Origin of the sequence: Variovorax sucrosi, assembly GCF_051216635.1 — a bacterium.
Classification (GTDB): domain Bacteria; phylum Pseudomonadota; class Gammaproteobacteria; order Burkholderiales; family Burkholderiaceae_C; genus Variovorax.
Map to the genome: position 1 here is coordinate 560,633 of NZ_JBPJZU010000001.1, position 55,037 is coordinate 615,669.

Below are 55,037 nucleotides of genomic sequence, written 5' to 3' on the forward strand. Positions count from 1 at the left end.
CCGACGCGCGCAAGAAGTTCTGGCTCGACCGCAAGCGCACGGCGGCCATCAGCCGCCACACCAACGCCTTCAAGATCAACGAAGACGTCGTGATCCCGCTGCCGCGGATGGCCGAGTACACCGACGGCATCGAGCGCATCAACATCGAGCTGTCGCTGCAGAACAAGCTGGCCTTCGCCGATGCGCTGGAAGCCTTCTTCGCCCGTGGCAACCTGCCGCTGGGCAAGACCGACGATGCCAACGACATTCCCTCGGCCGAGCTGCTGGAAGACCGCGTGGCGCAGGCCATTGCGCTGGTGCAGGACGTGCGCGCCCTGTGGGCCGAGTGGCTGAAGGACGTCGATGCGCTGTTTCCGCAGCTGCAGGACCATTCGCTGCGCGCCAGCTGGAAGACGCAGATCCGCGCGCCGCTGCAGCAGATTTTCACCGGCGCAGAATTCGCGCCGATCCTGGCCGAGTGCAACGCCATCCACCAGCGCGTGCTCAAGGGCCGCGTGTGGGTCGCGCTGCACATGCACGCCGGCGACGGCAACGTGCACACCAACATTCCGGTCAACAGCGACAACTACGAAATGCTGCAGAGCGCGCATGCCGCCGTGGTGCGCATCATGGCGCTGGCGCGCTCGCTCGACGGCGTGATCTCGGGGGAGCACGGCATCGGCATCACCAAGCTGGAGTTCCTGACCGATGCGGAACTGCAGCCCTTCACCGACTACAAGCAGCGCGTCGACCCGGAAGGGCGCTTCAACAAGGGCAAGCTGCTGCGCGCGGACACGCCGGCTTCGCACGGTCTGCACGCCGACCTGACCAACGCCTACACCCCTAGCTTCGGCCTGATGGGCCACGAGTCGCTGATCATGCAGCAGAGCGACATCGGCGCCATCGCGGATTCGGTCAAGGACTGCCTGCGCTGCGGCAAGTGCAAGCCGGTGTGCGCCACGCACGTGCCGCGTGCCAACCTGCTCTACAGCCCGCGCAACAAGATCCTCGCGACCTCGCTCCTGGTCGAGGCCTTCCTGTACGAGGAGCAGACGCGCCGCGGCGTGAGCATCAAGCACTGGGAGGAGTTCGAGGATGTGGCCGACCACTGCACGGTCTGCCACAAGTGCCTCTCCCCCTGCCCGGTGAAGATCGATTTTGGCGACGTGTCGATGAACATGCGCAACCTGCTGCGCAAGATGGGCCAGAAGAGCTTCCGCCCGGGCAACGCCGCGGCGATGTTCTTCCTCAATGCCACCAACCCGTCGACCATCAAGGCGATGCGGGTCGGCATGGTCGACATCGGCTTCAAGGCGCAGCGCCTGGCCAACGATTTCTTCCGTCTGCCGGCGAAGAAGCAGACCGCGGCACCACCGGCCACGCTCGGCCCGGCGCCGATCAAGGAACAGGTCATCCACTTCATCAACAAGAAGATGCCCGGTGGCCTGCCGAAAAAGACGGCGCGCGCCCTGCTCGACATCGAGGATGCCGACTACGTGCCGATCATCCGCAACCCGAAGGCGACGACGGCCGAGACCGAGGCGGTCTTCTACTTCCCCGGCTGCGGCTCCGAGCGCCTGTTCTCGCAGGTCGGCCTGGCGACACAGGCGATGCTGTGGCACGCCGGTGTGCAGACGGTGCTGCCGCCGGGTTATCTCTGCTGCGGCTACCCGCAGCGCGGCAGCGGCCAGTTCGACAAGGCCGAGAAGATGATCACGGACAACCGTGTGCTCTTCCACCGCGTCGCGAACACGCTGAACTACCTGGACATCAAGACCGTGGTGGTGAGCTGCGGCACCTGCTACGACCAGTTGCAGGGCTACCAGTTCGACAAGATCTTCCCGGGCTGCCGGATCATCGACATCCACGAGTACCTGCTGGAAAAGGGCATCACGCTCGGCGCGGCAAGCGGCGGCGGCTACCTGTACCACGACCCCTGCCACAGCCCGATGAAGCTGCAGGATCCGATGAAGACGGTGAAGGCCCTGGTCGGTGAGAACGTGCAGAAGAACGATCGCTGCTGCGGAGAGTCGGGCACGCTGGGCGTGACGCGGCCCGACATTTCCACGCAGATCCGCTTCCGCAAGGAAGAGGAGCTGCGCAAGGGCGAGGCTTCGCTGCGCGACAGCGGCAAGGTCGGCGCCACCGACAACGTGAAGATCCTCACCAGCTGCCCGAGCTGCCTGCAGGGGCTTTCCCGCTACGGCAACGACCTGAACAACGGCCTGCTCGAAGCGGACTACATCGTGGTCGAGATGGCCAACCGCATCCTCGGCGAGCAGTGGCTGCCCGAGTACGTGGCCGCGGCCAACAGTGGCGGCATCGAGCGGGTGCTCGTGTGACCAGCGTTTCGGGTTGCGTACTGTGCGAAGGCGCTGGCGGGCGCCTGGTGTTCGAGGCGTCCGAGTTCCGCGTGATCCATGCGGAGGAGGCCGGCTTCCCCGGCTTCTACCGTGTGATCTGGCGCGACCATGCAGCGGAGTTCTCCGACCTGTCGGCGGCCGACCGCGTGACGTGCATGGAGGCGGTGGTCACCGTCGAGCACTGCCTGCGCGACCATCTGGCACCCACCAAGATCAACCTGGCCGCGCTTGGCAACATGGTCCCGCACCTGCATTGGCACGTGATCGCGCGGTACGAGTGGGACACGCATTTCCCCGCGCCGGTCTGGGCGCCAGCACAGCGAGACCGCGACGCCGACAGGGAGGCCGCCGTGCGGGCGGGACTGCCGGCGGCCGAGGCTGCGATGATCGCGGCACTCAGCAAAAGGACATCCTGATGGCAGGTCTGCAAGCCGGCGCGCCGACGCCGCAATCGATCACGGTGCACAACAAGTCGAAGGTGCTGGAAGTCGGCTTCTCCGACGGCGCGAGCTTCCGCATTCCCTTCGAGCTGATGCGCATCTACTCGCCGTCGGCCGAAGTGCAGGGCCACGGCCCGGGGCAGGAGATCCTGCAGACCGGCAAGCGCAACGTCGGCCTGCTGGAACTCGAGCCCATCGGCAACTACGCGGTGAAGCCGGTCTTCACCGACGGCCACGAGAGCGGCATCTTCTCGTGGAACCTGCTCTACGAACTCGGCCAGAAGCAGGATGAGCTCTGGGCCGAATACGAGCGCCGCCTGAGCGCCGCCGGCGTCGATCGCGACGCTCCCATGGCGCCCACGGCCACCGCGGGCGGCCATGCCTGCGGCAGCCACTGAGCGCCTTTCCCCAAAGCCCGGCTTCCGAGCGGGGTCGTCGGCTCGATCGCCGCGCCAACGGCCTAACATCTGAGCAACCATGAGCACCACCCATTTCGGATTCGAGAACGTCGACGAGAGCGAGAAGGCGCGTCGCGTGCGCGGTGTCTTCGACTCGGTCGCGACGCGCTACGACCTCATGAACGACCTCATGTCCATGGGGTTGCACCGCGCCTGGAAGGCCTACACCGTGATGGCGGCAAACGTGAGCGAAGGCTCGCGCGTGCTCGACATCGCCGGCGGCACCGGCGACTTGGCGCTGGCGTTCTCGAAGAAGGTGGGCACCAGCGGGCAGGTCGTGCACACCGACATCAACGAAGCCATGCTGCGCACCGGCCGCGACCGCCTGCTCGACGCGGGCGTGTCGCTGCCGACCATGGTGTGCGACGCGGAAAAGCTGCCGTTCCCCGACAACCATTTCGACGTCGTCACCGTGGCCTTCGGCCTGCGCAACATGACGCACAAGGATGCGGCGTTGAAGGAAATGAACCGCGTGCTCAAGCCCAACGGCAAGCTGCTGGTGCTGGAATTCTCGAAGGTGGCGAAGCCGCTGCAGAAGGCCTACGACTGGTATTCGTTCAAGGTGCTGCCGCGCTTGGGCAAGGCGGTGGCGGGCGACGACGCGAGCTACCGCTACCTGGCCGAGTCGATCCGCATGCATCCCGCCCAGGAAGAGCTCAAGACCCTCATGAAAGAGGGTGGTTTCGGTCATGTGGACTATCACAACATGACGGGCGGCGTGGTCGCCCTGCATGTTGGAATCAAGTGCTGAATCGGCGAAGCGTTTTCTTCGCGACTGAGGAGATGAAATGAAAAAGTTGGGATCCCTTTTCCTGGTCTGTGTGCTGGCCCTGGCGAGCGTGCAGGCCGACGCGGCCCGCATCGGCGGCGGCAAGTCCGTCGGCCGCCAGTCGGGCAACGTGACCCAGCGGCAGGCGACGCCGCCGGCCAACCAGGCCACGCCCGCCGCGCCAGCGCAGAACGCCAATCCGGCGGCGCGCCCCGGCACGCCGGCCGCCGCTGCCGCACCGAAGCGTCCTTGGGGCGCGATGCTCGGCGGCCTGGCCGCCGGCCTGGGCCTGGCCTGGCTTGCACACTCGCTCGGCCTCGGTGCCGGCTTCGGCAACATCCTGCTGATCGGGCTGCTGGTGATGGCGGCGTTCGTGGCATGGCGCGTCTTCGCGGCACGGCGCAACAACGCGACGCGCAGCAACCAGGGCGGCTTTGCCTTCCAGGGCGCCGGCGCCACGCCGTCGGACCCCGCCACGCCGACGCAGTACAGCCCGGCCAAGGTCGGCAACGACGCCTCGGCCCGCCCATGGGAAAGCAACAGCGCCGCTTTCGACGCGACACCGGAGCGCAGCGCCGGCTCTTCGATGGCGGGTGCCGCTGGTGGCAGCATGATCGGCTCCGCCTTGAGCGGCGCGCAGAGCTGGGGCATCCCGGCAGGCTTCGATGCCGACGGCTTCCTGACCGCAGCGAAGCGCAACTTCGTCACGCTGCAGGACGCCTGGGACCGCTCCGACCTCGACGCGCTGCGCTTGATGATGACCGACGCGATGCTCGGCGAGATCCGTTCGCAGCTGGCAGAGCGTGAAACGCACACCGGCGGTCAGCCGAACAAGACCGACGTCGTGATGCTCGACGCCCAGTTGCTCGGCATCGAGGAACTGCCCGATGCCTACATGGCGAGCGTGGAGTTCTCCGGAATGATCCGTGAGGATGCCTCGGCCGGCCCGCGTCCCTTCCGCGAGGTTTGGAACATGACCAAGCCGGTGAGCGGTGCGGGCGGCTGGCTGGTGGCCGGCGTCCAGGCGCTGCAGTAAAGCGGCGCCGTCCGGCGGCTGCAGGCCGCCGGCGCCATCGATAATGGGGACATGGCCACACCATCGTCCCCATTTTCCTTTCTCGACGGCTTGTTCGACCGCATCGGCAGCCGCTTCCAGCCGCCCGCCTGGGCGGTGCACGAGATGCAGCATCGCGCGGTCCTGTTCCTGAACCACGTGCTGCAGCAGGAGCCCGAGGCCCAGCAACGACTGGTGCGCCAGAAAGGCCGCGTGGTGCAATTCGAATGGCGCTTCGTCACGATGCGCCTCATCGCCACGCCCGCCGGGCTGCTCGACCTGGCCCCCGAGGGCGCCGTGCCCGAACTCACGCTGGTGGTGGCCGACGCGTCGCCGCTGGACATTGCACGCAGCACACTGCGCGGCGACAAGCCGGCGGTGCGCATCGTCGGCGACGTGCAATTGGCGGCCGAGGTGAACTGGCTGATCGACCATGTGCGCTGGGACGTCGAGGACGACCTGGCGCGGCTGATCGGCGATGTGCCGGCCCACACGGTGGCCGGTGTCGCGCGCAAGGTGGCGGGCGCGGTGCGTCAGTTCGCATCCGGCAAGGCGGGCAAACCGGGCTCTGGCAGCGCGAGCGCTGAATGAGCCGCTTCTATCGCGGCCTTTTCATTGTCTGGGTCGCACTGCGCTACGGCCTGGACGAACTGGTGCTCACGAGCTTCCAGAAGCCCTGGCTGCGCATCGTGGCGCGGGTGGTGTCGGTCGGGCGCAATCTCGACGCACCGCGCGGCCAGCGCCTGCGCGAGGCGCTGGAGCGGCTCGGGCCGATCTTCGTGAAGTTCGGCCAGGTGCTGTCGACCCGACGCGACCTGCTGCCGCCCGACATCGCGGATGAGCTGGCCTGGCTGCAGGACCGCGTGCCGCCGTTCCCGTCGGTCATCGCCATCGCGACCATCGAGCGCGCCTTCCGCCGGCCCGTCGGCGAGGTCTTCGTGCAGTTCGACGAGACGCCGGTGGCCAGCGCCTCGATCGCGCAGGTCCATTTCGCCACCATCCGCGATCGCACGGGCGCCGTGCGCGACGTGGCCGTGAAAGTCCTGCGGCCCGGCATGCGCGGCGTGATGGAGAAGGACCTGGCGCTGATGGCCATGATGGCCGGCTGGGTCGAGAGCCTGTCGGCCGACGGCAAGCGCCTGAAGCCGCGCGAGGTGGTGGCCGAGTTCGACAAGTACCTGCACGACGAGCTCGATCTGGTGCGCGAGGCGGCCAATGCGGCGCAGCTGCGCCGCAACATGGAAAAGCTCGAGCTGGTCCTGATCCCGGAAATGCTTTGGGACTTCTGCCATCCGGAAGTCATCGTGATGGAGCGGATGAACGGCGTCCCCATCGCCCAGCTCGATCGACTGCGCGCCGCCGGCGTCGACATTCCCAAGCTGGCGCGCGACGGCGTGACCATCTTCTTCACCCAGGTGTTCCGCGACGGCTTCTTCCATGCCGACATGCACCCGGGCAATATCCAGGTCAGCCTGGCACCGGCCACCTTCGGGCGCTACATCTCGCTCGACTTCGGCATCGTGGGCACGCTCACCGAAAGCGACAAGGAGTACCTGGCGCAAAATTTCGTCGCCTTCTTCCGGCGCGACTACAAGCGGGTGGCGGAGCTGCACCTGGAGAGTGGCTGGGTGCCACCGGGCACCCGCATCGACGAACTCGAGGCGGCGATCCGCACCGTGTGCGAGCCGTACTTCGACCGACCCCTGAGGGAGATTTCGCTGGGCATGGTGCTGATGCGCCTGTTCCAGACCTCGCGCCGCTTCCACGTCGAGATCCAGCCGCAGCTGGTGCTGCTGCAGAAGACGCTGCTCAACATCGAAGGGCTCGGGCGCCAGCTCGACCCCGAACTCGACCTCTGGGCGACGGCCAAGCCTTTCCTAGAGAAATGGATGATCGACCAGATCGGCCCGCGCCGGCTGTTTGCGCAGCTGCGCGCCGAGGCGCCGCGCTACGCCAAGCTGTTGCCGCAGTTCCCGCGTCTGCTGCACGAATTCCTGGAGAACCGGCCGGCCGACCACCGCCGGGAACTGCTCGAACTGCTGGCGGCGCAGAAGCGGACCAACCGTCTGCTGCAGATCGTGATCGCGGTTGGCATAGGTTTTGTATTGGGTCTGATCGTGATGCAGGCCGTGGTCCGCATCCGCCTGTTCTGAGCCCCGTCAAGGAGAGTCCGTCGTGCTGTTGACCCTGGTCATCGTCTATCTGCTGATCACCATCGCGATCGGCCTGTACGCCGCCAAGCGCGTCAAGAACACCACCGACTTCGCGATCGCCGGGCGGCACCTGCCGCTCTTCATGATCGTCACGACGACCTTCGCCACCTGGTTCGGCTCCGAAACGGTGCTCGGCATCCCGGCCAAGTTCATCGACGGCGGCCTGGGGAGCGTGGTGGAAGACCCCTTCGGTGCCGGCACCTGCCTGATCCTGGTCGGCCTGTTCTTCGCGGGCAAGCTCTACCGCATGACGCTGCTGACCATCAGCGACTACTACCGCGAACGCTATGGCCGGGTGGTGGAGGTGGCCTGCTCGCTGATCATCATGCTGAGCTACCTGGGCTGGGTGTCGGCGCAGGTGACGGCGCTGGGCCTGGTCTTCAACGTGCTGTCGGGCGGCGCCATCGGCGTGGCGATGGGCATGGTGATCGGCGTGGTGTCGATCCTGGCCTACACCCTGTTCGGCGGCATGTGGTCGGTGGCCGTGACCGACTTCATCCAGATGATCATCCTGGTCGTCGGCCTGGCGGTGATTGCCGTCTTCGCGGGTCAGATGGCCGGCGGCGCCGACAAGGTGGTGGCTTTCGCGGTGAGCAAGGACCTGTTCAAGTTCTGGCCCGAGCCGAACTACAAGGACATGGTGTTCTTCTTCGCCGCGGCCATCACCATGATGCTGGGCTCCATCCCGCAGCAGGACGTGTTCCAGCGGGTGATGTCGGCCAACAGTGTGAAGGCGGCCACTCGCGGGCCGGTGATCGGCGGTATCGCGTACATCCTGTTCGCCTTCGTGCCGATGTTTCTGGTGGCGAGTGCGCTGCTCATCATGCCGGAGCAGACCGCTGCGCTGCTCAAGGACGACCCGCAAAAGGTGCTGCCCACCCTGGTGCTGGAAAAGATGCCTTTCGTGATGCAGGTGCTGTTCTTCGGCGCGCTGTTGTCGGCCATCAAGTCGACCGCCTCGGCCACCTTGCTGGCGCCGAGCGTGACCTTCACCGAGAACATCTGGCGCCAGTTCCGCCCGGCCGGCACTGACCGCGAGAACCTCCGGACCATGCGCATCACCGTGCTGGTCTTCAGCGCGGCGGTGCTGGCCTACGCGATCCGGATGCAGGGTACGCCGATCTACGAACTCGTCTCGGGCGCCTACCAGGTACCGCTGGTGGGCGCCTTCGTCCCGCTGGTGTGCGGCCTCTACTGGCAGCGTGCCACCACGCAAGGCGCGGTGGCCGCCGTGATTCTGGGCATCGGCACCTGGCTGCTCTTCCTGGCGATGCCCTGGAGTGCCGAGTTCCCGGCCCAGCTCGCCGGCGTGCTTGCGGCCTTCGTCGGCATGGTGGCGGGATCGCTGGCGCCCCAGTGGGTGGCCAACAGCCGCACGCCGCACCGCCCCCTGGCTGTCGACCTGGCCTGAGCGTCAAGGGCCGGCGGGCAGGGCGCCGACCTTATAATCGCGGGCTTTGCGAGCGGCAGCTGCGCCGCTTCTTTTTCGCTCCATTCCCATGCCTATCTACGCCTACAAGTGCAGCGCCTGCGGCTTTGCCAAAGACGCGTTGCAAAAAATGTCCGACGCCCCTCTCACGGTGTGCCCGGCATGCGGAGCGAGTGCCTTCGAAAAGCAGGTCACGGCCGCCGGCTTCCAGCTCAAGGGCTCGGGCTGGTACGTGACCGACTTCCGCGATGGTGGCGGCAAGACCGCCGCGCCGGCCGCCGATGCGGCGGGCGCTGCCAAGCCAGCCGAAGGCGCTGCGACGGCCCCGGCCGCCGCACCGGCGGCAGCGGCCCCGGCGGCAGCGGCCCCGAGCCCGGCACCGGCCCCCGCGCCGACGCCGGCGCCTGCCCCCAAGAGCGACTGAGGCACCCGCATGCACGCGCTGCGCAAATGGCTGCTCTCCGGCTTGCTGGTCATCGTCCCGCTGGTGATCACGCTGGGCGTGCTGAACTGGATCATCGGCACCCTCGACCAGACGCTCTGGCTGCTGCCTGAGCAGTGGCAGGCCTGGCTGACCGAGCACCGCGTGCGCGGTCTTGGTGTCTTGTTCACGCTGGCGATCCTGCTGGTGGTCGGTGCGGTCGCCAGCAACTTCGTCGGCAAGCGCCTGCTGGGCTGGGGCGACGCGGTGGTGCGGCGTATTCCGGTGGTGCGCTCGATCTATTCGAGCGTGAAGCAGGTGTCCGACACGCTCTTCTCGGAAAACGGCAACGCCTTTCGCACCGCAGTGCTGGTGCAGTGGCCGCGCGAAGGGGTCTGGACCATCGCCTTCGTCACCGGCACGCCGGGCGCCGACGTGGTCGAGCACCTGGGCGGCGGCGACTACCTGGGCGTCTATGTGCCGACCACGCCGAACCCGACCGGTGGCTACTTCGTGATGCTCAAGCGCAGCGACTGCATCGAACTCAAGATGAGCGTGGACGACGCGCTCAAGTACATCGTCTCGATGGGTGTGGTGGTCCCCGGCGGCCCCGCACTCGTCGCAGCCAACAAATAACGCGCCCTCCGGCGCCGGAATCGACCTATGGCCATGCGTTCTCACTATTGCGGTCTCGTGACCGAAGCCCTGATGGGCGAAACCGTCACCCTGTGCGGCTGGGTCAACCGCCGGCGCGACCATGGCGGTGTGATCTTTATCGACGTGCGCGATCGCGAAGGCTACGTGCAGGTGGTGTGCGACCCCGACCGGGCCTCCACCTTCGCCGTGGCCGAGAACCTGCGCAACGAGTTCTGCGTGCAGATCAAGGGCTTGGTGCGCGCGCGCCCCGAAGGCACGACCAACGACGGCTTGAAGAGCGGCAAGATCGAAGTGCTGTGCCATGAGCTCAAGGTGCTGAACCCCTCGGTCACGCCGCCCTTCCTGCTGGACGACGACAACCTGTCGGAAACGACCCGCCTCACGCACCGCGTGCTCGACCTGCGCCGCCCGGCGATGCAGCGCAACATGATGCTGCGCTACAAGGTGACGATGGAAACGCGCAAGTTCCTCGACGCCAACGGCTTCATCGACATCGAGACGCCGATGCTCGGCAAGTCCACGCCCGAAGGCGCGCGCGACTACCTGGTGCCCAGCCGCGTGCACGACGGCAGTTTCTTCGCGCTGCCGCAGTCGCCCCAGCTCTTCAAGCAGTTGCTGATGGTGGCGGGCTACGACCGCTACTACCAGATCGTGAAGTGCTTCCGCGACGAAGACCTGCGCGCCGACCGCCAGCCCGAATTCACTCAAATCGACATCGAGACCTCCTTCCTTTCGGAAGAGGAAATCCGCGAGATGTTCGAAGGCATGGTCCGCACCATGTTCCGCAACGCCGCGGGCATCGACCTGCCGGTGTTCCCGACCATGACGTATGGCGATGCGATGTTCAAGTACGGCTCGGACAAGCCCGACCTGCGCGTGAAGCTCGAGTTCACCGAACTGACCGAGCTGATGAAGCGCGTCGAGTTCAAGGTGTTCTCGAACGCCGCGACGATGAAGGACGGCCGCGTGGTGGCCTTGCGCGTGCCGGGCGGCGGTGCCGAAGGCGGCCTGTCGCGCGGCGAGATCGATGCCTACCAGGAGTTCGTGAAGATCTACGGCGCCAAGGGCCTGGCCTACATCAAGGTCAACGACGCGGCGGTCGGCCGCGAAGGCCTGCAGAGCCCGATCGTCAAGAACCTCGACGATGCCACGCTGGCCGAGATCATCGCCCGCACCGGCGCCCGCAACGGCGACATCCTGTTCTTCGGTGCCGACAAGGAAAAGGTGGTGAATGACGCCATCGGCGCGCTCCGCGTGAAGATCGGCCACAGCGCCTTCGGCAAGAAGTCGGGCCTGTTCGACGACCGCTGGGCCCCGCTGTGGGTGGTCGACTTCCCGATGTTCGAGTTCGACGAGGAAGGCCAGCGCTGGAGCGCGGTGCACCACCCGTTCACCGCACCGAAGGACGGTCATGAAGACCTCATGGACACGGCGCCCGAGAAGTGCATCGCCAAGGCCTACGACATGGTGCTCAACGGCATCGAGATGGGCGGCGGCTCGGTGCGTATCCACCGCGAAGAGGTGCAGAGCAAGGTGTTCCGCGCGCTGAAGATCAGCGCCGAAGATGCGAGTTCCAAGTTCGGCTTCCTGCTCGACGCGCTGCAGTACGGCGCGCCGCCGCACGGCGGCATCGCCATCGGCCTTGACCGCCTCGTCATGCTCATGACCGGCGCCGAGTCGATCCGCGACGTGATCGCCTTCCCCAAGACCCAGCGCGCGCAAGACCTGCTGACGCAGGCGCCGAGCCCGGTCGACGAGAAGCAGCTGCGCGAACTGCACATCAAGCTGCGCAACACGCAACCCGCGGTCTGAGGTTCAGCGGCTGGCGCCGCGAAAAAAAAGGGCACTCGAAGTGCCCTTTTTTTCGTTCTGCGCGCCGCGTTTCTACAGCGCGATGTCGGCGGGTTGACGCTGCGGTTTCGTCGCAGCGGGTTCACCGCGCGGTGCGGCTGTCGGCGCCGGCTGTGCTGCTGGCTGTTGTGGCGCTGGCGCCGTCGTGGGGATCGCCGGCGGCGGCGTCAGCTGCAGCACGTCGGCGGTGGCCTTCCACGCCGCAGCCACACGCGCCGGATCGCCGTTGAGCTGGGTGCCGTAGCTGGGCACGATCTCGCGCAGGCGCGTCTGCCAGGCGGGCGTCGCGACCTTGTCCTTGAACACCTTCTGCAGCAGGTCCAGCATGATGGGCGCCGCGGTGGATGCGCCCGGCGAGGCGCCCAGCAAGCCGGCGATGCTGTTGTCCTGCGAACTGACGATCTCGGTGCCCAGCTTCAGCACGCCGCCCTTGTCCTTGTCGCGCTTGATGATCTGCACGCGCTGGCCGGCCTGCCACAGCCGCCAGTCTTCCTTTTTCGCGTTGGGGAAGTACTCGCGCAGCGCCTTCATGCGGTCGTCGTCCGACAGCATCACCTGGCCCGCCAGGTACTCGACCAGTGAATACTCGGCCACGCCCACCTTCACCATCGGCCACACGTTGTGCGGTGTCGTGCTGGTCAGCAGGTCGAGGTACGAACCTTCCTTCAGGAACTTGGTGGAGAAGGTCGCGAACGGTCCGAAGAGGATCACGCGCTTGCCGTCCAGCACACGGGTGTCGAGGTGGGGCACCGACATGGGCGGCGAGCCCACCGAGGCCTTGCCGTAGGCCTTCGCCAGGTGCTGGTTGGCGAGCGCCGGGTTGTCGGTGACCAGGAAGGAGCCGCCAACGGGAAAGCCCGCGTAGTCCTTCGCTTCAGGAATGCCCGACTTCTGGAGCAGATGCAGCGCGCCGCCACCGGCGCCGATGAAGACGAACTTGGCGTCCGTCTGCGTGACGGCACCGTCCTTGAGGTTCTTGTAGCCGATGCGCCAGGTGCCATCATCGTTGCGCTTGATGTCCTGCACCTCGCTCGAGACCTTCAGCGAGAAGTTCGGCTTGGACTGCAGATGCCCGACGAACTGGCGCGTGATCTCGCCGAAATTCACGTCGGTGCCGATGGGCGTCCAGGTCGCCGCGATCTTCTGCTGCGGGTCGCGCCCTTGCATCATGAGCGGCACCCATTGGCTGATCTGCGCCGGGTCCTCGGAATACTGCATGCCGCCGAAGAGCGGGCTGGCCTGCAGCGCCTGGTAGCGCTTGCGCAGGAACCCGATGTTCTCGTCGCCCCAGACGAAGCTCATGTGTGGCGTCGAGTTGATGAACGAGCGCGGGTTCTTCAACACACCGTTCTTCACCTGCCAGGCCCAGAACTGGCGCGAGATCTGGAAGGCCTCGTTGATCTCGACGGCCTTGGCGATCTCGATCTGGCCGTTCTTGCCCTCGGGCGTGTAGTTCAGCTCGGCCAGCGCCGAATGGCCGGTGCCGGCGTTGTTCCAACCGTTGGAGCTTTCCTTGGCCACTTCATCCAGTCGCTCGACCATCTCCATCGACCAACTCGGCTCGAGTTCGTTGAGCCAGACGCCGAGGGTCGAACTCATGATGCCGCCACCGATAAGCAGGACATCCACTTTCTTCGTGTCGGCCGCATGGCCGGTGATCGCGGCGAGCGACAGGGCAAGGCCCAGGAGGGCCGGGTATGTTCTCTTCAGCATGGTCTTCGGGTTGAAGGGGCAAACGCCCAGGGAGCGCTGGCACGCGCGGTGCACTCGCTCAGGTTGCAAGTAGGAAAAGCTGCAACGTCGATCGTGTCAATCGGGTATTTTACGGGGCCGCGTTCGGCGCGTTTTCGTGAGCCCGCCAAGCCCCTGAGCGCTTCGTGGCTCCCCGGACGCCGCAGCAACGTGCATCAACGGTGCCCTCTTTGACAACCAAGCCCTTCAAGATTCCCGAGTCCGTGCTGGTGGTGATCCACACGCCCGCGCTCGACGTGCTGCTGATTCGCCGGGCCGACGCCGACGAGTTCTGGCAATCGGTCACCGGCAGCAAGGACCTGGCGGACGAGCCGCTGGCGCTCACTGCGGCGCGCGAGGTGCTGGAAGAGACCGGCATCGACTGCCGCCCCGGTACCCCGCTGGCGCCGCACCTGCGCGACTGGCAGCTCGAGAACGTCTACGAGATCTACCCCCGCTGGCGCGCGCGCTATGCGCCTGGCGTGACGCGCAACACCGAGCACCTGTTCGGCCTGTGCCTGCCCGAGCGCGTCGATCCGGTGCTGGCGCCACGCGAGCACACCGCCTTTCAGTGGCTGCCCTACCGGGACGCCGCCGACGCCTGCTTTTCACCTTCGAATGCCGAAGCCATCCTGCAGCTGCCACAATTTCAACGATGAACGCGACCGCGAACACCTTTCGGGTGGCGACCTACAACATCCACAAGGGCGTGCAGGGCATCGGCCCGGCCCGCCGGCTTGAAATCCACAACCTCGGCCACGCCATCGAGGGCCTCGACGCCGACATCGTCTGCTTGCAGGAAGTGCGCAAGATGAACCGGCAGGGTGCCTTGCGCTTCGCGCGCTGGCCCGACATGCCGCAGGCCGACTTCCTCGCGCCCGAGGGCTACACCGCCATCTACGAAACCAACGCCATCACGCGCCATGGCGAGCACGGCAACGCGCTGCTCACGCGCTGGCCGGTGGTGCGCAAGAGCCACCGCGACATCTCGGACCATCGCTTCGAGCAGCGCGGCCTGCTGCATGTGCAGATCGACGTCGACGGCCGGGCGGTGCATGCCATCGTGCTGCACCTGGGCCTGATCAAGGGCAGCCGGGTGCGGCAGATTGCGCAGCTGAAGGACTTCATCGACCGTGAAATCCCGCCGGAGGAGGCGCTGATCGTCGCTGGCGACTTCAACGACTGGGGCGCGCGCATGCGCTACGCGATGAATGCGATGGGCCTGCGCGACTCGAGCGACCTGCGCGGCCCGTCGACGCTGACCTACCCGTCGCGCCTGCCGGTCGCGCAACTCGACTTCATCTATGCGCGGCGTTTGACGCCGGCCGCCTGCAGCGTTCCGCGCGGTCCGATCTGGGCCCGAATGTCCGACCACCTGCCGCTACTGACCGACTTCGCGCTATCGGATCAGTAGCGCTCTTGGAAGGCGGGGCGAGCGCCCCGGCTGCCCCGGAGCGCCGGCGTTCGCTGGTACGATTCCCGCATGCTCAGGAAGATCGACGCCCCCCAGCCCTCCGACACGCCGGCCGACGACGAGGGCACGCCGGTCTCGGTCAAGATCCGCGAGCGTGTGCAGGCCGCGCGCCAGCGCTTCAATGCCAACGACAACATCGCGGAGTTCATCCAGCCCGGCGAACTCGAGGCGTTGCTCGACGAGGTCGAAGTCAAGATGAAGGGCGTGCTCGACAGCCTGGTGATCGACGTCGAGCACGACCACAACACCGACAACACCGCGCGCCGGGTCGCGAAGATGTACCTCAACGAGGTGTTCCGCGGCCGCTATGTGCACGCGCCCTCGCTGACCGAATTCCCGAACGCGGAGCATCTGAACGAACTGATGATCGTCGGGCCGATCACCGTGCGCAGCGCCTGCTCGCACCACTTCTGCCCGATCATCGGCCAGCTCTGGATCGGCGTGATGCCCAACGAGCACACCAACGTGATCGGCCTGTCGAAGTACGCCCGCCTGGCCGAGTGGATCATGGGCCGCCCGCAGATCCAGGAAGAGGCGGTGGTGCAATTGGCCGACCTGATCCAGGAAAAGACCCAGCCCGATGGCCTGGCCCTGGTGATGGAGGCCGAGCACTTCTGCATGAGCTGGCGCGGCGTGAAGGAAACGGGGAGCAAGATGATCAATTCCGTCATGCGCGGCGTCTTCCTGAAAGACCCGAACCTCCGCCGCGAATTCCTTTCCCTCCTGCCGCGCAATCGCTGAACGCCATGCTCGTACGCCTTCTCTACGCCAGCCGCGCCGTCGACACCAGCAGCCCGGCGATCGATGCGATCCTCGCGCAATCGCGGGCGCACAACACGGGCTGCGGCATCACCGGCATCCTTTGCTACGGTGCCGGCATCTTCTTGCAGGCCATCGAGGGCGGCCGCAATGCGGTGAGCGAGCTCTATGGCCACATCCAGAAGGACGTGCGCCACAAGGACGTGGTGCTGCTGCACTACGAAGAGATCGCCGAGCGGCGCTTCGGCGGCTGGACCATGGGGCAGGTGCACCTCAGCAAGGTGCATGCGGCCATCCTGCTGCGCTATTCGGAGGGGCCGGAACTCGACCCCTACGCCGTCTCCGGCAAGGTCTCGCTGGCCCTGCTCGAAGAGTTGATGGCGACCGCCGCCATCGTCGGCCGCAACTGAGCCGCCGCGCCTCGGTTTCGGCGGCGTGCCTCTTTCCGCTTTCGCGCTGATCCTGCTCGCCGGGATCATTCACGCGAGCTGGAACATCGCGGCCAAGAAGGCCAACGGCGACGCCCGCTTCGCCTTCCAGAGCGGCGTGCTGATGATGGTGGTCTGGGCACCGGTGGGCCTGTGGCTCGGCTGGCGCGTGGTGCCGCAGTGGGGCCGCACCGAATGGGCCTTCGTCGTGCTGAGCGGTGTGCTGCACGTCGTGTACTACGTGACGCTGCTGCGCGGCTACCGCAAGTCAGACCTGACGGTGGTCTATCCGCTGGCGCGTGGTTCGGGGCCGCTCCTGTCGTCGCTGGTGGCCATCCTGTTCCTGGGCGAGCGCATCAGCGCCACGGGGCTCGCGGGCATCCTCGGGGTCGTGGTCGGCGTGTTCCTGGTGGCCGGCGGGCCCGGGCTGTGGCGCGGCACGCACGACGCCGCGCAGCGCGCCCGCATCCACAAAGGCATCCGCTACGGCGTGCTGACCGGGGCCTTCATCGCCGCCTACACGCTGGTCGACAGCTACGCGGTGAAGTTCCTGGCGATGTCACCGATCCTGGTCGACTACTTCGGCAACTTCGTGCGCATCGCGCTGCTGCTGCCGGCGGCACTGCGCGACCGGCCGGCCACCGCACGCCTCTGGCGCGCGCAATGGAAGTACGCGCTGCTGGTGGCGTTCATCAGCCCGGTCTCGTACGTGCTGGTGCTTTATGCGGTACAGCAGGCGCCCATCTCGCATGTCGCGCCGGCGCGCGAGGTCTCGATGTTGTTTGCAGCGCTCATCGGCGGCCACCTGCTGCAGGAGGGCGACCGGCTGCTGCGGCTCGCCGGTGCGGCCTTCATCGCCGCCGGCGTGATCGCATTGGCGCTCGGCTGAGGGAGACCGCCGCATGACGCTGCTGCTGGGATGCGATTTCTCCAGCGCCCCCACCGCACGCAAGCCGATCGTCGTCGCACTCGGCCATCAGCGCGCCGGTCGCGTCACGCTGGCACGCGTGCTGCCATTCGCGACGCTCGATGGCTGGGGCCAATGGTTGGCCGACACGCCCGAATGGCTCGGTGGCTTCGACTTTCCCTTCGGCCTGCCGCGCGAACTGGTGCTGCAGCTCGGCTGGCCCGCCACCTGGCCGGAGTGCATGGCGCACTACGCCGGCCTGAGCCGCGCCGAGATCCGCAGCGCTTTCGCGGCCTTCTGCGATGCGCGCCCGGTGGGCGGCAAGTTCGCGCATCGGCAGACCGATGGGCCTGCCGGCTCGAGCCCCTCGATGAAGTGGGTGAACCCGCCGGTGGCCTTCATGCTGCACGCCGGCGTGCCGCGGCTGCTGGCGGCGGGCGCTTCGCTGCCGACGGTGCAGTTCGGCCCGCTGGACGCCGCGCGGATCGCGCTGGAGGCCTACCCGGGGCTGCTGGCCCGCGAGCTGATCGGCCGTCGCAGCTACAAGAGCGACGACAGGGCGCGGCAGGACACCGCGCGCTGGGTCGCTCGCAGCGATCTGCTGTCCAGGCTGGAGCGCGGCGAGACGCGCCTCGGTCTGCGGCTGGCGCTGACCCATGCGCAGCGGGACCAGTTGCTGGCCGACGCCCGCGGCGACGCGCTGGACGCCGTTCTGTGCCTGGTGCAGGCGGCCTGGAGCCACGCGCGCCGAGACAGCCCTGGGCCGGGCTACGGCCTGCCCGCTGGTCTCGACGCGCTCGAGGGCTGGATTGCGACGGCCGAGTCTGTCGCTGTCCTACAGCCGCTCGCGCCCCGCACCCCGCTGTGAAGCGTCGAGGCCCACTCTAGATTGGCTCAGGCGGTTCGGTCGAACCGTTGAAACCAACGCAAGGAGTTCGAGATGAACAAGGATCAAGTCGAAGGCCGCATCGATCAAGCCAAGGGCAAGGTGAAGGAAGTTGCGGGCCGCGCCACGGGCAACGAGTCGCTCGAAGCCAAGGGCATGGCCGAGAAGACCGGCGGCAAGGTGCAGAGCACCTACGGCGACACCAAGGAAAAGGCCAAGGACGCCATCAAGTCGGGCGCCGACAAGCTGTGAGCGAACGCGCAGGCGTCGCCCCCGGTGCGCTTCGCTGGGCGTCGGTCGGCGTGATGTCCGCGGCGTTGGCCCTCGCGGCCTGCGGCGAGCGCAACGACGGCCGAACGGCCGGCGAAAAGGTCGATGCCGCCATCGCGAAGACCCAGGATGTCGCCGGCCGCGCCGCCGACAAGGCGCAGGGGCTGGCCGAAGTCGCGCGCGACAAGGTGGTGGCCGCAGAGCCTGCCATTCGGGACGGCGCAGCGGCTGCCGGGCAGGCGGCTCGCGAGGCCGGCGTTGCCGTCACGAAAACGGCCGACGACATGGCCATCAGCGCGGCGGTGTCGAAGGATCTGGCAAAAGATCCCGAACTGAGCGCAGCGCGCATCGATGTCGACACCCACGGCGGTGCGGTGAAACTGCAGGGTCCCGCGCCGAGTGCCACCGCGAAGACCCGGGCCGGCGACATCGCCAAGGCGGTGAAGGGTGTCCAGCGTGTCGACAACGCGCTCGAGGTCAAGCCGATGTGATCGGTGCAATCGATGCGAGGTGCGCCCACGCGGTGCCGCAACGACAAAGCCCGGCATGGCCGGGCTTTGTCGTTGGGCGTTCGGACGTCCGACTCAGTGGGCGAGCCAATCCTTCAGTTCGTCGGCATGCTCTTCCTCGTCGGCCAGGATGTCTTCCAGCATCCGCCGCGTCGTCGGGTCCTTGTCGCCGATGAGGACGATCATCTGGCGGTAGGTCTCGACGGCGATGCGTTCGGCGATCAGGTTTGCGCGCACCATCGCCTGCAGGTCTTCCGATTCGTCGTAGTCCGCATGGCTGCGTTGCAGCAGGGTGGCGGGCGAGAAGTCCGGGTCGCCGCCCAGTTGGACGATGCGCTCGGCGATCCGGTCCGCATGGGCGGCTTCCTCGTTCGCATGCACCAGGAACTCGTCGGCAATGGCCGGCGACGACACGCCGTTGGCGGTGAAGTAGTGGCGCTTGTAGCGCAGCACACACACGAGTTCGGTGGCAAGTGCGTCGTTCAGCAGCTTCACCACGTCGTCGCGCCAGGCGCCATAGCTGGGCGTGACGGCACCGTCGTCCAGGCTGTTGCGCGCTGCGTCGATGGCGCCTTCGTCCAGCGTGAGCCGTGCGCTGGGAGAGGACGTCGCGGGTTGTACGTTGTTCATCGTGGATCCTTTCGTGGGGTCTTGTGGTCGTGCGCCGCGAGCCTGGTCACCCAGTCGGCGATGAGTTTCACCGGATGTGCCGCCGCCGCGTACCGCGCAAATGCCGGGTGCGCCAACAGCGCGGCCACGTGGGCCGGATAGTGTCGCCACCAGCGCCGGCCGACGCTACGTGCGCACTCTTCTCTTCCCAAGGAAACGGTGCCGCCGGCGAACGCCGCGTGGCAACAGAAGGCGTGGCGATGCGCCCGGCGGGGCGATCAGCCCGCTGCCCGCCTGCTTCGTCGCGAAGCGCCCGACGGGATGCGTCCAGACGTCGGCGAAGCGGCTCCCTGTCGATCGGCATGGTGGCGTTCGACAGGGGCGCGGCAGTCAGGCGGTGGCTCAGTAGTCGTCGCGGGGGCCGCGGCGGCTGGCCAGCACGATCAGCGCCGTGATGGCGGCGCCGGCCGCCGCAGCGAGCAGCACCGAGCGCATCGGCTGGTCGGCAATGTACTTGCCGGTCACGTCGGCGGCCTGCTCGAGGCGGCGCTGCGCGCGTGCGCTGGTGGTCGAGGCGGCATCGAGACCGCGCTGCACGGCCTGCTGCACGCGTGCGGCGATCTGCTCGACGGTGGGCTCGGCTTCGCGGCGCAGGTCACGCACCTTTTCACCCGCGGCGTTCACCGCGTTCTGCGCATAGGCGCGGGTCGATTCGATGGCCTCGTTCGCCGTGCGGCTGGCGTCGTCCGCGAGTTGCGATGCTGTCTTGGTGTTCATGGAAGTTCCTTTCTGAGGATGATTTGATGTGCAAGGCCTGTCCATCCTACGACGTTGCGGTCCCACGCAGCGCGGCTGGAGAAGCGGCTGGTGACAACCTTAACGCCCCGGCCTCTGGGGCCTGTCAGCAGCCGCGGGTGGGCTTCGTAGGAGAGGAACGTCAGCGGATCTCACGCACCGCAGCCACCGGCAATGCACCCACCGGCAACATGATCGTCACCCGCGTGCCCTTGCCCGGGGCCGAGCTCACCGTCAACTTGCCCTGCGCGGCCTCGACACGGTGGCGCATGCCGGCGAGGCCGTGCGTGGCGGGCCGCAGGCGCTGCGGATCGAAGCCCTTGCCGTCGTCGGCCACCTCCACGGTCACATGGGTGCCGTAGTCCTTCATGACGATGGTGGCTTCGGTGGCTTCGGCGTATTTTCCGATGTTCGTGAGGCTCTCCTGCACCATCCGGTAGATGGTCAGTTGCCGCGGTTCGTCGAGCACGACCGGCTCCAGGGCCATCTCGATCTGCACGCCCGAGCGGTCGGCGAACTCCCGGCCCAGGATCTCGAGCGAGGCCACCACGCCGAGGTTCGACAGCGACGAAGGACGCAGGTCCTCGATGATTCGGCGCTTCAGCGCGATGCCGCTGTTGAGCAGTTCGGTCAGGTGCTGGAGCCGCTGGATGGCATCGGGCGAATCGGCCAGGCGCGATTTCAGGCGTGCCACGTCGAGCTTCGCTGCAGTCAGAAGCGAGCCCAGCTCGTCGTGCAGTTCGCGCGCCAGGTAGCCGCGTTCGCTTTCGCGCACGTCCTGCAGGTGGGTCGCGAGTTCCGCCAGGCTGGCGGTTCGTTCCTGCACTTCGTTTTCGAGCGCGTTGCGTTCACGCTGCAGCGCTTCCTGCTGGCGCTCGCCGATGGAACGCAGCATATGGGTCTGCCGCAGATACAGGTAGAACGCGACCAGGGCCACGATGGCGATCAGCGCGATGCCCGCGCGTGCAAGGCGAAGCGAGGTGGCGATCTGCGCCTGGCCCTCGCGCAAGGCGTTGTCGCTGCGGTGGATCAGCGCATTGGCTTGCGTGCGGATCGCCTCCATCTCCTCCCGGCCGACGTCGGTGGTGATGACGAACTTCCAGGCGTCTTCGTTGCCGTCCTTGCGCAGGCGCACGCTCATGTCCATCTCGGCCATCTTGCGGCCGACGTGGGTCGCGAGCTCGCTCAGCCGGGCGTTTTCGGTCGGACGGCGCGCATACAGGGTGCGCAGCAAGCCCAGGTGGCCGTCGACCTGCCGAACCGCCTGGTCATAGGGTTCGCGATAGCGGGCTTCGCCGGTCAACAGATAACCGCGCTGACCCGTTTCGGCATCGACGACGTTCAAGAGGAGCTTGCTGAGTGCTTCCCGAACGCTTTGGGCCTCCCGCACTTCGACGAGTGCCTGGTGCGACTGCCGGAAGCCCACCTCGTTGATGCCGACGAGCAACAGCGCGGCCAGCGTGGCGAGCGCGAGACTCAAGGCCATCTTCGGGAAAGCTAACCAGCGCATGAGGTCTCCGCAAGACGCCTGACAGTCAAATTCGTGAATAATCGATGCCGTTCAGGGGTCAGCATATTTGCGACGGTCGAACGCGCAGACAACAAAGAAGGTAACAGATGATCAAGATCGGAATTGTGGATGACCACGCCATCGTGCGCTCCGGCTTGCGCCAGTTTTTCTCGGAACATGTGGACCTGCGTGTCGTCGGCGAAGCCGGAACGGGGCGAGAAGCCATCGAGCTCGTTCGAACGACCGAACTCGATGTGCTGGTGATGGACCTGTCGATGCCCGGCCAGAGTGGCATCGACGCGCTCGCCATGATTCGCGCCAAGGCGCCGGATGTGGGCATCCTCATCCTGAGCGGCTATCCCGAAGAGCACTACGCCATGAACCTGATCCGCCAGGGCGCGAGCGGCTATCTGAACAAGGAGTGCGACCCGATGGAGATCGTGAACGCCATTCGCACGATTTCGCTGGGCCGCCGCTACATCACCCCTGCCGTCGCCGAACTGCTGGCGCGCCAGCTCGACCGCAAGGACGACGCGGCGCCGCACGAGCAGCTGTCGGAGCGTGAGTTCCAGGTCTTCCTGAAGCTGGCCAAGGGCGAGACGGCAGGCGACATCGCCAAGACCCTGTCGCTGTCGGTAAAGACGGTGAGCACGTACCGCACGCGCCTGATGGAGAAGATGAACCTCTCATCCAACAGCGACCTCACGTACTACGCGCTGAAGAACAAGCTCATCGACTGATCGGGCGCGGCCGGCGAACTGCCGGCCTGCGCAGCAAGGCGCGCGCTGTCCTGCGCGTCGGCGCTCGCCCAGCGTAATGCTCAGCGGGCGCCGTGGGTGCTGCTCTTGGGCTGCCGTGCCGCGGCCTGGGCAATGCAGAAGTCGATCAGCGCATCGATCTCGTTGGACTTGTCGAACACCGCATCCACGCCCAGCTCGGCGCAGCGCTTGCGGATGTCGGGCGTGGCGTAATTGCTCAGCACGATCACCTTCTGGTGCGGCTGACGGGTGGCGCATTCTTGCAGCACGCCGAGCCCGCTTCCCTGCTTGAGGAACAGGTCCACAATGGCCAGCTCCCAATCGTCACGATGGGCATCGAGCCACTGGCGCGCTTCACTCTCGGCTTCGGCATAGCCGATGGTCTCGATGCAGGTGAGTTCCTCCAACGTGCCGACGAGGTTCTCGCGGATCGTGAGGTTGTCTTCGACGATATAGGTTCTCAATCTTGTTTCCATGCCGACGAATTGGCGCGCCTGCGTACCGTCCGCTGTGCGAGTGAAAAGCATAGAACGCCATCCTAACGACCCTGCAGGACGGTTCTGCAAGGCGGCACGGTTTGGGCCTGTAGGCCAATTCTCACTCCATTTCAAGACCGTCAACCGTAGGCAATTGCCCACACCTCCAGACGGGCGAGGCCGACCGGCGCCGTCACAGGCGGCGCATAGGCTTTCGATGGGCGGTAGCTTGCTTCCCCGAAGGGAGGCGAAGTGAGAGGGAGGGCGTGCGCGGTGCTCTCGGCACCCCGTCTCTGATGCCGCTCTGGTGGCCGACATACTCAAAAAAAAGGGACAGCCATGCAGAACCAATCCTCCGGCACCCCGCGCATGCGGCGCTGGGCAGCGATCGTGGGCATCGGCCTCGCGACATTCCTTCTCCTGCTGGTGCTGGTGGTCCTCCTGTTTCCATGGGACACGCTGCGGGGACCGGTGAACCGCTACGTGAGCGAAAAGACCGGCCGCACGTTCGAAATCACGCGGCGGCTCGATGTGGACCTCGGCTGGCGCGGCGCGACCGTCAAGCTCGATGGCATCGAGTTCGCCAATCCGGCCTGGGCGCGCGACCCCTATCTGGTGAAGGCCGAGCGCGCCGAGTTCGAGCTTCGCCTCTGGCCGTTGCTGCGGCGCGAGGTGGTGATCCCGCGGCTGTCGCTGGTGTCGCCCACTGTGGGCCTGCAGATGGAAAAAGATGGCCGCCGCACCTGGGCGATGGGCCAGGACACCTCGGACGAGGGCACGGTGCCGACCATCGGCCTGATCCAGGTGGATCGCGGCAGCATCGGCTTTCTGGCGACGCATCTCGGCATCGATCTCCATGCCGACGTCGATTTCGACAGCAGCCGTGGCGAGATGCCGCTGGACTACCGCATCAAAGGCACCTATCAGCGGCAGCCGTTGACGGCGCAAGGACGCACCGGCAACGTGCTGCAACTGACCGAGACGGGCCAGCCGCCGTTTCCGCTGGAGATCAACGCCGCTGCCGGGCAGACCCAGCTCAAAGCCAAGGGCACGGTGTCGGCGTTGAGTGGACTCGACGGCGTCGAGGCCACCTTCGACATGCGCGGCCAGAGCCTCGGCGACCTCTACCGGCTGCTGGGCATTGCGCTGCCCGAGACCTCGCCCTATGCCCTCCGCGGCCAGCTCGGCAAGCATGGCACCGTGTGGACGGTGAAGGGCATGAAAGGCAAGCTCGGGCTGTCGGACATCGGCGGGGACATGCAGTTCGACCAGGGCCAGAAGGTTCCGCGCCTGGCCGGAACGCTGCGTTCTGCGGTGATGGACATGGACGACCTCGGCCCGCTGATCGGCCTGCCGCCGACCGAGCGCTCGGCCAAGGCGGTGGAAGGCGTGGCGCCGCCGGCGTCGGTGGAACAGGTGAGGCGCGCCACGCGGGCCGGTGACAAGGTGCTGCCGACCGCCACGCTGGACTTCCAGCGTTTGCGCGCGATGAACGCCGATGTCCGCTACGTCGCCGACCGCATCCGGAATGTGCGCGAGGTACCGCTCGACAAAGGCAGCGTGCATGTGAAACTGCAGGACGGCGTGCTGACGCTCGACCCGCTGGATCTCGGCGTGGCGTCGGGCAAGCTGGTGGGCGCGATCCGCATCGACGCGACCCAGACGCCCGCGGATATCCGCGCGTCGCTGGAGATCCGGGCCGTGCAGCTCAATCGGTTGATCCCCAAGGTCGAGACCCTGCGCACCAGCTTCGGCCGGCTCGATGGCCGCATCAACCTGTCGGGCCGCGGCAACTCGGTGGCCACTTGGCTCGGCGGCGCTTCGGGCGACGTGAGCGCCATCACCGGCCGCGGCCAGTTCAGCAACCTCCTGCTGGAGTTCATGGGGCTGGACGGGGCCGAGATCGTGAAGTTCCTGCTGCGCGGCGACAACAACGTGACCCTGCGCTGCGCCGCCGTCGCCTTCGACGTCAACAAGGGCGTGATGGCCGGGCGGAGCCTGGTGTTCGACACCGCCGACACGGTCTTCCATGCCGAGGGTCAGGCCAACCTGGCGAACGAGACGCTCGACTTCGTGGTGCGACAGGAACCCAAGGACATGAGCATCCTGTCGCTGCGCACGCCGCTGGTCATCGGCGGCACCTTCGGCTCGCCCTCGGGTGGCGTCAAGGCCGGCCCGCTCGCGGCACGCGCCCTGGCGGCATTGGCGCTGGGCGCCATCAACCCGTTGCTGGCGCTCGCCGCCACCATCGAGACCGGGCCCGGCGTGGATGCGGACTGCCAGGAGGTGCTTCGGCAGGCGCGTCAGCCGGTCTCGAAGGCCGCGGTGGACGGCGCCGCCAAGGGCAAGACAGCGAAGCAGTAGAAAGCGGCGGCGGGCGGGCGCCTCAGGCTTCAGGCCGCCAACGGTCGGTGGCCGCACACCGGGCAGCCGGGGTCGCGCGCCAAGCGCACGGTGTCGAACGCTGTGGCGCGGCCATCGAACATCAGGAGCCGGCCCGCCATGGAGGGCCCGATGCCCGCCAACAGCTTCAGGGCTTCGCTCGCCTGCAGGGTGCCGATGGTTCCGACCACCGGTCCGAAGGCGCCCAGCACGGCACAGCGCGTTTCCTCGAAATCGGCATCGGGCGGGAACACGCAGGCATAGCAGGGCGACGCCGCATCGCGCGTGTCGTAGACGCTCAGTTGCCCATCGAAGCGGATTGCGGCGCCGGCCACCAGCGGCTTGGCGAGGGTTACGCACACGCGGTTCACTGCGTGGCGGGTCGCGAAGTTGTCGCTGCAGTCGATCACCACGTCGGCCCGCGCCACCCACTCGGCCAGTCCGGCCGCGTCGGCGCGCAGCGCGTGCGTTTCGATCGTGATGCCTGGGTTGATCGCACGCATGGCCTCGGCGGCGGAGGCCACTTTGGGTTGGCCCACGCGCGCCGTGGTGTGCGCGATCTGGCGCTGGAGATTGGTCAGGTCGACATGATCGTCGTCGACCAGCGTGATGTGGCCGACACCGGCGGCCGCGAGGTAGAGGCAGACCGGCGAGCCCAGCCCGCCGGCGCCGATCACCAGCGCATGCCCGGCATCGACGCGCGCCTGGCCGTCGATGCCGTATTCCTCCAGCAGGACATGGCGCGAATGGCGCAACAGTGCGTCGTCGTCCACGCGCCTGGACTCCTCAGTTGTCCTTCTTCTCGTCCTTGTTCTCGACGATGACCTGCGTCTTGCTGACCAGCACCGGCGCGCCCTTCAGGCGGTTCAGCGCCTGGACCAGCGGGAAGTCCTTGTCGGTGCCGAATTCGGGCACCTTGCGGTCCTGCGGCGGCTTCTTGGCTTCTTCCTCGAGGCGCTTGCGGGCTTCGTCGCGGGCCTTCTCGCGCTCCGGGTCCTTCGTCTCGGGCCCCTGGCCGCTGGCCAGGTGCTTCTCGAGGTCGGCCTCGCGCATGCGCAGGGCAGCGAAGGGGCTGCCCTCGATGCTTTCGTCGATCAGCACGTTGGGCACGATGCCCTTGGCCTGGATCGACGCGCCGCTTGGCGTGTAGTAGCGCGCGGTCGTGATCTTCAGGCCGGTGTCGGGGCCGAGCGGGCGCACCGTCTGGACCGAGCCCTTGCCGAAAGTCTGGCTGCCCATCACGGTGGCGCGCTTGTGGTCCTGCAGGGCGCCGGCCACGATCTCGCTGGCCGAAGCCGAGCCTTCGTTGACCAGCACCACCAGCGGCACCGTCTTGAGGGCCGCCGGCAGACCGCGCAACGGGTCGCTGCCGGCACGGCGCTGGTAGAACTCCGGCGCCGCCTTGTAGACCGACTTGCTCTCGGCCAGCTGGCCGTCGGTGGACACCACCGTCACGTTCTCGGGCAGGAAGGCCGCCGAGATGGCGACCGCCGCGTCGAGCAGGCCGCCCGGGTCGTTGCGCAGGTCGAGCACCAGGCCCTTGAGGTTGGGTTCCTGCTTGTAGATCTCTTCGACCTTCTTGACGAAGTCGTCGACCGTGCGTTCCTGGAACTGCGACAGGCGGATCCAGCCGTAGCCCGGCTCCATGACCTTGCCGCGCACCGATTGAGTGCGGATCTCTTCGCGGGTGATCGTCACCGGGAAGGTGCGGTTCTCGTCCTTGCGGAAGATCGTCAGCAGCACCTTGGTGTTGGCTTCACCGCGCATGCGCTTGACTGCGTCGTTGAGCGACAGGCCGCGCACCGCCGTGTCGTCGATCTTGGTGATCAGGTCGTTGGGCTTGAGGCCGGCGCGGAAGGCCGGCGAGCCTTCGATCGGCGACACCACCTTCACCAGGCCGTCTTCCTGCGAGATCTCGATGCCGACGCCGACGAAGCGTCCGGTCGTGCCTTCGCGGAATTCCTTGAAGGACTTCTTGTCGAAATACTGCGAGTGCGGATCGAGCCCGGCCACCATGCCGGAAATCGCGTCGGAGATGAGCTTCTTCTCGTCGACGGTTTCGACGTAATCGCTCTTCACCATGCCGAAGACCGCCGCGAGCTGCTGCAGTTCTTCGAGGGGAAGGGGGGCCAAGGAGCCGCGCGCCACCGTCTGCAGCGAAACGGTGGTCAGCACGCCGGCGACGGCGCCGGCTGCAACCCAGCCGGTGATTTTGAGTTTCTGGCCCATGGGGGATGTCCTAGTCGGGGGTCGAGGCAATATAGCTAGCTTTGAAGCAATTCGCTTGCCGGGGTTCCTTGCGCGATCAACCTTTTCCCTGGGCGGCCACGGCGGCCGCGGCTTTTTCGGCCGCGGCGGCGTCGCCCAGGTAGTAATGGCGCAGCGGCTTGAGCTCGTCGTCGAGTTCGTAGACCAGCGGAATGCCGTTCGGAATGTTCAGGCCGACGATGTCGCTGTCGGAGACGCCGTCGAGGTACTTGACCAGCGCGCGGATCGAGTTGCCGTGCGCTGCGACCACCAGGCGGCGCCCGCTGCGGATGGCCGGTGCCATCGATTCGTTCCAGAACGGTAGCACGCGGGCCACCGTGTCCTTCAGGCACTCGGTCAGAGGGATCTGCTCGGGCGACAGCTTGGCGTAGCGAAGGTCCGAGCGCTCGCTGCGCGGGTCGGTCGCCTCCAGCGGCGGCGGCGGCGTGTCGTAGCTGCGGCGCCAGACCAGCACCTGCTCGTCGCCGTACTTCTTCGCGGTCTCGGCCTTGTTGAGGCCCTGCAGGCCGCCGTAGTGGCGCTCGTTCAGGCGCCACGAATGCACCACCGGCAGCCAGGTGCGGTCGAGTTCGTCGAGCGTGTGCCACAGCGTGCGGGTGGCGCGCTTGAGCACGCTGGTGTAGGCCACGTCGAAGTCGTAGCCCTCGGCCTTGAGCAGCCGGCCGGCCTGCTTGGCCTGCTCGATACCGGTCTCGGTCAGGTCGACGTCGGTCCAGCCGGTGAAGCGGTTCTCGAGATTCCAGGTCGATTCGCCGTGGCGGATCAGTACCAGTTTGTGCATGGGAAAAGGCCTTTGAGCGGGGGGGTGGAGGGGGAGGGCAGGCGACTGCCGGATGCGCCATTCTAAAATCTGCGGTTTGCCATTCAAGGAACACCGTGAAATTCATCGTCGACAACTGGATGCTGATCCTGATTGCGGTCAGCTCGGGCAGCATGCTCGCCTGGCCGCTGATTCGCGGCACGGGTGGCGGGTCGCTCACGGCGCAGGGTGCGGTGCAATTGATCAATCGTGAACGCGCCGTGATGATCGACGTGCGCGATGCCGCGGAATACGCCGCCGGCCACGCCACCGGCGCCCGCAACGTGCCGCTCGACCAGCTCGAACAGAAGCTGCCCGGCACGGTCAAGAACAAGTCGCTGCCGGTGCTGCTGATGTGTGCTTCGGGTGCCCGCGCCCAGCGCGCGCTGGCGACGGCCAAAAAACTCGGCTACGAGCAGGCCCAAGTCGTGGGCGGCGGGCTGAAATCATGGAAAGACGCTAACCTGCCCATTGAAAAGGCCTGAGCATTCCGCCGGGCCACCGGATTGGAAGTGACCATGCAAGTCGTCAAGATGTACACGACCGCCGTCTGCCCCTACTGCATTCGCGCGAAACAAATTCTCAAGAGCAAGGGTGTCGATCAGATCGAGGAGATCCGCATCGACACCGACGCGCAGGCCCGCGCCGTCATGATGGAAACCACCCAGCGCCGTACGGTGCCGCAGATCTTCATCGGCGACACGCATGTCGGAGGCTGCGACGACCTGATCGCGCTCGACGGCCGCGGCGGCCTGGTTCCGCTGCTGCAGGCGGCCTGAAGGGCTGTCATTCGCAAGGGCGATAATCGTCCATTCATCCTCTCAGCCCGCGACGGAACACCTTCCGGGCGGGCGTTGTCTTGATCCCCGAAAGTTCAGCCATGGCCGACACCCAAGATCCCGTGTTCCAGATTCAGCGCGTCTACCTGAAAGACCTGTCGCTCGAGCAGCCCAATTCGCCGGGCATCCTGCTGGAACAGGAACAGCCCACCGTCGACATCCAGCTCGGCGTCGATGCCCAGCCCGTGACCGACGGCATCTATGAAGTCACCGTGTCGGCCACCGTGCAGACCAAGGTGCAGGACCGCACCGTGTTCCTGGTCGAAGCCAAGCAGGCCGGCATCTTCGAGATCCGCAATCTGCCGGAAGACCAGATGGGCCCGATCCTCGGCATCGCCTGCCCGCAGATCGTCTACCCCTACCTGCGCGGCAACGTGGCCGACGTGATCCAGCGCGGCGGCTTCCCGCCGGTGCACCTGGCCGAGATCAACTTCCAGGCCATGTTCGAGCAGCAGCAGGCGGCAGCCGCCGGCCAGCCCTCGCCCATCCTCACGCAGTAAGCGGGCATCACGCCGCCAACGCCGATGAAGATCTGCGTTCATGGCGCCGGTGCCTGGGGCACGGCCGTGGCTGTCAATGCCGCCGCTCGGCACGAGGTCACGCTTTGGGCGCGCGACGCTGGCCAGGCCGATGCGATGTCGAAGGCGCGCGAAAACACCCGCTACCTGCCAGGGTCGGCGCTGCCGGCATCGCTCGACGTGCGTGCGGGCGACATCCGGCAGGCACAGGCCGGCGCTGACCTTGTCATCGTGGCCACGCCCATGGCCGCCCTGCGCGAACAGCTCATCGCACTGCGCGGCAACACCGCGCCGGTGGCGTGGCTGTGCAAGGGCATCGAGCCTGCGCGCGACACCTCCCCCGCATCCTTCGGCCTGCTCGCCCACGAAATATGGGCGCAGGTCGCGCCTGACTTGAGGGCCGGCGTGCTCAGCGGCCCCAGCTTTGCACAGGAGGTCGCCGAAGGGCGCCCAACCGCGCTGGTGGCCGCCAGCCCGCACGCGGCCGTGCGCGACGCGTTGGTCGATGCCTTCCACGGAGCGGCGCTGCGCGTCTATGCCAACGACGACATCGTGGGCGTGGAAGTCGGCGGCGCGGTCAAGAATGTGCTCGCCATCGCCACTGGTCTGTGCGACGGCCTCGCGCTGGGGCTCAATGCCCGCGCGGCGCTCATCACGCGCGGCCTGGCCGAAATGACACGCTTCGGCCTCGTGCTTGGTGCCCGGGCCGAGACCTTCATGGGCCTTTCGGGGCTGGGCGACCTCGTGCTCACCGCCACCGGCGACCTGTCGCGCAACCGCAAGGTCGGCCTGCTGCTGGCCCAGGGCCGTACGCTGGCGCAGGCGGTCGAATCGCTTGGCCACGTGGCCGAAGGCGTGTACTGCGCGCGCGCCGTGGTGCAGCGCGCCCGTGGCCTGGGGATCGAGATGCCCATCGCCGAAGGCGTGGTGGCGCTGCTCGACGGCCGTGTGAGCCCCCAGGACGCCGTCGCCGCACTCACCGGCCGCGACCCGGTGCCGGAATCGGTCCGGCCGGGTGCTGCCCCCGCCTTCGAGGCTGCGCGAGAGTGAAGGCCGCCTGCCCCTACCCCAGCCTAGAACTCCATCGTGCAGCTGTCGCCCAGCGCCTCGCGCCAGACGCGCACCCGCGCGAGCGAAGCGTGGAATTCCGGCAGCGCATCGGCAATGAACAGGCAGAGGTTCTCGAGCGTGGGCGGATGCAGCCCCGCCACGTCGTCGAGCAGGTGATGGTCCAGCAGCTCGCGCACCTCGTCCAGCCGGCGCCGCAGCAGCCCCAGGTCGATCACCATGCCCGTCACGGGATCGCGCTGGCCCGCGATCCAGACTTCGGCGTGGTAGGTGTGGCCGTGGATACGGCGGCTGCCTGCGACCTCGATGTCGCGCTTGAGCGTGTGCGCGGCATCGAAGAAAAAGCGTTGGCTGATGGTGAATCGCATCTGAAAAGTTTCTCCGCGCTCAGCGGATGCCGGTGATCTTGTGGGTCTGCACGCTGAGGCGCCAGGCCGGCTGGCGCATGCATTCGGCAATGCACAGTTCGGTATTGGCCACGCGGTCGGGGCCGTCCATGGGTTGCAGGAAACGGTGCGTGAACTCGCCGGTGCGTGCCATGGTGTCGAGGTCGAATTCGGTCTGCGGCCACACCAGCTTCAGCTCCTGCCCGCGCTGCTGCACCCACGGCGCGCCGGCCTTGGGGCTGATGCAGAGCCAGTCGATGCCTTCGGGCGCCCGGACGGTGCCGTTGCTCTCCACGGCGATGCGAAAGCGCCGCGCATGCAACGCATCGACCAGCGCGGCATCCACCTGAAGCAGCGGCTCGCCGCCGGTGAGCACCACCAGCCGGTGCTCGGCGTCGTTCGCCGGCCACTGCGCGGCGACGATGTCGGCGAGCTGGTCGGCGTCCTTGAACTTGCCGCCCAGCGTGCCGTCGGTGCCCACGAAATCGGTGTCGCAGAAACGGCAGACAGCCGTGGCGCGATCGGCTTCGCGGCCGGTCCAGAGGTTGCAGCCCGCAAAGCGGCAGAACACGGCCGGCATGCCCGCCTGGCCGCCTTCGCCTTGCAGGGTGTAGAAGATTTCCTTGACGCTGTAGGTCATGAAGCGGGGGTGTCGATTTCCAGGTTGTCGATCAGCCGTGTGCTGCCCAGGCGCGCCGCGGCCAGCGCCACGAGCGGTTCGTCCGATAGATCGGAAGTGGGCGCCTGCAGGTCGGTGCGGCGCCGCAGCACAAGATAGTCCGGTTGCCAGCCGCGCTGCGTCAGCGTCTGCATGGCCCGCGCTTCGATCGCGGCCAGGTCGCGCTCGCCCGCGTGCATGGCCGAGGCCATCGCCTTCAGTGCCTGCGACAGCTGCACGGCCTCGGCGCGTTCACTCTCGCTCAGGTAGCCGTTGCGCGACGACAGCGCCAGCCCGTCGCCGGCGCGGAAGGTCTCGCCGCCCACGATCTCGATCGGCAGCGCGAACTGCCGCACCATGTGGCGGATCATCATCAACTGCTGGTAGTCCTTCTTGCCGAACACGGCCACGCGCGGCTGCACGCAGCTGAAGAGCTTCATCACCACGGTGCACACGCCGACGAAGAAGCCGGGCCGGAATTGGCCTTCGAGGATGTCGGCCAGCGCCGGGTCGGGGTGCACCTTGCAGGTCTGCGGCTCGGGGTAGAGGGCTTTTTCGTCGGGTGCGAACAGCACGTCGCAGCCGGCCGCACGCAGCTTCTCGCAGTCGCTGTCCCAGGTGCGCGGGTACGTGTCGAAGTCTTCGTGCGGCAGGAACTGCAGGCGGTTGACGAAGATGCTCGCCACCGTCACGTCGCCCAGCGGCTTGGCCTGCCTGATCAGCGCAAGGTGGCCGTCGTGCAGGTTGCCCATGGTGGGGACGAAGGCGGGGTGCTTGAAAGCGGCCAGATGGCTGCGCAGTTCGGCGATGGTGTGTGCGATGTACATGGTCTCTGTTCCTTACCAGGCGTGCAGTTGATCGTCGGGGAAGCTGCCGTCCTTCACGGCCTGCACGTAGGCCTTGAGGGCGGGCAGTACGCCCGGTGCGTCGGCCATGAAGTTGCGCACGAACTTCGGCATCTTTCCGAGGTTGATGCCCAGCATGTCGTGCAACACCAGCACCTGGCCGGCGGTGCCCTTGCCCGCGCCGATGCCGATGGTGGCGCAGTGCTTCAGTTCATTCGTGAGTTCGGCGGCCACCGCGGCCGGCACCATCTCGAGCACCAGCATCGCGGCGCCGGCGTCCTGCAGTGCATGGGCGTGCTGCTTCAACAGTGCGCCGGCATCGCCCCTGCCCTGCACGCGGTAGCCGCCCAGCGCATGCACGGTCTGCGGCGTCAGGCCGAGGTGGGCGCAGACCGGGATGCCGCGCTCGACCAGGAAGCGCACCGTCTCGGTGGTCCAGCCGCCGCCTTCGAGCTTGACCATGTGGGCACCGGCCTGCATCAGCACGCTGGCGCTGGCGAGCGCCTGCTCGCGCGATGCCTGGTAGCTGCCGAAGGGCAGGTCGGCGATCAACCAGGCCGTGCCCTGCACGCGGCGCAGGCCGCGCGACACGCTGTCGGTGTGATAGCGCATGGTGTCCAGGCTCACGCCCACGGTGCTGTTCAGGCCCTGGCAGACCATGCCGAGCGAATCACCGACCAGCAGGCAGTCGATGCCCGCCGCATCGGCCATGGCGGCGAAGGTGGCGTCGTAGGCAGTGAGCATCGCGATCTTCTCGCCGCGCGCGTGCATGTCGGCCAGGCGCGGCAGGCTCACGGGCTTGCGCGACGCGGGCGTCGAGGCGGGTGGCAGCGTGCCGTAGGGCGAGGCCGGCGGTGTCTCCGGCCAGGGATGTGTGTTCGACATGGTTGGCTTTCTTCCTGCGGGCGTTGGTGGCCGGGCATCCTCGGATAAAGAGAATGAAAACGGGCGGGTCGTTGACGCGGCTGTCGTCCCATGGCAGGTCGGCGCTGCCGTGCACCGGTGCTTGGGCGAAATGGCAGGTTCGGCATCAGGGACACAACGCCTTCAATCCTGCATCACTTCGTAGAACGCCGGGGGCCGGATTTGCGGGCCACGGGCGTTGCCTCCGAGGGGGGCCGGTCGACGAAGCGGCACGAAGTGCGCGAAGACGGAGGACGCGCCTTATACAGGCGAATACGCCAGCCGCACGTAGATCGGCGCGAAGGCCTCGGCCTGCGTGATCTCGACCAGCGTTTCCTTGCCCAGCTCGAGCAGCGCGATGAAGGTGACGATCAGCACCGGCACGCCGCGGCTCACGTCGAACAGCTTCTCGAACTCGACGAACTGCCGCCCTTGCAGGTGGCGCAGCACGATGCTCATGTGCTCGCGCACGCTGAGCTCTTCGCGCGAGATCTTGTGGTGCTGCACGAGCTTGGCGCGCTTCATGATATCGGCCCAGGCATCGCGCAGGTCGACCACGTTCATCTCGGGGAAGCGCGGCTTGAGCGACTGCTCGATGGTGACCTGCGCCTTCCAGAAGTCCCGGCCGTAGGTCGGCATGGCGTTGATCGACGCGGCCTGCAGCTTGGTCTGCTCGTACTCGAGCAGGCGGCGCACCAGCTCGGCGCGCGGGTCCTCGGCTTCCTCGCCTTCCGCCGTCTTTTTGGGCGGCAGCAGCATGCGCGACTTGATCTCGATCAGCATCGCCGCCATCAGCAGGTACTCGGCCGCGAGTTCGAGGTTGGTTCGGCGCACCTGGTCGACGTAGGTCAGGTACTGGCGCGTCAGCCCCGCCATCGGGATGTCGAGGATGTTGAAGTTCTGCTTGCGGATCAGGTACAGCAGCAGGTCGAGCGGTCCCTCGAAGGCCTCGAGAAAGACCTGCAGCGCCTCGGGCGGGATGTACAGGTCGTTGGGCAGCGCGAACAGCGGCTCCCCGTAGAGCCGGGCCAGCGCCACCTGGTCGACCACCTCGGGCATGGCGGCGATCGGCGGGGCGTTGTCGTCCTGCGCGGCGGCAGCCCGCACTTACTTGACTTTGTTCTGGTAGACGTACGGCTGCTGCGGCACGCGGGCCTGGCCGTATTCGTCGAGCTGGCTGCGATCGAGCTTCTTGTCCCACAGCAGGGCGCGGCCGGCGCGCTGTTCCGCCTCGAGCGAGGGCTTCTTCCGCTTCAGCTCGTCGATGAACTGCGTGGCTTCGGAGGTGTAGTGGGGGCGGTTGAAGATGGACATAGACTGGACCTTTGCGGCTGATTTTACCGGGGACGGACATGACACAGGGAAACTGGCGAAAGGCGATCACCATGGGCATGCTGGCGACACTGCTGGCCCTCGCGGGCTGCGACAACCAGGCCATCAAGGAACTGGAGGAGGGCGTCTCCACCGAAGCCGACGTCGTCGCGCGCTTCGGCCAGCCGGAAAACGTCTGGGATGCGGCAGATGGCCGGGTCTTCGAATACAACCGCCAGCCTGCCGGCCAGAAGAACTACATGATCACCATCGGCCCGGACGGCAAGATGCGCGCGCTGCGCCAGGTGCTCACGCCCGAGAACTTCGCCAAGGTGCAGCCCGGCATGTCGATGGAAGCGCTGCGCAAGATGCTCGGCAAACCCGCCAAGGTCACGCCGTATCCGCTCAAGCGCGAGACCGAATGGGACTGGCGCTGGGTCCAGCCGCCGAATTCGCCGATGGTGTTCACCGCCGTGCTGAACGAGGACCTGCGCGTGCTGCGCAGCGGCTCGTCGCCGGATCGGAGCACCGAAGCGCCCTGAGCGCCCAGGGTGGCGCGCTTCAGCGAACGCGCATGCCAGGCACCGCGCCCGGCCACGGCTCGAGCACGTGAATGCCCGGCGCGGCCTTCTCGTCGGCGTGGCTGGCGGCCAGCACCATGCCTTCGCTGACGCCGAACTTCATCTTGCGCGGCGCCAGGTTGGCGACCATCACCGTCAGCTTGCCGACCAGTTGCGCCGGCGTGTACGCCGAGGCGATGCCGCTGAAGACGTTGCGCGTCTGCCCTTCGCCCACGTCGAGCGTCAGGCGCAGCAGCTTGGTCGAGCCCTCGACCGGTTCGCAGTTCACGATCTTCGCGATGCGCAGGTCGATCTTGGTGAAGTCGTCGATGCCGATCGTCGGGGCGATGGCTTCACCACCCGGCAGCGCGTCGGTACTGGCGGCAGCGGGCGCGGCCACTTCGGCGGGTGCCTCGAACAGCGTGTCGAGCACCTTCGGATCGACCCGCTGCATCAGGTGCTTGTATTCGCCGATCGCATGGCCCGGCGGCAGGGCCACGGTGGCGTGCGCCCATTCCAGCGGCTCGATGGCCAGGAAGCGTTCGACGCTCTCCGCCAGCGCCGGCAGCACCGGCTTCAGGTACAGCGTGAGCAGGCGGAAGGCCTCGATGCACACGGTGCACACGTCGTGCAGGCGCGCTTCCATGCCTTCCTTCTTCGCCAGTTCCCAGGGCTTGTTGGCGTCGACGTATTCGTTCACCCGGTCGGCCAGTGCCATGGTGTCGCGCAGCGCACGCGCGGTGTCGCGGCCGTCGTAGAGCACGCGCAGGGCTTCTGCGTCGCTGCGCAGCGTCGCGAGCAGCGCGGCGCCGTCGTCCGACACCACACCGAGCTTGCCACCGAAGCGCTTGCCGATGAAGCCCGCCGCGCGGCTGGCGATGTTGATGTACTTGCCGACCAGATCGCTGTTCACGCGGGCGACGAAGTCCTCGGGGTTGAAGTCGATGTCCTCGTTGCGGCCGCTGAGCTTGGCTGCGAGGTAGTAGCGCAGGTGCTCGGGGTTGAGGCCGATCGACAGGTACTTCAGCGGGTCGATGCCGGTGCCGCGGCTCTTGCTCATCTTCTCGCCGCTGACCGTCAGGTGGCCGTGCACGTAGATCGCGTTCGGCGCCTTGCGACCGCTGAAGTGCAGCATCGCCGGCCAGAACAGCGTGTGGAAGGTGATGATGTCCTTGCCGATGAAGTGCACCTGCTCCAGCTCGGGGTCGGCCATGTACTCGGTGTACGAGATGCCGTCACCCGCGGCTTCGACGCAGGTCTTGTCGAGCAGGTTCTTGAGCGACGCGAGGTAGCCCACCGGCGCGTCCAGCCACACGTAGAAATACTTGCCGGGCGCATCCGGAATTTCGATGCCGAAGTAGGGCGCGTCGCGGCTGATGTCCCAGTCGCCCAGGCCGCCCTTGCCTTCGTCGTCCTTGTAGAGCCACTCGCGGATCTTGTTCTGCACCTCGGGCTGGACATGGCCGGGTGCGGCGGTCCAGTCTTTCAGGAAGGCCTCGCAGCGCGGGTCGGACAGCTTGAAGAAGAAATGGTCGGAGCTGCGCAGTTCGGGCTTGGCGCCGGTCAGCGCCGAGTACGGGTTGATCAGCTCGGTCGGCGCGTAGACGGCGCCGCACACCTCGCAGTTGTCGCCGTACTGGTCCTTCGAATGGCAAACCGGGCATTCGCCCTTGATGAAGCGGTCGGCCAGGAACATGCCCTTCTCGGGGTCGTAGAACTGCTCGACGCTGCGCGTCTCGATCAGCCCGGCGGCGCGCAGATCGCGATAGATCGCCTGCGCCAGGTCGTGGTTCTCCGGCGAATCGGTCGAGCTCCAGTTGTCGAAGGCGATGTGGAAGCCGTCGAGGTAGGGCTTGCGGCCGGCCGCGATCTCGGCGACGAAGGCCTGCGGCGTCACGCCGGCCTTGTCGGCCGCGATGGTGATGGCCGCGCCGTGCGCGTCGTCGGCGCAGACGAAGGCCACGTCGGCGCCATGCATGCGCTGCGCCCGCACCCAGATGTCGGCCTGGATGTATTCCATGATGTGGCCGATGTGGAACTTGCCGTTGGCATAGGGCAGGGCGGTGGTGACGAAGAGCTTGCGCGGGGCGGACATGGGAGAGGGCGCTTTCGAGGAGAGGGCAAAGGCAGCCGGCCATTTTAGGCGGCTATGCTTTGCGCATCGATTCACCGAAAGCTGCCGATGACCACCACCATTCCCGCCACCCTGATCGCCGGCGACGGCATCGGCCCCGAAATCGTCGACGCCACGCTGGCGGCCTTCGATGCGCTGAAGGTCCCGTTCGAATGGGACCGCCAGGTCGCCGGCCTCGGCGGTGTGCAGCAGGCCGGTGACCCGCTGCCGGCCGCCACGCTCGACAGCATCCGCCGTACCCGGCTCGCGCTCAAGGGGCCGCTCGAAACGCCCTCGGGCGGCGGCTATCGTTCGTCCAACGTGCGGCTGCGCGAGGAGTTCCAGCTCTACGCCAACCTGCGCCCCGCGCTCACCGTCATTCCCGGTGGCCGCTACGACAAGATCGACCTGGTGGTGGTGCGCGAGAACCTCGAAGGCCTCTACATCGGGCACGAGCACTACGTGCGCATCGACGACGACCCGCACGCCGTGGGCATGGCCACCGGCATCAACACCCGCCAGGGCTGCCACCGCCTGCTCGAGTACGCCTTCGACACCGCCATCGCCACCGGCCGCAAGAAGGTGACGCTGGTGCACAAGGCCAACATCATGAAAGTGCTGACCGGCCTGTTCCTCGAGACCGGCCTGCGCCTGTACGAAGAGCCGCGCTACAAGGGCAAGTTCGAGCTCGAGACCATGATCGTCGACGCCTGCGCGATGAAGCTGGTGCTCAATCCGTGGCAGTTCGACATGGTGGTCACGACCAACCTCTTCGGCGACATCCTGTCCGACCTGGTGGCCGGCCTGGTCGGCGGCCTGGGCATGGCGCCGGGCGCCAACATCGGCGCCGACGCGGCGATCTTCGAAGCGGTGCACGGCTCGGCACCCGACATCGCCGGCAAGGGCATCGCCAACCCGACGGCGCTGCTGCTGGCCGGTGCGCTGATGCTCGACCACTGCAAGCTGATCGACCAGGCGACGCGCCTGCGCCGCGCGATCGACGAGACGCTCAACATCGACAAGGTGCGCACCGGCGACCTGGGTGGCACGGCCAATACGGCGGCCTTCACCAGGGCGCTGGTGGCCCGCATCGGCGGGGCGAACTGAGTGTCGGACGCGTCCGCGGCGCGGCCGCTGCCGATCCTCTCGCTGCTGGAAACCCGCGTGCTCGGCGTGCTGGTCGAGAAGCAGCGCACCGTGCCCGACAGCTATCCGCTGACGCTCAACGCCGTGCTGTCCGGCTGCAACCAGAAGACCAGCCGCAACCCGGTGCTGGAGGTGAGCGACGCGCAGGCCCAGGCCGCCGTCGACAGCCTGAAGGCCTACAGCCTCGTCGACGAGAGCAGCGGCGGCCGGGCTTCGCGCTACGCCCACAACATGGACCGCCTGCTGCGTATTCCGTCGCAGTCGAGCATCCTGCTCACGGTGCTGATGCTGCGTGGCCCGCAGACCGCCGGTGAACTGCGCATCGCCAGCGAGCGCATGCACAACTTCGCCGACATCTCGTCGGTGGAGGCCTTCCTCGATGAACTGGCTGAACGCCCGGCCGGCGCGCTGGTGATGAAGCTGCCTCGCCTGCCCGGCGCGCGAGAGAGCCGGTGGGCGCATCTGCTGAGCGGCGAGCCGGTGATCGAAGACATGCCGGCCAGCGCTGGTGCGTCCGGCGCCGATGTGTCGCTGGGCGAGATGGCGGCGCTCAAGGCGAATGTCGGGCGTCTCGAAGCGGAACTGGGCGACCTGAAAGCGCTGGTCAACCGCATCGCTGCCGACCTGGGCATGGCGACCGGCAGTTAGGTCGCTAAGTCGCGGGCCAGCCGAAGAAGCGGCACACCGCATCGCGCTGCGCCAGCGTGTCGGCGCGGCCCAGGGCCATCAGTTCGCGCGTGAAGCCGGGTTCGAAGAGCAGGTAGCTCGCGAGCGCAGCGCTGCGCGCGGGTGACTTGCCTTCGCCCGGGCCGGTGCCGCTGGCCAGCAGGCGCCGCACCACGCTGGGCAACGCGTCGGCATGGCGTGCGGCGATGGTGTCGATGCGTTCCGACGGTGCGATCAGCAGCAGTTCGATCGGCCGCAGGTGCGTGCCGGCGCGGGCCTCGGGCGGAATGAGCGCCAGCGTGTCGTTGATGCGGCGCACGCGTTCCACGTCCACCCCGAGCGCGTCGAGAAAGATGCTCGACATCGCATGGCCGGCGATCTGCGCCAGCGTCGGCTCGCCGCGCAGTGTGTGGGGGCTGTCGGCGTCGAAGGGCTCGTTCATGCGACCGGCGCCGACGGCCAGGATGCGCTCCGCACCGAGGTGGATGGCGGCGGCGGTCGGTGCGGTCTGGCGCATCGAGCCGTCGCCGAAGTATTCGACATGCCCCTGCATCGGCAGTGCCGTGGCCGGGAACACGAAGGGGATCGCCGACGACGCCAACAGGTGCGCATGCGTGATGCGGTCGGCCACGGCCTTGCGTTGCGAGCGCGTCCAGGGCGCCATGGGTTGGCGCGCTTCGAAGAAGGTCACGTGCTCGCCCGAGCTGTAGCTCGACGCGGTCACGGCCAGCGCGTCGAGGTGGCCGTCGGCCAGCAACCCGGGCAGGCGATCGAAGGGCACCATGCGCGCCAGCAGTTCGGCCAGCGGCGCGTTGTCGAGCAGCGAGCGCGGCTTGAGCTTCATCCAGCGCGCCAGCAGCTGGCCGACGCCGAGGATCAGGCGCCAGCGCGCCGCCGCATCGAGCATCGCGAAGGTGTCGGTGCGGTAGACCTGCTCGATGCGCAGGCGGCGCCAGACCTCGGCCATGCGCTGCACGGCGGCATCGAAATCGTCCGCACCGCAGGCCAGCGCGGCGGCGTTGATGGCGCCGGCCGAGGTGCCGGTGATGATCGAGAACGGGTTGCGCCCCGCCGCCAGGCCGGCGCCGCGGCGCAGCTCGGCAACCGCCTCGAGCACGCCGACCTGGTAGGCGGCGCGGGCCCCCCCGCCGGTGAGCAGCAGCGCTGTGGCAGGCAGTGAGGGCATTGGGGTGGAGGTGGGGCGGGGCATGGATCGGCACGTAGACTACCCCGATTCAGGAGTTGTCAATGGCAGTCACGCAAGCGGTGATTCAGGATGCGCTCACGGCGGTCCTCGATCCCAACACCGGCAAGGATTTCGTCAGCACCAAGGCGCTGAGGAACCTGCAGATCAGCGAAGGCGACGTGTCCTTCGATGTCGAGCTCGGCTACCCGGCCAAGAGCCAGCATGCGGCGTTGCGCAAGGCCTTCGTGGCGGCGGCGCGTACCGTGCCGGGCGTCGACAACGTGTCGGTCAACATCACGACCAAGGTGGTCAGCCACGCGGTGCAGCGCGGCGTGCAGTTGCTGCCCAACGTGAAGAACATCGTCGCCGTGGCCTCGGGCAAGGGCGGGGTCGGCAAGAGCACCACCGCCGCCAACCTGGCGCTGGCGCTGGCGGCCGAAGGCGCTTCGGTGGGCCTGCTCGACGCCGACATTTACGGCCCCAGCCAGCCGATGATGCTGGGCATCGACCGCCGCCCCGAGAGCGACGACGGCAAGACCATGGAGCCGCTGGAGAACTACGGCGTGCAGGTGATGTCGATCGGCTTCCTGGTCGACCAGGACGAAGCCATGATCTGGCGCGGCCCGATGGCCACGCAGGCGCTGGAGCAGCTGCTGCGACAGACCAACTGGAAAGACCTCGACTACCTGATCATCGACATGCCGCCCGGCACCGGCGACATCCAGCTCACGCTGAGCCAGCGCGTGCCGATGACTGGCGCGGTGATCGTCACCACCCCGCAGGACATCGCGCTGCTCGACGCCAAGAAGGGCATCAAGATGTTCGAGAAGGTGGGCGTGCCCATTCTCGGCATCGTCGAGAACATGGCGGTCCACGTGTGCTCCAACTGCGGCCACGTCGAGCACATCTTCGGCGCCGACGGCGGCAAGAAGATGGCGGCGCAGTACGGCATGGACTACCTCGGCGCGCTGCCGCTGGACATCAACATCCGCCTGCAGGCCGACAGCGGCAAGCCCACGGTGGTGGCCGACCCCGATGGCGAGGTCGCGGCCATCTACAAGGCGGTGGCGCGCACCGTCGCGGTGGGCATCGCCGAGAAGGCGAAGGACTTCTCGGCCAAGTTCCCGACGATCACCGTCAGCAAAGACACCTGAACGTCGGCGCGGCGCCATGAACGTCCTCGCGTCCATGCGCTACCTGGCGGCGCTCAACGAGCACCGCCACTTCGGCCGAGCCGCGCAGGCCTGCCACATCACGCAGCCGGCGCTGTCGAACGCACTGCGCGCGCTCGAAGGCGAGTTCGGCGTGCTGATCGTCAAGCGGGGCCGCGCCTTCGAAGGCTTCACCGTCGAGGGCGAAGCGGTGCTTGCCACCGCGCAGCGCATGCTGCAGGAGCAGGAACTGCTGCGCGAGCGCCTGCGCAGCGAGGCCGGCCAGCCCCGCGGGCGCTTGCGGCTGGCGGCGGTGCCGACCGGCATGACCATCCTCTCGCGCTTCGCCATCGCGCTGCAGAAGCGCCACCCGGGCGTGGCGCCCACGGTGGTGTCGCTGAGCTCGCTCGAAATCGAGACGGCGCTCGACAGCATGTCGCTCGATCTCGCGCTCGGCTACACCGACCGCACCCGCGTGCGCCACGTCAGCCTGGCGGTCTGGCCCCAGTGCGTCGAGACCTACTACCTGGTGCAGCGCAAGCCGGGTCCGGTGCGGGCCGGCCGGCCGGTGCGCATCGGCGAACCGATCGGCTGGGCCGAGGCCGCCACCCTGCCGCTGTGCCTGCTCACCCCCGACATGCACAACCGGGCGATCGTCGACCGCGCCTTCAAGGCGGTCGGCCTGCGCGTCGATGCGGCCATGGAAACCAATTCGATCCACACGCTGGCCAGCAGCGTCGGCGCCGGCGCGCTGGCGTCGGTGCTGCCGCAGGCCGCACTGGAGCTGCTCTCGCGCGACGACGGCCCCTATGAGGCGCGCCCCTTGATCGCGCCGCTGCTGGAGACGCCCCTGGGCTTCATGACGCACGCCAGCGACCGCATGACGCGCGCGCTGCAGGCGGCGGTCGACCTCGCGGCCAGTTCCGAGTGGCTGGAAACCTTGCAGCCCGGTGTGGCTGGCAAGGCCCCGAAGCGCGCCTGAGTGCCCGGTCGGCCTCGCGGCTGGCCCGCCTTTGAGAACCTTTCGCATTCATTTCTGAATTGAATCGGGCCATGTCTCGATCCAATTGGATGCAAATTGTCACCAATCGTAGACTCCGCGCGCCCCGACGGTCGAAACCTTGACCGGATCGAGGGACAAAACCAACGAGGAGTGCTATGGCAGGATCATCTACGGGGGCTTTCAACGAAGCCGTCGCGACACCGGGGCAGTTCCCCTCCGCTGGGGACGGTGCTCCCGGTTGGCTGGACAAGGAACGCATCATCGCGGGCCCCGGCTTCAACCGATGGGTGGTGCCGCCTGCGGCCCTCGCGATCCATTTGTGCATCGGCATGGCCTACGGCTTCTCCGTGTTCTGGCTGCCGCTGTCGAAAATGCTGCAGACGGCCGGCACCGGCGCTGCGGCCTGCGGCAAGGACATGAGCTTCTTCGCCGAGCTGTTCGCCACCGGCTGCGACTGGCGCGTTGCCACGCTCGGCTGGATGTACACGCTGTTCTTCGTGTTCCTCGGCTGCTCGGCCGCCCTCTGGGGTGGCTGGCTCGAGCGCGCCGGCCCGCGCAAGGCCGGCGTGGTCAGCGCGCTGTGCTGGTGCGGCGGCATGCTGTTGTCGGCGCTGGGCATCTACACCCACCAGTTCTGGATGATGATCCTCGGCTCGGGCGTGATCGGCGGCATCGGCCTGGGCCTGGGCTACATCTCGCCGGTGTCGACGCTGATCAAGTGGTTCCCCGACCGCCGCGGCATGGCCACCGGCATGGCCATCATGGGCTTCGGCGGCGGCGCGATGATCGGTTCGCCGCTGGCGGTCGAGTTGATGAAGCACTTCGGCACGCCGACCGATGCCGGCGTGATGCAGACCTTCGTCGTGATGGCGCTGGTCTACTTCGTCTTCATGATGGCCGGCGCGCTCGGCTACCGCGTGCCGCCCACCGGCTGGAAGCCCGCCGGCTGGACGCCGCCGCCCGCGCAGACCAGCAACGCGATGATCACGCAGCGCCACGTGCACGTGAAGAAGGTGTGGGGCATTCCGCAGTTCTGGCTCGTGTGGGTCGTGCTGTGCATGAACGTGTCGGCCGGCATCGGCGTGATCGGCATGGCCTCGCCCATGCTGCAGGAAGTCTTCGGCGGCGGGCTGATCGACGTGCCGAAGAAGTTCGGTGAGCTCGACAAGACCCAACTCGCGGCGATCGCCGTGGTGGCCGGCGGCTTCACCGCGCTGCTGTCGCTCTTCAACATCGGCGGGCGCTTCGTGTGGGCCAGCCTGTCGGACAAGCTCGGCCGCAAGCTCACCTACACGGTCTTCTTCCTGCTGGGCGGCGTGCTCTACGCCAGCCTGCCGTCGTCGGCCGCGGCCGGCAACACGCTGCTCTTCGTGGGCGCGGTCTGCATCATCCTGTCGATGTACGGCGGCGGCTTCGCCACCGTGCCGGCCTACCTGGCCGACCTGTTCGGCACGCAGTTCGTCGGCGCCATCCATGGCCGCCTGCTCACTGCCTGGGCCACGGCCGGCATCCTGGGTCCGGTGGTCGTGAACTACATGCGCGAATACCAGCTGGGCCTCGGCCTGCCGCGCGAGCAGGTCTACAACCAGACCATGTACATCCTGGTCGGCATGCTGGTGATCGGCCTGATCGCCAACCTGCTGGTGCGCCCGGTGGCCGACAAGCACTTCATGAGCGACGCGGAACTCGCCGTCGAGAAGAAGCTCGCACACGAGAAGGCTGCCGCGTCCGAAGTGGGCAGCGGCTCGGGCCGCGCCGACAAGACGCCGACCATCGTCGTCGCGCTGGCATGGGCTGCCGTCGGCATTCCGCTGGCGTGGGGCGTGTACAAGACCTTGATCAGCGCAGCCAAATTCTTCCACTGAAGAAGCTGCAGCAATTGGCCGTGAGCCTTTCAGGGCCGGCGTCCCATGGACGCCGGCCCGAAGTCGTCAGGAGACCGCGATGAGCGAACAGAAGATCGAGTTCTACAAGGGCCCCGCCGGTGGCTGGGGCGCGCTGCGCAGCGTGACGAACGCGCTGCTCAGGCAGGACATTCCGGTGAAGGGCGCGAAGACGCTGCTGTCGGCCAACCAGCCCGACGGCTTCGACTGCCCCGGCTGTGCCTGGCCCGACCGCAATCACGCGTCGACCTTCGAGTTCTGCGAGAACGGCGTGAAGGCCGTCGCGGCCGAAGCGACCGCGCGCCGGGCCGGCCCCGAGCTGTTCGCCAAGCACACGGTGGCCGAGCTGGCGAAGCAGAGCGACTTCTGGCTCGAGGACCAGGGCCGCCTGACGCACCCGCTGGTCTACGACGCGGCCAGCGACAAGTACCTGCCCATCGCATGGGACGACGCCTTCGCGCTGGTCGCCCGGCATCTCAACGCGCTGCCCGACCCGAACCAGGCGATCTTCTACACCTCGGGCCGCGCCAGCAACGAGGCGGCCTTCCTCTACCAGCTGTTCGTGCGCGAGTACGGCACCAACAACTTCCCCGACTGCTCGAACATGTGCCACGAGCCGAGCGGCAGCGGCATGCGCCCGCAGATCGGCGTGGGCAAGGGCACGGTGACGCTCTACGACTTCGAGAAGACCGACGCCATCTTCATCTTCGGCCAGAACCCGGGCACCAACCACCCGCGCATGCTGGGCGAGCTGCGCGCGGCCCACAAGCGCGGCGCGAAGATCGTCAGCTTCAACCCGCTGCGCGAGCGCGGCCTGGAGCGATTCGCCGATCCGCAGGACAAGTACGAGATGGCGACGCTCACCTCGACGGCCATCAGCACGCACTACTTCCAGCTGCGCGTGGGTGGCGACATGGCCGTCGTCGCCGGGATGATGAAGCACCTGATCGACCGCCAGGACGCGGGGGAGTCGCTGCTCGACCTCGACTTCATCAGCGAGCACACCACCGGCTTCAGCGATGTGGCCGAGCGCCTGCGTGGCGAGACCTGGGCCGTGCTCGAAGAAGAGTCGGGCCTCTCCGAGGCGCAGATCCGCGCCGCCGCCGACATCTACGGCGCCGCGAAGAGCGCGATCTTCTGCTGGGGCATGGGCATCACGCAGCACCAGAACTCGGTGGGCACGATCCAGATGCTGGTCAACCTGCTGATGATGCGCGGCAACATCGGCCGGCCCGGCGCCGGCCCGTGCCCGGTGCGCGGCCACAGCAACGTGCAGGGCGACCGCACGATGGGCATCTGGGAGAAGCCACCGGCTGCGCTGCTCGACAAGCTGGGCGAGGTCTTCGGCTTCGAGCCGCCGCGCGCGCACGGCTGGGACACGGTCGAGTCGATCGCCGCCATGCGCGACGGCAAGGGAAAGGTCTTCTTCGCGCTGGGCGGCAACTTCGCGGCGGCCACGCCCGACACCTACGAGACCTGGAAGGCGCTGCGCCGCTGCGACCTGACGGTGCACGTCACGACCAAGCTCAACCGCAGCCACGTGGTGCACGGGCGCGAGGCGCTGATCCTGCCCTGCCTGGGCCGCACAGAGATCGACATCCAGGCCGGCGGCGCGCAGGGCGTGACGGTGGAAGACTCGATGAGCATGGTGCACATCTCCACCGGCATCAACCCGCCGGCGTCGGAGCACCTGCTGTCGGAGCCGGCGATCGTCGCGCGGCTGGCGGCAGCCACCCTCGGTGCGGTCGGCCGGAACAGCAGCAGCACGCCCTGGCTCTGGCTGGTCGAGGACTACGCCCGCATCCGCGACAAGATCGAAGCGGTGTTCGCCGACTTCAAGGACTTCAATCTGCGGGTGGCCGTGCCCGGCGGCTTCCGCCTGCGCAACACCGCGAGCGAGCGGGTGTGGACCACGGCGACGAAGAAGGCGAACTTCGTGGCGCATGCGGTGCCGCGCGACACGCCGTCGCACCGCGCCCGCGCGCGCTTCGCGGCCAAGGGCGATACCGTGGTCTTCACGCTGCTCACCACGCGCTCGCACGACCAGTACAACACCACCATCTACGGCCACGACGACCGCTACCGCGGCGTGTTCGGCCAGCGGCGTGTGGTGTTCATCCACGAAGCCGACATCCGCGCGCTGGGCATGAAGGACGGCGATTGGGTCGACATCCAGACGGTGTGGGAAGACGCCGGCGACGGCAATCAGGTTCGGCGTGCCGACCGCTTCAAGCTGGTGGCCTACGACATCCCGCGCGGCAACCTCGCCGCCTACTACCCCGAGACGAATCCGCTGGTGCCGCTGGATTCGGTCGCGCTCAATGCCGGCACGCCGGCTTCGAAGTCGATTCCCGTGATCCTCACGCCGCACACCGCACCGATCGCGGCCCGGGCCGACCACGAGGCCAGCGCCTACGCCATCGGCTAAGGTGTGGGCATGACCACCACCGGCATCGGCACCGACCTCGACCCGCTTTCTGAATCGATCCTGCGCGCGCTGGCCGACGCACCCCGCGAAGGCGGCGTGTCGCTGCCGCGGCTGGGCAAGCAGCTGGGGCAGGGCGCAAGCGTGCTGATGCGCCAGCTCACGCTGATGGGCGACGCCACGCTCGCGGGCGTGCGCGGGCCGGGCTGGGTGCGCGTGGTGCAGCTGGACGACCGCTGGGTGGTCCACCTCGAGGCGCCGGGCCGCGCCCTCGCGGCCGCGCTGCCGCCGCAGGAAGCGGCGTCGTGAACGCCGACGCACGCCCCGTGCTGCCGTCGCTGTCGCACCGCACGGTGCAGGTCTTCGGCGGCATGGCCGATGCCGATGCCGATGGCACGGCACGCCACGACGTGCTCGCGGCCGAGGTGCCGGTGGCGCTGGTCTTCAACGGCATCTCGCACGCGGTGATGATGGCGACGCCGCAGGACATCGAGGCCTTCGCGCTCGGTTTCGCGCTGAGCGAAGGCATCCTCGATGCCGCGGCCGACTGCCGCGGCATCGAGGTGAACACCGTCGCCGCCGCCGAAGCCGGCCTGCCGACAGGCGTCGACGCGATCGAGGTGCAGCTCGAGATATCCACCCGCAGCTTCGAGCGGCTCAAGGGCCGGCGCCGCAGCCTGGCGGGGCGCACCGGCTGCGGTGTCTGCGGTGTCGAGAGCTTCGCCGGCCTGGAGCTGCAGTCGGAGCCGCTGCCGCCCCATGACTGGGTGTCGCGTGTCGACCTGCCGACGGTGCTGCGCGCCATCGACGCGCTGCCGGCCTGGCAGCGCCTCAACGCCGAGGCGGGCGCCATCCATGCGGCCGGCTGGGCCACGCTGGAGGGCGAACTGGTCGCGGTGCTCGAAGACGTCGGCCGCCACAACGCGCTCGACAAGCTGATCGGCACGCTGGCCCGCATGGGTCGGCTGGGCGAGCCGGGCTTCGTCGTGCTGTCTAGCCGGGGCAGCCACGAGCTGGTGCGCAAGTGCACGCGCGTGGGCATCGCCGTGCTGGCCACGATCTCCGCGCCAACGGCGATGGGCGTGCACGTGGCCGAACTGGCCGGGCTGCGTCTGTGGGGGCTGTGCCGCGCGCCGCGTGCCGTGCTTTACGCCGGCGGCGGCGTGCCGGCGCCGTCCTGAGTCTCAGGGCTGTGCGTCCCAGCCGGCGGGTGCGGGCTGGGGCGCGCCATACACGCTGTGGAATTCGGAGCTGAGCGCCTGGAGGTCGAGGGGGTCGTCCAGCGCCTGGACCGGCGTGGCATCGAGGAAGCGCAGCACGCAATCGCCCATGGTGATGCTGTCGCCGTGCCGCAGCCGCCGTGTCCGCACGCGTACGTCGTTCACATAGGTGCCGTTGCGGCTGTTCAGGTCCTGCAGTCGCACGGTGGCGCCCTGGCGCGTCAGCACCGCATGATGCCGGCTGACGCTTTCGGCGTCGATCACGACACTGTTGAGCGACCCCCGACCCACCGTGGTCTGGCCGGTGTGCAGGGGCACCAGCTTGGTCAGTCCGCGCTGGTTGATGACGATCAATTTCGGCATGGCGTTCTCCGTCGGTCCTCGTTGCCTGCAATGTAGGGCGGGAAGGCCGAGAACCAAAGTTCGAACAGACGGGGGGAAGTGCCCCTTCTCGCGCCATTGCCGCCCCGCGGAACCTTGGTGCATCGGCTATCGTCCCGGGGATGTCGACACCGCAATCCCTTTCTCCGGCCGGGCGGCCCGCGCTCGACGTGGCCGTGGTCATGCGGCGCGAGCGCGTGCAGGGGCCGTCGGCCCACTGGCAGCCCTGGCGCTGGATCCTCGACAGCGTGGTGCCGGACGAACCCGCCTTCGGCAGCGCGCCGCGGCTGCTGCACGAACAGGACGGGGCCCAGCGCTGGCTACATCCGGGCTTCAAGGCCGAACTCTTCCGCGACGATGCGGAGGGCTACCACCTCAACGTGACCACGCCGGCGCCATGCTGGTTCGTGCTATGGCGCATGGAGGAAGAAGCGCAACTTGCGGCGGAGCCGATCCCCGTGCCGGTGGTGGTGAGCCTGAGCTACAACGAAGCCGGGCGCTGGCTCGATGCGCAGGAGACGGTCGAGCAGGTGCCGGCGCCGCCCGAAGTGGTCGAGTGGGTGCGTGCCTTCGCGGCCGAGCACTACGTGATCGAGCCCAAGCGCCGCAAGCGGCCCGAAAGCTTTCGCCCGCTGACCGACCGCTTCGGCAATGTGGCGAGCGTGTCCACCGAGAAGAAGCGCGGGCGCGGTGCCGGCGATGTCTGAAGGCTTCTTCGACCGCTGGTCGCGCCGCAAGCAGCAGGCGCGCGAGAGCGACGCACCGGTGCCCGTGCCCGCCGGCGCCGTGCCTGATGCGGTCCCGCCGGTCTCGCCGGATGCGCCCGTGGCTGTGACGTCGCCCGTTGCGCCAGTCGCGCCCAGCGAGCCGGGCGCACCGCCGCCGCCCACGCTGGCTGACACCACCGCGCTCACCATCGACTCCGACTTCAAGCCTTTCATGGCGAAGGGCGTGGCACCCGAGGTCAAGAACGCCGCCTTCAAGAAGCTCTTCGCCGACCCGCACTTCAACGTGATGGACCGGATGGATATCTACATCGACGACTACTCGATCCCGTCGCCGCTGCCCGAGAGCGTGCTGCGCCAGATGGCGAGCGCAAAGTTCCTGAAGCTGTTCGACGAGGAGCCCGAAGCCCCCGAGGCGCAGGACGAGGCTGCCTCACCAATGTCCGGAGAAACCCCGCACGACGATGCCCCGTCCGCCGTGGCACAGTCCGAGCCTTCCGGGACCCTTCCCAGCCCGCTGGTTGCCGATGCGCAACCTGCCAGCCAACCGACCGATGACCCAAACGCTGATCTGCGATTGCAACCAGACGATGCCGCTCGCGCCGAAGGCGCTCGGCACCGCACTGGCTGAGACGCTGCCCCTTCATTCCGCGCTGTGCCGCCGCGAGGCGAGCGCCTTCCAGCGCGCGATCCAGTCGGGCGACGACGTGATCGTCGCCTGCACGCAGGAACGCCGCCTCTTCGGCGAGCTGGCCGAGCAGACGCCCGACGCGACCTCGCCCATCCACTTCGTCAACATCCGCGAGACCGGCGGCTGGAGCCGCGACGCGAAGCAGGCCATGCCGAAGATCGCCGCGCTGCTGGCCGCCGCCGCGCTGCCCGCGCCCGACCCGGTCGCGACCGTGAGCTATGCCAGCCAGGGCCGGCTGGTGATCGTCGGCCCGCTCGATCAGGCCGAGCAGGCCGCCGCGCTGGTGGCCGACACATTGGACGTCACCATCCTCTCGCAGGGCCCGGGCGTGGCCGGCGGCATGCAGGAGCGTCGCTGGCCGGTGGTCGCCGGGCGGGTCGATGCCTTCACCGGCTGGCTCGGCGCCTTCAAGCTGCAGTGGACGCGCAGCAACGCGATCGACCTCGACCTGTGCACCCGCTGCAACGCCTGCGTCACCGCCTGCCCCGAGCAGGCCATCGGGCTCGACTACCAGATCGACGACACCCAATGCACCTCGCACCGCGACTGCGAGCGGGCCTGCACCGTGGCCGGCGCGATCCGTTTCGGCCGCGCGCCGGAGACGCTCGACGCGGCCTTCGACCTGGTGCTCGACCTCGGCGCCACGCCGCTGGTCGACTGGCATGCGCCGCCGCAGGGCTACTTCCGCCTGCCGGGCGGGCTCGGCACCGCCGAGGCATTGCAGACGCTGCTGCGCCTGCGCGAGATGGTGGGCGAGTTCGAGAAGCCGAAGTTCTTCGACTACAAACAGAAGCTCTGCGCCCACAGTCGCAACGAGCAGGTGGGCTGCAACGCCTGCGTCGAGGTCTGCTCGGCGCATGCCATTTCGAGCGACAAGGAACGCCAGCGCATCGTTGTCAACCCCAACCTGTGTGTCGGTTGCGGCGCCTGCACCACCGTCTGCCCGACCGGCGCGCTGGGTTACACCTACCCGCGCGCACCCGACCAGGGCCTCAAGCTGCGCACCTTGCTCGCGACCTACGCCAAGGCGGGCGGGCGCGAGCCGGCGCTGCTGCTGCACAGCCAGGAGGCCGGCCAGGCACTGGTCGAGCAGCTCGGCCGGCAGGCCCAACTCGGCAAGGCGAACGGCGTGCCGGCCCGGGTGATCCCGGTCGCGCTGTGGCATGCCGCCAGCACCGGCATCGACCTGTGGCTGAGCGCGGTCGCCTTCGGCGCCACGCAGGTCGCGGTGCTGTCGACCGGCGAGGAAGCACCCGACTACCTGGCCGCGCTGAAGCAGCAGATGGACGTCGCCCAGTCGCTGTTGCGCGGGCTGGGCTACGCCGGCACGCACTTCCAGCTGATCGAGGCAGGCACGCCGGCCGCGCTCGACGCCGCGCTGGCCGCGCTCGGCCAGACACGGCAACACGTCCCTGCACAGCCCGCCCGCTTCGCCGTGAGTGCCGACAAGCGCAGCACGCTCGAGATGACGCTCGACCATCTGATGGACGCGGCCCCGGCGCTGCAGGCGCGCGGCGAGGCCCCACGCGAGACATCCCTGGCCATTCCGCTGCCGGCCGGCTCGCCCTTCGGCGCGATCACCGTCGACAAGGACGCGTGCACCTTGTGCCTGGCCTGCGTCAGCGCCTGCCCGGCCAGCGCGCTGCAGGACAACCAGAACGCACCGCAGCTGCGCTTCGTCGAGAAGAACTGCGTGCAGTGCGGCCTCTGCGAAAGCACCTGCCCGGAGAACGCGATCCAGCTCGTGCCGCGCCTGCTCGCCGCCCCCGAGCGCCGCCAGCCCGTGGTGCTGAACGAGGCCAAGCCCTGGGCCTGCATCCGTTGCAGCAAGCCCTTCGGCACCGTGAAGGCCATCGAGGCGATGCTCAGCAAGCTGGCCGGCCATGCGATGTTCCAGGGCGAGGCGCTGGAGCGGCTCAAGATGTGCAGCGACTGCCGGGTCATCGACCTTTACAGCGCGTCGAACGAACAGAAGATCACCCCGCTATGAGCGACTCCACCCCCCATGTTTCCTCGGCCCTCGACGAAGAGGTCGCCCGCGCCGAGCTTTACGGCCTGCTCGCGCGGCTCTGGTACGCCGCGCCCGACGCCGCGCTGCTCGACGCGTTGCAGGTCGCCGTGACCGAGGCGCCGGTGTCCGGTGCCTTTCTGGAAGAGCCGTGGCGTGCGCTGGTCGGTGTGGCACGCGGCATGGACGCCGCGGCGGCCTACGCCGAGTACGACGCGCTCTTCGGCGGCATGGGCAAGCCCGAGGTGTATCTCTTCGGCTCTCACTACCTGAGCGGCTTCCTGAACGACAAGCCAGTGGCGCAGTTGCGCAACGACCTCGACGCGCTGGGCCTGGCCCGGGAAGAGGGCGTCTACGAAACCGAAGACCACGTCGCCTGCCTGTTCGAGGTGATGCGCTACCTGATCGCCGGTGACGACGTGGCGGTTGCCAATCTCACCCGGCAGCGTGCATTTTTCGCCACGCATGTGATGCCCTGGTTGCCAGCGCTGTGCGATGCCGCAGCGCAGCATCCGAAGGCCCGCTTCTATGCGGCGCTGGCCGAATTCACGCAGGCATTCATCCACGTCGAGGCGCAGGGCTTCGACATGCTCGACAGTTAAATAGCGCAGCGGTGGGGTCGGACTTCAGGGTCTCGACTAGTATCCAAACGTATGTAATTGAGTTCATATCTGGTTTTCGCCAGCCACTCCTGGAGTTTTGATGCAGGACAGCCAACCGAAGCAGCCCACGCCGGGCTCGCGCCGCCAATTTTTCGCAGGTGCAGCCGCCGTGGGCGCTGCCGCCGCCGTGGTGACGGCCCGGCCGCAGATCGCCTCGTCGCCCGTGGCCGCCGAGGCCGCGCCGGCGCTGCCCCCGGCGCCCGACAACGGGGGTGGCTACTCGCTCAGCGAGCACGTCAAGCGCTACTACCAGAGCGCTTCGGCCTGAGGACCGCACCACCATGTTGTTGACCAAAAAGAATGCCAGCGCTGCGCGCGCCGGCCAATCCCTCGCCGGCATATCCGGCGCCGCCGGCGCTTCGCCCTTCGTCCACAGCCTGCGTCGCGGCCTGTCGAACGCCCTCCCGACGATGGACCGCCGCGCCTTCCTGCGCCGCTCGGGCCTGGGCGTCGGCGTCGGCCTCGCCGCTACCCAGCTCACACTGATCCGCAAGGCGAACGCCGCCGACGCGAGCCGCCCGACGGCCGTCGGCAAGGGCAAGATCGAAGTCAAGCGCACGATCTGCTCGCACTGCTCGGTCGGCTGCGCGGCCGACGCGGTCGTCGAGAACGGCGTCTGGGTGCGCCAGGAACCGGTGTTCGATTCGCCCATCAACCTCGGCGCGCATTGCGCCAAGGGCGCCGCCTTGCGCGAGCACGGCCACGGCGAATACCGCCTGCGCTATCCGATGAAGCTGGTCAACGGCAAGTACGAGCGCATCAGCTGGGACACGGCGCTCGACGAGATCACCGCCAAGATCAAGGACCTGCGCCAGGCCAGCGGGCCGGATTCGGTCTACTGGATCGGCTCCTCCAAGCACAGCAACGAGCAGGCCTATCTCCTGCGCAAGTTCGTCAGCTTCTTCGGCAGCAACAACTGCGACCACCAGGCGCGCATCTGCCACTCGACCACCGTCGCAGGCGTGGCGAACACATGGGGCTACGGCGCCATGACCAATTCGTACAACGACATGCGCAACGCCAAGGTGGCGCTGTACATCGGCTCGAACGCGGCCGAGGCGCATCCGGTGAGCATGCTGCACCTGTTGCATGCCAAGGAAAACGGCTGCAAGGTGATCGTGGTCGACCCGCGCTACACCCGCACTGCGGCCAAGTCCGACGAATACGTGCGCATCCGCTCGGGCTCGGACATCGCCTTCCTGTTCGGCGTGCTGCACCACATCTTCAAGAACGGCTGGGAAGACAAGAAGTACATCAACGACCGCGTCTTCGGCATGGACAAGGTCCGCGAGGAAGTGCTTGCCAAGTGGACGCCGGACAAGGTCGAAGAGGCCTGCGGCGTGAAGGAAGCGCAGGTCCTGAAGGTCGCGACCTGGCTCAACGAAAACCGCCCGGGCACCATCGTCTGGTGCATGGGCCAGACCCAGCACACCATCGGCAACGCGATCGTTCGCGCCTCCTGCATCCTGCAGCTGGCGCTGGGCAACGTCGGAAAGAGTGGCGGTGGCACCAACATCTTCCGCGGCCACGACAACGTGCAGGGCGCGACCGACGTGGGCCCGAACCCCGATTCGCTGCCCGGCTACTATGGCCTGGTCGAAGGCTCGTGGAAGCACTTCGCCAAGGCCTGGGGCGTCGACTTCGAGTGGATCAAGAAGCAGTTCGCCTCGCCCGCGATGATGAGCAAGCCCGGCATCACGCTGTCGCGCTGGATCGACGGCGTGCTGGAAAAGAACGAGCTGATCGATCAGGACTCCAACCTGCGCGGCGTCTTCTACTGGGGCCATTCGCCCAACTCGCAGACCCGCGGGCTGGAGATGAAGCGCGCGATGGACAAGCTTGACCTGCTGGTGGTGGTCGACCCGTACCCGTCAGCCACGGCGGCGATGGCGGCGATGCCTGGTGCGGCCGGCGACCTGAACCCGAACCGCGCCGTCTACCTGCTGCCGGCCTGCACCCAGTTCGAGACCAGCGGTTCGTGCACCGCGTCGAACCGCTCGCTGCAGTGGCGCGAGAAGGTCATCGAGCCGCTGTGGGAAAGCCGCAGCGATCACATGATCATGCAGCAGTTCGCCGACCGCCTCGGCTTCGGCAAGGAGCTGAGCAAGAACTACAAGATGCAGAAGGTCCACGGCATGGACGAGCCGGTGCCCGACGACATCCTGCGCGAGATGAACCGGTCGGTCTGGACCATCGGCTACACCGGCCAGAGCCCCGAACGCCTGCAGGCCCACATGCGCAACATGGGCGCCTTCGACGTGAAGACGCTCAAGGCCAAGGGCTCGGTCAAGGACAAGGTCAACGGCTACGACATCGCGGGCGACTACTTCGGCCTGCCGTGGCCGTGCTGGGGCACGCCCGAGTTCAAGCACCCGGGCTCGTCCAACCTGTACGACACCAGCAAGCACGTGATGGACGGCGGCGGCAACTTCCGTGCGAACTTCGGCGTGGAGCGCGACGGCCAGAACCTGCTGGCCGAAGACGGCTCCTATTC

At 67.6% G+C, this 55,037-nt stretch carries 57 protein-coding genes (2 of these 57 running past the window's edge); 40 read left to right on the forward strand and 17 right to left on the reverse strand.

From position 1 onward, the window contains the following. The 11 genes from ACSFBE_RS02595 to aspS form a co-directional block, all read left to right on the forward strand. A protein-coding gene (locus ACSFBE_RS02595; RefSeq protein WP_435488791.1) for a DUF3683 domain-containing protein crosses the window boundary here: on the forward strand, positions 1–2,321 show its 3' portion. It extends 1,558 nt beyond the left edge of the window; only the last 2,321 of its 3,879 coding nucleotides appear in the window; its start codon lies off the left edge, out of view; its stop codon occupies positions 2,319–2,321. After that, complete coding sequence (locus ACSFBE_RS02600) at positions 2,318–2,758, forward strand: HIT family protein (RefSeq protein WP_435488792.1); 441 nt, start codon at positions 2,318–2,320, stop codon at positions 2,756–2,758. The genes ACSFBE_RS02595 and ACSFBE_RS02600 overlap by 4 nt, the downstream gene beginning before the upstream one ends. Further along, complete coding sequence (locus tag ACSFBE_RS02605; RefSeq protein ID WP_435488793.1) at positions 2,758–3,180, forward strand: gamma-butyrobetaine hydroxylase family protein; 423 nt, start codon at positions 2,758–2,760, stop codon at positions 3,178–3,180. The genes ACSFBE_RS02600 and ACSFBE_RS02605 overlap by 1 nt, the downstream gene beginning before the upstream one ends. A 79-nt stretch (positions 3,181–3,259) precedes the next feature. Then, positions 3,260–3,991, forward strand: a complete 732-nt coding sequence (gene ubiE, locus ACSFBE_RS02610) for a bifunctional demethylmenaquinone methyltransferase/2-methoxy-6-polyprenyl-1,4-benzoquinol methylase UbiE (protein WP_435488794.1) — start codon at positions 3,260–3,262, stop codon at positions 3,989–3,991. Positions 3,992–4,028: 37 nt separating this feature from the next. Beyond that, on the forward strand, positions 4,029–5,045 hold the full coding sequence (locus ACSFBE_RS02615) for a Tim44 domain-containing protein (protein ID WP_435488795.1): 1,017 nt from the start codon (positions 4,029–4,031) through the stop codon (positions 5,043–5,045). Between the two features lie 51 nt (positions 5,046–5,096). Then, positions 5,097–5,654 carry a ubiquinone biosynthesis accessory factor UbiJ gene (locus ACSFBE_RS02620; RefSeq protein WP_435488796.1) on the forward strand — a complete coding sequence of 186 codons (558 nt, stop codon included), beginning with the start codon at positions 5,097–5,099 and terminating at the stop codon, positions 5,652–5,654. Next, entirely contained in the window at positions 5,651–7,216 is a 1,566-nt protein-coding gene (ubiB, locus tag ACSFBE_RS02625; RefSeq protein ID WP_435488797.1) for a ubiquinone biosynthesis regulatory protein kinase UbiB, read from the forward strand. Before ACSFBE_RS02620 ends, ubiB begins: the two co-directional genes overlap by 4 nt. A 22-nt stretch (positions 7,217–7,238) precedes the next feature. Beyond that, complete coding sequence (locus tag ACSFBE_RS02630) at positions 7,239–8,687, forward strand: high affinity choline transporter 1 (protein ID WP_435488798.1); 1,449 nt, start codon at positions 7,239–7,241, stop codon at positions 8,685–8,687. A gap of 88 nt (positions 8,688–8,775) precedes the next feature. Continuing rightward, positions 8,776–9,129, forward strand: a complete 354-nt coding sequence (locus ACSFBE_RS02635) for an FmdB family zinc ribbon protein (protein ID WP_435488799.1) — start codon at positions 8,776–8,778, stop codon at positions 9,127–9,129. Between the two features lie 9 nt (positions 9,130–9,138). Next, complete coding sequence (locus ACSFBE_RS02640) at positions 9,139–9,762, forward strand: DUF502 domain-containing protein (protein ID WP_435488800.1); 624 nt, start codon at positions 9,139–9,141, stop codon at positions 9,760–9,762. A 27-nt stretch (positions 9,763–9,789) separates the two neighbouring features. Beyond that, on the forward strand, positions 9,790–11,595 hold the full coding sequence (gene aspS, locus ACSFBE_RS02645) for an aspartate--tRNA ligase (protein WP_435488801.1): 1,806 nt from the start codon (positions 9,790–9,792) through the stop codon (positions 11,593–11,595). 72 nt (positions 11,596–11,667) lie between these two features. Here the strand turns inward: aspS and mqo are convergent, their stop codons facing one another. Then, complete coding sequence (gene mqo / locus ACSFBE_RS02650; protein ID WP_435488802.1) at positions 11,668–13,347, reverse strand: malate dehydrogenase (quinone); 1,680 nt, start codon at positions 13,345–13,347, stop codon at positions 11,668–11,670. A 209-nt stretch (positions 13,348–13,556) separates the two neighbouring features. Between mqo and nudB the strand changes: the two genes are divergently transcribed. From nudB to ACSFBE_RS02690, 8 genes are all read left to right on the forward strand, one after another. Beyond that, positions 13,557–14,024 (forward strand): dihydroneopterin triphosphate diphosphatase, encoded by a 468-nt coding sequence (gene nudB / locus ACSFBE_RS02655; RefSeq protein WP_435488902.1) that lies wholly within the window; start codon positions 13,557–13,559, stop codon positions 14,022–14,024. Next, the gene (locus tag ACSFBE_RS02660) at positions 14,021–14,779 is read left to right on the forward strand and encodes an endonuclease/exonuclease/phosphatase family protein (protein WP_435488803.1); all 759 of its coding nucleotides are present in this window, start codon (positions 14,021–14,023) and stop codon (positions 14,777–14,779) included. The genes nudB and ACSFBE_RS02660 overlap by 4 nt, the downstream gene beginning before the upstream one ends. 69 nt (positions 14,780–14,848) lie before the next feature. Continuing rightward, positions 14,849–15,580: a GTP cyclohydrolase I gene (gene folE / locus ACSFBE_RS02665; RefSeq protein ID WP_435488804.1), complete on the forward strand. Its 732-nt coding sequence runs from the start codon at positions 14,849–14,851 to the stop codon at positions 15,578–15,580. A 5-nt stretch (positions 15,581–15,585) separates the two neighbouring features. Beyond that, complete coding sequence (locus tag ACSFBE_RS02670) at positions 15,586–16,008, forward strand: BLUF domain-containing protein (RefSeq protein WP_435488805.1); 423 nt, start codon at positions 15,586–15,588, stop codon at positions 16,006–16,008. Positions 16,009–16,033: 25 nt separating this feature from the next. Beyond that, a complete protein-coding gene (locus tag ACSFBE_RS02675) occupies positions 16,034–16,915 on the forward strand; it encodes an EamA family transporter (protein WP_435488806.1) in 882 nt (293 codons plus the stop codon). A gap of 13 nt (positions 16,916–16,928) precedes the next feature. Next, positions 16,929–17,801, forward strand: coding sequence for a DUF429 domain-containing protein (locus ACSFBE_RS02680; RefSeq protein ID WP_435488807.1), 873 nt, complete (start codon positions 16,929–16,931; stop codon positions 17,799–17,801). A gap of 72 nt (positions 17,802–17,873) precedes the next feature. Then, positions 17,874–18,071 carry a CsbD family protein gene (locus ACSFBE_RS02685; RefSeq protein ID WP_435488808.1) on the forward strand — a complete coding sequence of 66 codons (198 nt, stop codon included), beginning with the start codon at positions 17,874–17,876 and terminating at the stop codon, positions 18,069–18,071. A gap of 65 nt (positions 18,072–18,136) precedes the next feature. Then, a complete protein-coding gene (locus ACSFBE_RS02690) occupies positions 18,137–18,580 on the forward strand; it encodes a BON domain-containing protein (RefSeq protein ID WP_435488809.1) in 444 nt (147 codons plus the stop codon). A 93-nt stretch (positions 18,581–18,673) separates the two neighbouring features. On the opposite strand, the gene ACSFBE_RS02695 is transcribed toward ACSFBE_RS02690, so the two are convergent. The 3 genes from ACSFBE_RS02695 to ACSFBE_RS02705 form a co-directional block, all read right to left on the reverse strand. Then, positions 18,674–19,228, reverse strand: a complete 555-nt coding sequence (locus ACSFBE_RS02695) for a ferritin-like domain-containing protein (RefSeq protein ID WP_435488810.1) — start codon at positions 19,226–19,228, stop codon at positions 18,674–18,676. A 381-nt stretch (positions 19,229–19,609) separates the two neighbouring features. After that, positions 19,610–19,984, reverse strand: a complete 375-nt coding sequence (locus tag ACSFBE_RS02700; protein WP_435488811.1) for a hypothetical protein — start codon at positions 19,982–19,984, stop codon at positions 19,610–19,612. A gap of 160 nt (positions 19,985–20,144) precedes the next feature. Further along, positions 20,145–21,488 (reverse strand): CHASE3 domain-containing protein, encoded by a 1,344-nt coding sequence (locus tag ACSFBE_RS02705; protein WP_435488903.1) that lies wholly within the window; start codon positions 21,486–21,488, stop codon positions 20,145–20,147. Between the two features lie 131 nt (positions 21,489–21,619). Between ACSFBE_RS02705 and ACSFBE_RS02710 the strand changes: the two genes are divergently transcribed. Next, entirely contained in the window at positions 21,620–22,252 is a 633-nt protein-coding gene (locus ACSFBE_RS02710; RefSeq protein ID WP_435488812.1) for a response regulator, read from the forward strand. Between the two features lie 80 nt (positions 22,253–22,332). Here ACSFBE_RS02710 and ACSFBE_RS02715 read toward each other — a convergent pair whose 3' ends face one another. Next, positions 22,333–22,746 (reverse strand): response regulator, encoded by a 414-nt coding sequence (locus ACSFBE_RS02715; RefSeq protein ID WP_435488813.1) that lies wholly within the window; start codon positions 22,744–22,746, stop codon positions 22,333–22,335. A 369-nt stretch (positions 22,747–23,115) separates the two neighbouring features. On the opposite strand from ACSFBE_RS02715, the gene ACSFBE_RS02720 reads away from it, so the two are divergent. Beyond that, on the forward strand, positions 23,116–25,110 hold the full coding sequence (locus tag ACSFBE_RS02720) for an AsmA family protein (RefSeq protein WP_435488904.1): 1,995 nt from the start codon (positions 23,116–23,118) through the stop codon (positions 25,108–25,110). A 29-nt stretch (positions 25,111–25,139) separates the two neighbouring features. On the opposite strand, the gene ACSFBE_RS02725 is transcribed toward ACSFBE_RS02720, so the two are convergent. The 3 genes from ACSFBE_RS02725 to gpmA all read right to left on the reverse strand — a co-directional run bounded on the left by ACSFBE_RS02725 (position 25,140) and on the right by gpmA (position 28,177). Continuing rightward, positions 25,140–25,901 carry a HesA/MoeB/ThiF family protein gene (locus ACSFBE_RS02725; RefSeq protein WP_435488814.1) on the reverse strand — a complete coding sequence of 254 codons (762 nt, stop codon included), beginning with the start codon at positions 25,899–25,901 and terminating at the stop codon, positions 25,140–25,142. Between the two features lie 13 nt (positions 25,902–25,914). Continuing rightward, the gene (locus ACSFBE_RS02730; protein ID WP_435488815.1) at positions 25,915–27,357 is read right to left on the reverse strand and encodes a S41 family peptidase; all 1,443 of its coding nucleotides are present in this window, start codon (positions 27,355–27,357) and stop codon (positions 25,915–25,917) included. A gap of 76 nt (positions 27,358–27,433) precedes the next feature. Beyond that, positions 27,434–28,177 (reverse strand): 2,3-diphosphoglycerate-dependent phosphoglycerate mutase, encoded by a 744-nt coding sequence (gene gpmA / locus ACSFBE_RS02735; protein ID WP_435488816.1) that lies wholly within the window; start codon positions 28,175–28,177, stop codon positions 27,434–27,436. Positions 28,178–28,272: 95 nt separating this feature from the next. On the opposite strand from gpmA, the gene ACSFBE_RS02740 reads away from it, so the two are divergent. From ACSFBE_RS02740 to ACSFBE_RS02755, 4 genes are all read left to right on the forward strand, one after another. Continuing rightward, positions 28,273–28,680: a rhodanese-like domain-containing protein gene (locus ACSFBE_RS02740; protein ID WP_435488817.1), complete on the forward strand. Its 408-nt coding sequence runs from the start codon at positions 28,273–28,275 to the stop codon at positions 28,678–28,680. 33 nt (positions 28,681–28,713) lie between these two features. After that, a complete protein-coding gene (grxC, locus tag ACSFBE_RS02745) occupies positions 28,714–28,974 on the forward strand; it encodes a glutaredoxin 3 (protein ID WP_435488818.1) in 261 nt (86 codons plus the stop codon). Between the two features lie 101 nt (positions 28,975–29,075). Then, the gene (secB, locus tag ACSFBE_RS02750) at positions 29,076–29,534 is read left to right on the forward strand and encodes a protein-export chaperone SecB (protein WP_435488819.1); all 459 of its coding nucleotides are present in this window, start codon (positions 29,076–29,078) and stop codon (positions 29,532–29,534) included. Positions 29,535–29,558: 24 nt separating this feature from the next. Beyond that, positions 29,559–30,602, forward strand: coding sequence for an NAD(P)H-dependent glycerol-3-phosphate dehydrogenase (locus ACSFBE_RS02755; protein WP_435488820.1), 1,044 nt, complete (start codon positions 29,559–29,561; stop codon positions 30,600–30,602). 23 nt (positions 30,603–30,625) lie between these two features. On the opposite strand, the gene ACSFBE_RS02760 is transcribed toward ACSFBE_RS02755, so the two are convergent. From ACSFBE_RS02760 to ACSFBE_RS02785, 6 genes are all read right to left on the reverse strand, one after another. Further along, a complete protein-coding gene (locus ACSFBE_RS02760) occupies positions 30,626–30,988 on the reverse strand; it encodes a 6-carboxytetrahydropterin synthase (RefSeq protein ID WP_435488821.1) in 363 nt (120 codons plus the stop codon). A 19-nt stretch (positions 30,989–31,007) separates the two neighbouring features. After that, positions 31,008–31,646, reverse strand: coding sequence for a 7-carboxy-7-deazaguanine synthase (queE, locus tag ACSFBE_RS02765; RefSeq protein WP_435488822.1), 639 nt, complete (start codon positions 31,644–31,646; stop codon positions 31,008–31,010). After that, positions 31,643–32,491: a pantoate--beta-alanine ligase gene (gene panC / locus ACSFBE_RS02770; protein ID WP_435488823.1), complete on the reverse strand. Its 849-nt coding sequence runs from the start codon at positions 32,489–32,491 to the stop codon at positions 31,643–31,645. Before panC ends, queE begins: the two co-directional genes overlap by 4 nt. 12 nt (positions 32,492–32,503) lie before the next feature. Further along, the gene (gene panB / locus ACSFBE_RS02775) at positions 32,504–33,394 is read right to left on the reverse strand and encodes a 3-methyl-2-oxobutanoate hydroxymethyltransferase (protein WP_435488824.1); all 891 of its coding nucleotides are present in this window, start codon (positions 33,392–33,394) and stop codon (positions 32,504–32,506) included. Positions 33,395–33,673: 279 nt separating this feature from the next. Further along, positions 33,674–34,471: a segregation and condensation protein A gene (locus ACSFBE_RS02780; protein WP_435488905.1), complete on the reverse strand. Its 798-nt coding sequence runs from the start codon at positions 34,469–34,471 to the stop codon at positions 33,674–33,676. A gap of 48 nt (positions 34,472–34,519) precedes the next feature. Continuing rightward, positions 34,520–34,726, reverse strand: coding sequence for a DUF3460 family protein (locus tag ACSFBE_RS02785; protein WP_435488825.1), 207 nt, complete (start codon positions 34,724–34,726; stop codon positions 34,520–34,522). 38 nt (positions 34,727–34,764) lie between these two features. Here ACSFBE_RS02785 and ACSFBE_RS02790 point away from each other — a divergent pair, with 38 nt between their 5' ends. Further along, positions 34,765–35,265: an outer membrane protein assembly factor BamE gene (locus ACSFBE_RS02790; protein ID WP_435488826.1), complete on the forward strand. Its 501-nt coding sequence runs from the start codon at positions 34,765–34,767 to the stop codon at positions 35,263–35,265. A 19-nt stretch (positions 35,266–35,284) separates the two neighbouring features. Here the strand turns inward: ACSFBE_RS02790 and metG are convergent, their stop codons facing one another. Further along, complete coding sequence (gene metG / locus ACSFBE_RS02795; protein ID WP_435488827.1) at positions 35,285–37,378, reverse strand: methionine--tRNA ligase; 2,094 nt, start codon at positions 37,376–37,378, stop codon at positions 35,285–35,287. 87 nt (positions 37,379–37,465) lie between these two features. Between metG and ACSFBE_RS02800 the strand changes: the two genes are divergently transcribed. Together ACSFBE_RS02800 and ACSFBE_RS02805 are read left to right on the forward strand one after the other, a co-directional pair. Further along, a complete protein-coding gene (locus ACSFBE_RS02800; protein WP_435488828.1) occupies positions 37,466–38,503 on the forward strand; it encodes an isocitrate/isopropylmalate dehydrogenase family protein in 1,038 nt (345 codons plus the stop codon). After that, the gene (locus tag ACSFBE_RS02805) at positions 38,504–39,190 is read left to right on the forward strand and encodes a YceH family protein (protein ID WP_435488829.1); all 687 of its coding nucleotides are present in this window, start codon (positions 38,504–38,506) and stop codon (positions 39,188–39,190) included. It abuts the gene before it with no gap. A 4-nt stretch (positions 39,191–39,194) separates the two neighbouring features. On the opposite strand, the gene ACSFBE_RS02810 is transcribed toward ACSFBE_RS02805, so the two are convergent. Next, complete coding sequence (locus ACSFBE_RS02810) at positions 39,195–40,394, reverse strand: patatin-like phospholipase family protein (RefSeq protein ID WP_435488830.1); 1,200 nt, start codon at positions 40,392–40,394, stop codon at positions 39,195–39,197. Positions 40,395–40,456: 62 nt separating this feature from the next. On the opposite strand from ACSFBE_RS02810, the gene apbC reads away from it, so the two are divergent. The 6 genes from apbC (at position 40,457) to fdhD (ending at position 48,037) form a co-directional block, all read left to right on the forward strand. Then, entirely contained in the window at positions 40,457–41,548 is a 1,092-nt protein-coding gene (gene apbC / locus ACSFBE_RS02815; protein ID WP_435488831.1) for an iron-sulfur cluster carrier protein ApbC, read from the forward strand. A gap of 16 nt (positions 41,549–41,564) precedes the next feature. Next, the gene (locus tag ACSFBE_RS02820) at positions 41,565–42,527 is read left to right on the forward strand and encodes a LysR substrate-binding domain-containing protein (protein WP_435488832.1); all 963 of its coding nucleotides are present in this window, start codon (positions 41,565–41,567) and stop codon (positions 42,525–42,527) included. 176 nt (positions 42,528–42,703) lie between these two features. Next, the gene (locus tag ACSFBE_RS02825; protein ID WP_435488833.1) at positions 42,704–44,413 is read left to right on the forward strand and encodes an OFA family MFS transporter; all 1,710 of its coding nucleotides are present in this window, start codon (positions 42,704–42,706) and stop codon (positions 44,411–44,413) included. A gap of 79 nt (positions 44,414–44,492) precedes the next feature. After that, positions 44,493–46,859, forward strand: a complete 2,367-nt coding sequence (locus tag ACSFBE_RS02830; protein ID WP_435488834.1) for an FdhF/YdeP family oxidoreductase — start codon at positions 44,493–44,495, stop codon at positions 46,857–46,859. Between the two features lie 9 nt (positions 46,860–46,868). Then, positions 46,869–47,165 carry a hypothetical protein gene (locus ACSFBE_RS02835; RefSeq protein ID WP_435488835.1) on the forward strand — a complete coding sequence of 99 codons (297 nt, stop codon included), beginning with the start codon at positions 46,869–46,871 and terminating at the stop codon, positions 47,163–47,165. 62 nt (positions 47,166–47,227) lie between these two features. After that, positions 47,228–48,037 (forward strand): formate dehydrogenase accessory sulfurtransferase FdhD, encoded by an 810-nt coding sequence (gene fdhD / locus ACSFBE_RS02840; RefSeq protein WP_435488906.1) that lies wholly within the window; start codon positions 47,228–47,230, stop codon positions 48,035–48,037. A gap of 3 nt (positions 48,038–48,040) precedes the next feature. Here fdhD and ACSFBE_RS02845 read toward each other — a convergent pair whose 3' ends face one another. Further along, positions 48,041–48,439, reverse strand: coding sequence for an FHA domain-containing protein (locus tag ACSFBE_RS02845; RefSeq protein WP_435488836.1), 399 nt, complete (start codon positions 48,437–48,439; stop codon positions 48,041–48,043). A gap of 140 nt (positions 48,440–48,579) precedes the next feature. Between ACSFBE_RS02845 and ACSFBE_RS02850 the strand changes: the two genes are divergently transcribed. The 6 genes from ACSFBE_RS02850 to ACSFBE_RS02875 all read left to right on the forward strand — a co-directional run. Then, entirely contained in the window at positions 48,580–49,164 is a 585-nt protein-coding gene (locus ACSFBE_RS02850) for a DUF3305 domain-containing protein (RefSeq protein WP_435488837.1), read from the forward strand. Further along, the gene (locus ACSFBE_RS02855; protein ID WP_435488838.1) at positions 49,157–49,813 is read left to right on the forward strand and encodes a DUF3306 domain-containing protein; all 657 of its coding nucleotides are present in this window, start codon (positions 49,157–49,159) and stop codon (positions 49,811–49,813) included. The genes ACSFBE_RS02850 and ACSFBE_RS02855 overlap by 8 nt, the downstream gene beginning before the upstream one ends. Beyond that, on the forward strand, positions 49,773–51,863 hold the full coding sequence (locus ACSFBE_RS02860) for a 4Fe-4S dicluster domain-containing protein (RefSeq protein WP_435488907.1): 2,091 nt from the start codon (positions 49,773–49,775) through the stop codon (positions 51,861–51,863). The genes ACSFBE_RS02855 and ACSFBE_RS02860 overlap by 41 nt, the downstream gene beginning before the upstream one ends. Beyond that, positions 51,860–52,483, forward strand: coding sequence for a TorD/DmsD family molecular chaperone (locus tag ACSFBE_RS02865; protein ID WP_435488839.1), 624 nt, complete (start codon positions 51,860–51,862; stop codon positions 52,481–52,483). The genes ACSFBE_RS02860 and ACSFBE_RS02865 overlap by 4 nt, the downstream gene beginning before the upstream one ends. Before the next feature lie 100 nt (positions 52,484–52,583). Further along, the gene (locus tag ACSFBE_RS02870; protein WP_435488840.1) at positions 52,584–52,811 is read left to right on the forward strand and encodes a formate dehydrogenase; all 228 of its coding nucleotides are present in this window, start codon (positions 52,584–52,586) and stop codon (positions 52,809–52,811) included. 13 nt (positions 52,812–52,824) lie between these two features. Further along, positions 52,825–55,037 carry the 5' portion of a formate dehydrogenase subunit alpha gene (locus ACSFBE_RS02875; RefSeq protein WP_435488841.1) on the forward strand. The gene runs 790 nt beyond the window's last position, so the window shows 2,213 of its 3,003 coding nt (coding positions 1–2,213); the start codon lies at positions 52,825–52,827; the stop codon falls past the right edge of the window.

Bases quoted from the DNA above. Each gene is read 5' to 3' on its own strand.
- ACSFBE_RS02605 (WP_435488793.1), top strand. From the start codon at position 2,758: ATGGCAGGTCTGCAAGCCGGCGCGCCGACGCCGCAATCGATCACGGTG.
- ubiE (WP_435488794.1), top strand. From the start codon at position 3,260: ATGAGCACCACCCATTTCGGATTCGAGAACGTCGACGAGAGCGAGAAG.
- ACSFBE_RS02615 (WP_435488795.1), top strand. From the start codon at position 4,029: ATGAAAAAGTTGGGATCCCTTTTCCTGGTCTGTGTGCTGGCCCTGGCG.
- ACSFBE_RS02620 (WP_435488796.1), top strand. From the start codon at position 5,097: ATGGCCACACCATCGTCCCCATTTTCCTTTCTCGACGGCTTGTTCGAC.
- ubiB (WP_435488797.1), top strand. From the start codon at position 5,651: ATGAGCCGCTTCTATCGCGGCCTTTTCATTGTCTGGGTCGCACTGCGC.
- ACSFBE_RS02635 (WP_435488799.1), top strand. From the start codon at position 8,776: ATGCCTATCTACGCCTACAAGTGCAGCGCCTGCGGCTTTGCCAAAGAC.
- ACSFBE_RS02640 (WP_435488800.1), top strand. From the start codon at position 9,139: ATGCACGCGCTGCGCAAATGGCTGCTCTCCGGCTTGCTGGTCATCGTC.
- aspS (WP_435488801.1), top strand. From the start codon at position 9,790: ATGGCCATGCGTTCTCACTATTGCGGTCTCGTGACCGAAGCCCTGATG.
- mqo (WP_435488802.1), bottom strand. From the start codon at position 13,347: ATGCTGAAGAGAACATACCCGGCCCTCCTGGGCCTTGCCCTGTCGCTC.
- ACSFBE_RS02660 (WP_435488803.1), top strand. From the start codon at position 14,021: ATGAACGCGACCGCGAACACCTTTCGGGTGGCGACCTACAACATCCAC.
- folE (WP_435488804.1), top strand. From the start codon at position 14,849: ATGCTCAGGAAGATCGACGCCCCCCAGCCCTCCGACACGCCGGCCGAC.
- ACSFBE_RS02670 (WP_435488805.1), top strand. From the start codon at position 15,586: ATGCTCGTACGCCTTCTCTACGCCAGCCGCGCCGTCGACACCAGCAGC.
- ACSFBE_RS02680 (WP_435488807.1), top strand. From the start codon at position 16,929: ATGACGCTGCTGCTGGGATGCGATTTCTCCAGCGCCCCCACCGCACGC.
- ACSFBE_RS02685 (WP_435488808.1), top strand. From the start codon at position 17,874: ATGAACAAGGATCAAGTCGAAGGCCGCATCGATCAAGCCAAGGGCAAG.
- ACSFBE_RS02695 (WP_435488810.1), bottom strand. From the start codon at position 19,228: ATGAACAACGTACAACCCGCGACGTCCTCTCCCAGCGCACGGCTCACG.
- ACSFBE_RS02700 (WP_435488811.1), bottom strand. From the start codon at position 19,984: ATGAACACCAAGACAGCATCGCAACTCGCGGACGACGCCAGCCGCACG.
- ACSFBE_RS02705 (WP_435488903.1), bottom strand. From the start codon at position 21,488: ATGGCCTTGAGTCTCGCGCTCGCCACGCTGGCCGCGCTGTTGCTCGTC.
- ACSFBE_RS02710 (WP_435488812.1), top strand. From the start codon at position 21,620: ATGATCAAGATCGGAATTGTGGATGACCACGCCATCGTGCGCTCCGGC.
- ACSFBE_RS02715 (WP_435488813.1), bottom strand. From the start codon at position 22,746: ATGGAAACAAGATTGAGAACCTATATCGTCGAAGACAACCTCACGATC.
- ACSFBE_RS02720 (WP_435488904.1), top strand. From the start codon at position 23,116: ATGCGGCGCTGGGCAGCGATCGTGGGCATCGGCCTCGCGACATTCCTT.
- ACSFBE_RS02730 (WP_435488815.1), bottom strand. From the start codon at position 27,357: ATGGGCCAGAAACTCAAAATCACCGGCTGGGTTGCAGCCGGCGCCGTC.
- gpmA (WP_435488816.1), bottom strand. From the start codon at position 28,177: ATGCACAAACTGGTACTGATCCGCCACGGCGAATCGACCTGGAATCTC.
- grxC (WP_435488818.1), top strand. From the start codon at position 28,714: ATGCAAGTCGTCAAGATGTACACGACCGCCGTCTGCCCCTACTGCATT.
- secB (WP_435488819.1), top strand. From the start codon at position 29,076: ATGGCCGACACCCAAGATCCCGTGTTCCAGATTCAGCGCGTCTACCTG.
- ACSFBE_RS02755 (WP_435488820.1), top strand. From the start codon at position 29,559: ATGAAGATCTGCGTTCATGGCGCCGGTGCCTGGGGCACGGCCGTGGCT.
- ACSFBE_RS02760 (WP_435488821.1), bottom strand. From the start codon at position 30,988: ATGCGATTCACCATCAGCCAACGCTTTTTCTTCGATGCCGCGCACACG.
- queE (WP_435488822.1), bottom strand. From the start codon at position 31,646: ATGACCTACAGCGTCAAGGAAATCTTCTACACCCTGCAAGGCGAAGGC.
- panC (WP_435488823.1), bottom strand. From the start codon at position 32,491: ATGTACATCGCACACACCATCGCCGAACTGCGCAGCCATCTGGCCGCT.
- panB (WP_435488824.1), bottom strand. From the start codon at position 33,394: ATGTCGAACACACATCCCTGGCCGGAGACACCGCCGGCCTCGCCCTAC.
- ACSFBE_RS02780 (WP_435488905.1), bottom strand. From the start codon at position 34,471: ATGCCCGAGGTGGTCGACCAGGTGGCGCTGGCCCGGCTCTACGGGGAG.
- ACSFBE_RS02785 (WP_435488825.1), bottom strand. From the start codon at position 34,726: ATGTCCATCTTCAACCGCCCCCACTACACCTCCGAAGCCACGCAGTTC.
- ACSFBE_RS02790 (WP_435488826.1), top strand. From the start codon at position 34,765: ATGACACAGGGAAACTGGCGAAAGGCGATCACCATGGGCATGCTGGCG.
- metG (WP_435488827.1), bottom strand. From the start codon at position 37,378: ATGTCCGCCCCGCGCAAGCTCTTCGTCACCACCGCCCTGCCCTATGCC.
- ACSFBE_RS02800 (WP_435488828.1), top strand. From the start codon at position 37,466: ATGACCACCACCATTCCCGCCACCCTGATCGCCGGCGACGGCATCGGC.
- ACSFBE_RS02810 (WP_435488830.1), bottom strand. From the start codon at position 40,394: ATGCCCTCACTGCCTGCCACAGCGCTGCTGCTCACCGGCGGGGGGGCC.
- apbC (WP_435488831.1), top strand. From the start codon at position 40,457: ATGGCAGTCACGCAAGCGGTGATTCAGGATGCGCTCACGGCGGTCCTC.
- ACSFBE_RS02820 (WP_435488832.1), top strand. From the start codon at position 41,565: ATGAACGTCCTCGCGTCCATGCGCTACCTGGCGGCGCTCAACGAGCAC.
- ACSFBE_RS02825 (WP_435488833.1), top strand. From the start codon at position 42,704: ATGGCAGGATCATCTACGGGGGCTTTCAACGAAGCCGTCGCGACACCG.
- ACSFBE_RS02830 (WP_435488834.1), top strand. From the start codon at position 44,493: ATGAGCGAACAGAAGATCGAGTTCTACAAGGGCCCCGCCGGTGGCTGG.
- ACSFBE_RS02835 (WP_435488835.1), top strand. From the start codon at position 46,869: ATGACCACCACCGGCATCGGCACCGACCTCGACCCGCTTTCTGAATCG.
- fdhD (WP_435488906.1), top strand. From the start codon at position 47,228: ATGGCCGATGCCGATGCCGATGGCACGGCACGCCACGACGTGCTCGCG.
- ACSFBE_RS02845 (WP_435488836.1), bottom strand. From the start codon at position 48,439: ATGCCGAAATTGATCGTCATCAACCAGCGCGGACTGACCAAGCTGGTG.
- ACSFBE_RS02850 (WP_435488837.1), top strand. From the start codon at position 48,580: ATGTCGACACCGCAATCCCTTTCTCCGGCCGGGCGGCCCGCGCTCGAC.
- ACSFBE_RS02855 (WP_435488838.1), top strand. From the start codon at position 49,157: ATGTCTGAAGGCTTCTTCGACCGCTGGTCGCGCCGCAAGCAGCAGGCG.
- ACSFBE_RS02860 (WP_435488907.1), top strand. From the start codon at position 49,773: ATGCCGCTCGCGCCGAAGGCGCTCGGCACCGCACTGGCTGAGACGCTG.
- ACSFBE_RS02865 (WP_435488839.1), top strand. From the start codon at position 51,860: ATGAGCGACTCCACCCCCCATGTTTCCTCGGCCCTCGACGAAGAGGTC.
- ACSFBE_RS02870 (WP_435488840.1), top strand. From the start codon at position 52,584: ATGCAGGACAGCCAACCGAAGCAGCCCACGCCGGGCTCGCGCCGCCAA.